This window comes from Klebsiella sp. MBT K-1, assembly GCF_002556465.1.
Taxonomy (GTDB): domain Bacteria; phylum Pseudomonadota; class Gammaproteobacteria; order Enterobacterales; family Enterobacteriaceae; genus Klebsiella; species Klebsiella grimontii.
The window spans coordinates 1-57,671 of the sequence record NZ_PDEL01000017.1 but is presented as its reverse complement, the minus strand read 5'-3'; the positions used below and the strand labels follow the sequence as shown (position 1 = coordinate 57,671).

General features: G+C 55.2%; 51 protein-coding genes (1 of these 51 running past the window's edge). 23 read left to right on the top strand and 28 right to left on the bottom strand.

Annotated elements, in window-relative coordinates; genetic code table 11:
- From ftsA to mutT, 6 genes are all read left to right on the top strand, one after another.
- On the top strand, nucleotides 1-893 hold the 3' portion of the coding sequence (gene ftsA / locus CMQ96_RS23000; RefSeq protein WP_004098594.1) for a cell division protein FtsA. Its footprint begins 364 nt before the window's first position; the window shows 893 of its 1,257 coding nt (coding positions 365-1,257); its start codon lies beyond the left edge, outside the window; its stop codon occupies nucleotides 891-893.
- A gap of 62 nt (nucleotides 894-955) precedes the next feature.
- Nucleotides 956-2,107 carry a cell division protein FtsZ gene (gene ftsZ / locus CMQ96_RS22995; protein ID WP_004098597.1) on the top strand — a complete coding sequence of 384 codons (1,152 nt, stop codon included), beginning with the start codon at nucleotides 956-958 and terminating at the stop codon, nucleotides 2,105-2,107.
- A 100-nt stretch (nucleotides 2,108-2,207) separates the two neighbouring features.
- On the top strand, nucleotides 2,208-3,125 hold the full coding sequence (gene lpxC, locus CMQ96_RS22990; protein WP_004098599.1) for a UDP-3-O-acyl-N-acetylglucosamine deacetylase: 918 nt from the start codon (nucleotides 2,208-2,210) through the stop codon (nucleotides 3,123-3,125).
- 247 nt (nucleotides 3,126-3,372) lie between these two features.
- Entirely contained in the window at nucleotides 3,373-3,882 is a 510-nt protein-coding gene (gene secM / locus CMQ96_RS22985; RefSeq protein WP_004872173.1) for a secA translation cis-regulator SecM, read from the top strand.
- A 62-nt stretch (nucleotides 3,883-3,944) separates the two neighbouring features.
- Nucleotides 3,945-6,650 (top strand): preprotein translocase subunit SecA, encoded by a 2,706-nt coding sequence (secA, locus tag CMQ96_RS22980; RefSeq protein WP_024360315.1) that lies wholly within the window; start codon nucleotides 3,945-3,947, stop codon nucleotides 6,648-6,650.
- A gap of 60 nt (nucleotides 6,651-6,710) precedes the next feature.
- Nucleotides 6,711-7,118: an 8-oxo-dGTP diphosphatase MutT gene (mutT, locus tag CMQ96_RS22975; RefSeq protein WP_024360316.1), complete on the top strand. Its 408-nt coding sequence runs from the start codon at nucleotides 6,711-6,713 to the stop codon at nucleotides 7,116-7,118.
- 52 nt (nucleotides 7,119-7,170) lie between these two features.
- Here mutT and yacG read toward each other — a convergent pair whose 3' ends face one another.
- From yacG to coaE, 3 genes are read right to left on the bottom strand one after another with little or no spacing between them, the layout of a single operon-like run.
- Nucleotides 7,171-7,365, bottom strand: coding sequence for a DNA gyrase inhibitor YacG (yacG, locus tag CMQ96_RS22970; RefSeq protein WP_004872170.1), 195 nt, complete (start codon nucleotides 7,363-7,365; stop codon nucleotides 7,171-7,173).
- Between the two features lie 9 nt (nucleotides 7,366-7,374).
- Nucleotides 7,375-8,118, bottom strand: coding sequence for a cell division protein ZapD (gene zapD / locus CMQ96_RS22965; RefSeq protein WP_024360317.1), 744 nt, complete (start codon nucleotides 8,116-8,118; stop codon nucleotides 7,375-7,377).
- Complete coding sequence (gene coaE / locus CMQ96_RS22960) at nucleotides 8,118-8,738, bottom strand: dephospho-CoA kinase (protein ID WP_004872162.1); 621 nt, start codon at nucleotides 8,736-8,738, stop codon at nucleotides 8,118-8,120. The genes zapD and coaE overlap by 1 nt, the downstream gene beginning before the upstream one ends.
- 348 nt (nucleotides 8,739-9,086) lie before the next feature.
- Here coaE and CMQ96_RS22955 point away from each other — a divergent pair, with 348 nt between their 5' ends.
- Nucleotides 9,087-10,130 (top strand): GMP reductase, encoded by a 1,044-nt coding sequence (locus CMQ96_RS22955; protein WP_049087180.1) that lies wholly within the window; start codon nucleotides 9,087-9,089, stop codon nucleotides 10,128-10,130.
- 29 nt (nucleotides 10,131-10,159) lie between these two features.
- On the opposite strand, the gene hofC is transcribed toward CMQ96_RS22955, so the two are convergent.
- The 4 genes from hofC to nadC all read right to left on the bottom strand — a co-directional run bounded on the left by hofC (nucleotide 10,160) and on the right by nadC (nucleotide 14,259).
- On the bottom strand, nucleotides 10,160-11,365 hold the full coding sequence (hofC, locus tag CMQ96_RS22950) for a protein transport protein HofC (protein WP_098067374.1): 1,206 nt from the start codon (nucleotides 11,363-11,365) through the stop codon (nucleotides 10,160-10,162).
- Nucleotides 11,355-12,740: a type II secretion system protein GspE gene (gene gspE / locus CMQ96_RS22945; protein WP_049130620.1), complete on the bottom strand. Its 1,386-nt coding sequence runs from the start codon at nucleotides 12,738-12,740 to the stop codon at nucleotides 11,355-11,357. Before gspE ends, hofC begins: the two co-directional genes overlap by 11 nt.
- A gap of 10 nt (nucleotides 12,741-12,750) precedes the next feature.
- Nucleotides 12,751-13,182, bottom strand: coding sequence for a prepilin peptidase-dependent pilin (ppdD, locus tag CMQ96_RS22940; protein WP_004872155.1), 432 nt, complete (start codon nucleotides 13,180-13,182; stop codon nucleotides 12,751-12,753).
- A gap of 183 nt (nucleotides 13,183-13,365) precedes the next feature.
- A complete protein-coding gene (nadC, locus tag CMQ96_RS22935; protein WP_004872153.1) occupies nucleotides 13,366-14,259 on the bottom strand; it encodes a carboxylating nicotinate-nucleotide diphosphorylase in 894 nt (297 codons plus the stop codon).
- A 194-nt stretch (nucleotides 14,260-14,453) separates the two neighbouring features.
- On the opposite strand from nadC, the gene ampD reads away from it, so the two are divergent.
- Both ampD and ampE read left to right on the top strand, forming a co-directional pair.
- Entirely contained in the window at nucleotides 14,454-15,005 is a 552-nt protein-coding gene (gene ampD / locus CMQ96_RS22930; protein ID WP_004872150.1) for a 1,6-anhydro-N-acetylmuramyl-L-alanine amidase AmpD, read from the top strand.
- Between the two features lie 9 nt (nucleotides 15,006-15,014).
- A complete protein-coding gene (ampE, locus tag CMQ96_RS22925) occupies nucleotides 15,015-15,869 on the top strand; it encodes a beta-lactamase regulator AmpE (RefSeq protein ID WP_024360320.1) in 855 nt (284 codons plus the stop codon).
- Nucleotides 15,870-15,900: 31 nt separating this feature from the next.
- Here the strand turns inward: ampE and CMQ96_RS22920 are convergent, their stop codons facing one another.
- The 3 genes from CMQ96_RS22920 to aroP form a co-directional block, all read right to left on the bottom strand.
- Nucleotides 15,901-16,851, bottom strand: coding sequence for a family 43 glycosylhydrolase (locus tag CMQ96_RS22920; protein WP_098067373.1), 951 nt, complete (start codon nucleotides 16,849-16,851; stop codon nucleotides 15,901-15,903).
- Nucleotides 16,851-18,257, bottom strand: a complete 1,407-nt coding sequence (locus CMQ96_RS22915; RefSeq protein WP_098067372.1) for a glycoside-pentoside-hexuronide (GPH):cation symporter — start codon at nucleotides 18,255-18,257, stop codon at nucleotides 16,851-16,853. Before CMQ96_RS22915 ends, CMQ96_RS22920 begins: the two co-directional genes overlap by 1 nt.
- A gap of 176 nt (nucleotides 18,258-18,433) precedes the next feature.
- Nucleotides 18,434-19,804 (bottom strand): aromatic amino acid transporter AroP, encoded by a 1,371-nt coding sequence (gene aroP / locus CMQ96_RS22910; protein ID WP_098067371.1) that lies wholly within the window; start codon nucleotides 19,802-19,804, stop codon nucleotides 18,434-18,436.
- 652 nt (nucleotides 19,805-20,456) lie between these two features.
- Between aroP and pdhR the strand changes: the two genes are divergently transcribed.
- The 5 genes from pdhR (at nucleotide 20,457) to CMQ96_RS22885 (ending at nucleotide 28,002) form a co-directional block, all read left to right on the top strand.
- Entirely contained in the window at nucleotides 20,457-21,236 is a 780-nt protein-coding gene (gene pdhR, locus CMQ96_RS22905) for a pyruvate dehydrogenase complex transcriptional repressor PdhR (protein WP_004098632.1), read from the top strand.
- Nucleotides 21,237-21,355: 119 nt separating this feature from the next.
- Nucleotides 21,356-24,019, top strand: coding sequence for a pyruvate dehydrogenase (acetyl-transferring), homodimeric type (aceE, locus tag CMQ96_RS22900; protein ID WP_049090141.1), 2,664 nt, complete (start codon nucleotides 21,356-21,358; stop codon nucleotides 24,017-24,019).
- A gap of 14 nt (nucleotides 24,020-24,033) precedes the next feature.
- Nucleotides 24,034-25,923 carry a pyruvate dehydrogenase complex dihydrolipoyllysine-residue acetyltransferase gene (aceF, locus tag CMQ96_RS22895; protein WP_004872140.1) on the top strand — a complete coding sequence of 630 codons (1,890 nt, stop codon included), beginning with the start codon at nucleotides 24,034-24,036 and terminating at the stop codon, nucleotides 25,921-25,923.
- A 207-nt stretch (nucleotides 25,924-26,130) separates the two neighbouring features.
- Nucleotides 26,131-27,555 (top strand): dihydrolipoyl dehydrogenase, encoded by a 1,425-nt coding sequence (gene lpdA / locus CMQ96_RS22890; protein ID WP_004098637.1) that lies wholly within the window; start codon nucleotides 26,131-26,133, stop codon nucleotides 27,553-27,555.
- Between the two features lie 162 nt (nucleotides 27,556-27,717).
- Nucleotides 27,718-28,002 (top strand): hypothetical protein, encoded by a 285-nt coding sequence (locus tag CMQ96_RS22885; protein WP_004872139.1) that lies wholly within the window; start codon nucleotides 27,718-27,720, stop codon nucleotides 28,000-28,002.
- A gap of 50 nt (nucleotides 28,003-28,052) precedes the next feature.
- Here the strand turns inward: CMQ96_RS22885 and CMQ96_RS22880 are convergent, their stop codons facing one another.
- Together CMQ96_RS22880 and CMQ96_RS22875 are read right to left on the bottom strand one after the other, a co-directional pair.
- Complete coding sequence (locus CMQ96_RS22880; RefSeq protein ID WP_049085610.1) at nucleotides 28,053-28,847, bottom strand: DUF2950 family protein; 795 nt, start codon at nucleotides 28,845-28,847, stop codon at nucleotides 28,053-28,055.
- A gap of 10 nt (nucleotides 28,848-28,857) precedes the next feature.
- Nucleotides 28,858-30,444, bottom strand: a complete 1,587-nt coding sequence (locus CMQ96_RS22875) for a DUF3300 domain-containing protein (protein ID WP_098067370.1) — start codon at nucleotides 30,442-30,444, stop codon at nucleotides 28,858-28,860.
- A 355-nt stretch (nucleotides 30,445-30,799) separates the two neighbouring features.
- Between CMQ96_RS22875 and acnB the strand changes: the two genes are divergently transcribed.
- Both acnB and yacL read left to right on the top strand, forming a co-directional pair.
- Nucleotides 30,800-33,397, top strand: a complete 2,598-nt coding sequence (gene acnB, locus CMQ96_RS22870) for a bifunctional aconitate hydratase 2/2-methylisocitrate dehydratase (protein WP_024360326.1) — start codon at nucleotides 30,800-30,802, stop codon at nucleotides 33,395-33,397.
- Between the two features lie 175 nt (nucleotides 33,398-33,572).
- A complete protein-coding gene (gene yacL / locus CMQ96_RS22865; RefSeq protein WP_004129024.1) occupies nucleotides 33,573-33,935 on the top strand; it encodes a protein YacL in 363 nt (120 codons plus the stop codon).
- Nucleotides 33,936-33,966: 31 nt separating this feature from the next.
- On the opposite strand, the gene speD is transcribed toward yacL, so the two are convergent.
- From speD to CMQ96_RS22840, 5 genes are all read right to left on the bottom strand, one after another.
- Nucleotides 33,967-34,761 carry an adenosylmethionine decarboxylase gene (speD, locus tag CMQ96_RS22860; RefSeq protein WP_004872133.1) on the bottom strand — a complete coding sequence of 265 codons (795 nt, stop codon included), beginning with the start codon at nucleotides 34,759-34,761 and terminating at the stop codon, nucleotides 33,967-33,969.
- Nucleotides 34,762-34,775: 14 nt separating this feature from the next.
- Nucleotides 34,776-35,639: a polyamine aminopropyltransferase gene (gene speE / locus CMQ96_RS22855; protein ID WP_004872131.1), complete on the bottom strand. Its 864-nt coding sequence runs from the start codon at nucleotides 35,637-35,639 to the stop codon at nucleotides 34,776-34,778.
- 150 nt (nucleotides 35,640-35,789) lie between these two features.
- Nucleotides 35,790-37,499: an FKBP-type peptidyl-prolyl cis-trans isomerase N-terminal domain-containing protein gene (locus CMQ96_RS22850; protein ID WP_098067369.1), complete on the bottom strand. Its 1,710-nt coding sequence runs from the start codon at nucleotides 37,497-37,499 to the stop codon at nucleotides 35,790-35,792.
- Nucleotides 37,496-37,915, bottom strand: a complete 420-nt coding sequence (locus CMQ96_RS22845) for a hypothetical protein (RefSeq protein WP_024360328.1) — start codon at nucleotides 37,913-37,915, stop codon at nucleotides 37,496-37,498. The genes CMQ96_RS22850 and CMQ96_RS22845 overlap by 4 nt, the downstream gene beginning before the upstream one ends.
- A 266-nt stretch (nucleotides 37,916-38,181) precedes the next feature.
- The gene (locus CMQ96_RS22840) at nucleotides 38,182-38,529 is read right to left on the bottom strand and encodes a YacC family pilotin-like protein (RefSeq protein WP_004872121.1); all 348 of its coding nucleotides are present in this window, start codon (nucleotides 38,527-38,529) and stop codon (nucleotides 38,182-38,184) included.
- A 146-nt stretch (nucleotides 38,530-38,675) separates the two neighbouring features.
- Between CMQ96_RS22840 and cueO the strand changes: the two genes are divergently transcribed.
- Complete coding sequence (gene cueO / locus CMQ96_RS22835; protein WP_064342177.1) at nucleotides 38,676-40,259, top strand: multicopper oxidase CueO; 1,584 nt, start codon at nucleotides 38,676-38,678, stop codon at nucleotides 40,257-40,259.
- Between the two features lie 80 nt (nucleotides 40,260-40,339).
- On the opposite strand, the gene CMQ96_RS22830 is transcribed toward cueO, so the two are convergent.
- A complete protein-coding gene (locus tag CMQ96_RS22830; protein WP_004872116.1) occupies nucleotides 40,340-42,730 on the bottom strand; it encodes a glucose/quinate/shikimate family membrane-bound PQQ-dependent dehydrogenase in 2,391 nt (796 codons plus the stop codon).
- Nucleotides 42,731-42,933: 203 nt separating this feature from the next.
- Between CMQ96_RS22830 and hpt the strand changes: the two genes are divergently transcribed.
- The gene (gene hpt / locus CMQ96_RS22825; protein WP_014227950.1) at nucleotides 42,934-43,470 is read left to right on the top strand and encodes a hypoxanthine phosphoribosyltransferase; all 537 of its coding nucleotides are present in this window, start codon (nucleotides 42,934-42,936) and stop codon (nucleotides 43,468-43,470) included.
- A 50-nt stretch (nucleotides 43,471-43,520) separates the two neighbouring features.
- Here the strand turns inward: hpt and can are convergent, their stop codons facing one another.
- Entirely contained in the window at nucleotides 43,521-44,183 is a 663-nt protein-coding gene (gene can, locus CMQ96_RS22820) for a carbonate dehydratase (RefSeq protein ID WP_004129036.1), read from the bottom strand.
- 107 nt (nucleotides 44,184-44,290) lie between these two features.
- On the opposite strand from can, the gene CMQ96_RS22815 reads away from it, so the two are divergent.
- The 4 genes from CMQ96_RS22815 to CMQ96_RS22800 all read left to right on the top strand — a co-directional run bounded on the left by CMQ96_RS22815 (nucleotide 44,291) and on the right by CMQ96_RS22800 (nucleotide 47,857).
- Nucleotides 44,291-45,217 (top strand): ABC transporter ATP-binding protein, encoded by a 927-nt coding sequence (locus CMQ96_RS22815; protein ID WP_098067368.1) that lies wholly within the window; start codon nucleotides 44,291-44,293, stop codon nucleotides 45,215-45,217.
- Nucleotides 45,214-45,984 carry an ABC transporter permease gene (locus CMQ96_RS22810; RefSeq protein ID WP_004129040.1) on the top strand — a complete coding sequence of 257 codons (771 nt, stop codon included), beginning with the start codon at nucleotides 45,214-45,216 and terminating at the stop codon, nucleotides 45,982-45,984. The genes CMQ96_RS22815 and CMQ96_RS22810 overlap by 4 nt, the downstream gene beginning before the upstream one ends.
- A gap of 121 nt (nucleotides 45,985-46,105) precedes the next feature.
- Nucleotides 46,106-46,546 carry a PTS sugar transporter subunit IIA gene (locus CMQ96_RS22805; protein ID WP_004872110.1) on the top strand — a complete coding sequence of 147 codons (441 nt, stop codon included), beginning with the start codon at nucleotides 46,106-46,108 and terminating at the stop codon, nucleotides 46,544-46,546.
- 57 nt (nucleotides 46,547-46,603) lie between these two features.
- Nucleotides 46,604-47,857, top strand: a complete 1,254-nt coding sequence (locus CMQ96_RS22800; RefSeq protein ID WP_024360330.1) for a polysaccharide deacetylase family protein — start codon at nucleotides 46,604-46,606, stop codon at nucleotides 47,855-47,857.
- Nucleotide 47,858: 1 nt separating this feature from the next.
- Here CMQ96_RS22800 and panD read toward each other — a convergent pair whose 3' ends face one another.
- From panD to thpR, 9 genes are all read right to left on the bottom strand, one after another.
- A complete protein-coding gene (panD, locus tag CMQ96_RS22795) occupies nucleotides 47,859-48,239 on the bottom strand; it encodes an aspartate 1-decarboxylase (protein WP_004129045.1) in 381 nt (126 codons plus the stop codon).
- Nucleotides 48,240-48,332: 93 nt separating this feature from the next.
- A complete protein-coding gene (gene panC / locus CMQ96_RS22790) occupies nucleotides 48,333-49,187 on the bottom strand; it encodes a pantoate--beta-alanine ligase (RefSeq protein WP_064342179.1) in 855 nt (284 codons plus the stop codon).
- Nucleotides 49,188-49,198: 11 nt separating this feature from the next.
- Nucleotides 49,199-49,990: a 3-methyl-2-oxobutanoate hydroxymethyltransferase gene (gene panB / locus CMQ96_RS22785; RefSeq protein WP_098067367.1), complete on the bottom strand. Its 792-nt coding sequence runs from the start codon at nucleotides 49,988-49,990 to the stop codon at nucleotides 49,199-49,201.
- Between the two features lie 118 nt (nucleotides 49,991-50,108).
- Nucleotides 50,109-50,588 carry a 2-amino-4-hydroxy-6-hydroxymethyldihydropteridine diphosphokinase gene (gene folK / locus CMQ96_RS22780; protein WP_024360332.1) on the bottom strand — a complete coding sequence of 160 codons (480 nt, stop codon included), beginning with the start codon at nucleotides 50,586-50,588 and terminating at the stop codon, nucleotides 50,109-50,111.
- Entirely contained in the window at nucleotides 50,585-51,982 is a 1,398-nt protein-coding gene (gene pcnB / locus CMQ96_RS22775; RefSeq protein WP_071830632.1) for a polynucleotide adenylyltransferase PcnB, read from the bottom strand. The genes folK and pcnB overlap by 4 nt, the downstream gene beginning before the upstream one ends.
- A gap of 51 nt (nucleotides 51,983-52,033) precedes the next feature.
- Nucleotides 52,034-52,915 carry a tRNA glutamyl-Q(34) synthetase GluQRS gene (gluQRS, locus tag CMQ96_RS22770; protein ID WP_024360333.1) on the bottom strand — a complete coding sequence of 294 codons (882 nt, stop codon included), beginning with the start codon at nucleotides 52,913-52,915 and terminating at the stop codon, nucleotides 52,034-52,036.
- Between the two features lie 61 nt (nucleotides 52,916-52,976).
- The gene (gene dksA / locus CMQ96_RS22765; RefSeq protein ID WP_004098689.1) at nucleotides 52,977-53,432 is read right to left on the bottom strand and encodes an RNA polymerase-binding protein DksA; all 456 of its coding nucleotides are present in this window, start codon (nucleotides 53,430-53,432) and stop codon (nucleotides 52,977-52,979) included.
- 164 nt (nucleotides 53,433-53,596) lie between these two features.
- Complete coding sequence (gene sfsA, locus CMQ96_RS22760; protein WP_024360334.1) at nucleotides 53,597-54,313, bottom strand: DNA/RNA nuclease SfsA; 717 nt, start codon at nucleotides 54,311-54,313, stop codon at nucleotides 53,597-53,599.
- On the bottom strand, nucleotides 54,313-54,849 hold the full coding sequence (gene thpR / locus CMQ96_RS22755) for an RNA 2',3'-cyclic phosphodiesterase (RefSeq protein ID WP_024360335.1): 537 nt from the start codon (nucleotides 54,847-54,849) through the stop codon (nucleotides 54,313-54,315). The genes sfsA and thpR overlap by 1 nt, the downstream gene beginning before the upstream one ends.
- A gap of 72 nt (nucleotides 54,850-54,921) precedes the next feature.
- On the opposite strand from thpR, the gene hrpB reads away from it, so the two are divergent.
- A complete protein-coding gene (hrpB, locus tag CMQ96_RS22750) occupies nucleotides 54,922-57,351 on the top strand; it encodes an ATP-dependent helicase HrpB (protein WP_098067366.1) in 2,430 nt (809 codons plus the stop codon).
- Nucleotides 57,352-57,671: the final 320 nt, after the last annotated feature.

Genomic DNA, 57,671 nt, shown 5'->3' with positions numbered 1-57,671 from the left:
GCGACGAACATCGCGTTCTGCACGTTATCCCGCAGGAGTACGCCATCGACTACCAGGAGGGAATCAAAAACCCCGTCGGATTGTCTGGCGTACGTATGCAGGCGAAAGTGCATTTAATTACCTGCCATAACGATATGGCGAAAAATATTGTCAAAGCGGTAGAACGTTGCGGTCTGAAAGTTGATCAGCTCATTTTCGCCGGTTTAGCCGCCAGCTATTCCGTATTAACGGAAGACGAACGTGAACTGGGTGTCTGCGTGGTGGACATCGGCGGTGGTACAATGGATATCGCGGTATATACCGGCGGCGCGCTGCGTCATACCAAAGTGATCCCGTACGCGGGCAACGTGGTGACCAGCGATATTGCTTACGCTTTCGGTACGCCGCCGAGCGACGCGGAAGCCATTAAAGTGCGTCACGGCTGTGCGCTGGGCTCCATCGTTGGTAAAGATGAAAACGTCGAAGTACCGAGCGTGGGCGGGCGTCCGCCCCGCAGCCTGCAGCGTCAGACGCTGGCAGAGGTGATTGAGCCACGCTATACCGAATTGCTCAACCTCGTGAATGAAGAGATTCTGCAACTGCAGGAACAGCTGCGTCAGCAAGGTGTGAAGCACCACCTGGCGGCAGGCATTGTATTAACCGGCGGTGCGGCGCAAATAGAAGGACTTGCCGCCTGCGCGCAGCGCGTATTCCATACGCAGGTGAGAATTGGCGCGCCGCTGAACATTACCGGATTAACGGATTATGCCCAGGAGCCGTATTACTCGACGGCGGTTGGGTTGCTGCACTACGGGAAGGAATCTCATCTCAGTGGTGAAGCAGAAGTGGAAAAACGCGTAACGGTCGGGTCGTGGATCAAACGACTCAACAGTTGGTTGCGAAAAGAGTTTTAATTTTTTAAGAGAACGCAGAAAATTAGCGATCTCAGGCGACAGGCACAACGGAGAGAGAAATTATGTTTGAACCTATGGAACTGACCAACGACGCGGTGATTAAAGTCATCGGCGTCGGCGGCGGCGGCGGTAACGCCGTTGAGCACATGGTGCGCGAGCGCATTGAGGGTGTTGAGTTTTTCGCGGTGAACACCGACGCGCAGGCTCTGCGCAAAACGGCTGTTGGCCAGACTATTCAGATCGGTAGCGGTATTACCAAAGGTCTGGGCGCAGGCGCAAACCCGGAAGTCGGCCGTAACGCAGCGGATGAAGACCGTGAAGCGTTGCGTGCCGCTCTTGACGGCGCCGACATGGTGTTTATCGCAGCCGGCATGGGCGGCGGTACCGGAACCGGTGCTGCGCCAGTGGTTGCTGAAGTTGCAAAAGATTTAGGTATCCTGACCGTTGCAGTGGTGACTAAGCCTTTCAATTTTGAAGGCAAGAAACGTATGGCGTTCGCTGAGCAGGGTATCACCGAGCTATCCAAGCACGTCGACTCGCTGATCACCATCCCGAACGACAAGCTGCTGAAAGTACTGGGCCGCGGCATTTCTCTGCTTGACGCCTTCGGCGCCGCAAACGATGTGCTGAAAGGCGCGGTGCAGGGTATCGCTGAACTGATCACCCGTCCTGGCCTGATGAACGTCGACTTTGCGGATGTGCGTACCGTGATGTCTGAAATGGGCTACGCCATGATGGGCTCCGGCGTGGCGAGCGGCGAAGACCGTGCGGAAGAAGCGGCTGAAATGGCGATTTCTTCTCCGCTGCTGGAAGATATCGATCTGTCCGGCGCGCGTGGCGTTCTGGTCAACATCACTGCGGGCTTCGATCTGCGTCTGGATGAGTTCGAGACCGTGGGTAATACTATCCGCGCATTTGCTTCGGATAACGCCACCGTGGTTATCGGTACTTCTCTGGACCCGGATATGAACGACGAACTGCGCGTAACCGTTGTTGCCACCGGTATCGGTATGGACAAACGTCCGGAAATTACTCTGGTGACTAACAAGCAGGTGCAGCAGCCGGTGATGGATCGTTACCAGCAGCACGGTATGTCTCCATTGACTCAAGAGCAGAAACCGGCCGCAAAAGTGGTCAACGACAATACGCCGCAGGCGGCGAAAGAGCCGGATTATCTGGATATCCCAGCCTTCCTGCGTAAGCAAGCCGATTAAGAATTGGCTGGAAGTTGGGCATCTGCGCTCTTTGTGCTAAACTGGCCTGCCGAATGTATAGTACACTTCGGTTGGATAGGTAACTTGGCGAGATTATACGATGATCAAACAAAGGACTCTTAAACGTATCGTTCAGGCGACTGGCGTCGGTTTGCATACCGGCAAGAAAGTCACCCTGACGTTACGCCCTGCGCCGGCAAATACCGGGGTCATCTATCGTCGCACCGACTTGAATCCACCGGTTGATTTTCCGGCTGATGCCAAATCTGTGCGTGATACCATGCTCTGTACTTGCCTGGTCAACGAGCATGACGTGCGGATATCGACGGTCGAGCACCTCAATGCTGCATTGGCTGGCTTGGGTATCGACAACATTATTATTGAAGTCGATGCGCCGGAAGTCCCGATTATGGACGGTAGTGCGGCTCCGTTCGTTTATCTGTTGCTGGATGCCGGCATCGATGAACTGAACTGCGCTAAGAAATTTGTGCGTATCAAAGAGACGGTTCGCGTTGAAGATGGCGATAAATGGGCTGAATTCAAACCGTATAATGGTTTTTCACTGGACTTCACCATTGATTTTAACCATCCGGCGATTGACTCCAGCAGCCAGCGCTACGCAATGAACTTCTCGGCTGATGCGTTTATGCGCCAGATTAGCCGCGCGCGTACCTTCGGCTTCATGCGTGATATCGAATATCTGCAGTCCCGCGGCCTGTGCCTAGGCGGCAGCTTCGATTGTGCCATCGTTGTTGACGATTATCGCGTACTGAACGAAGACGGTCTGCGTTTTGAAGATGAGTTTGTCCGTCACAAAATGCTGGATGCCATTGGCGACCTCTTTATGTGTGGTCACAATATTATCGGTGCATTTACGGCATACAAATCCGGTCACGCGCTGAATAACAAACTGCTGCAGGCTGTTCTGGCAAAACAGGAAGCCTGGGAGTATGTGACCTTCGAGGACGACGCAGAAATGCCGCTGGCGTTCCGCGCTCCGACGCTGGTTCTGGCATAAGTCAGACCCGGCAGTAAATTCGACTGGTAACCTGGTACTCTCTCCGGCCAGGGAGCCAGTCGTTTTCTTTTTTATATTCTCGCTGCGTCCTGCTTTGATTTTTAACTGCATTTTTTGCGCGTTCGTTCCTTTTTTAAACGTTTTTACCCCGCCTGAGACCTCATTCCTGCTGCCGTGAAGACGTATTAATGTTAGTATTTGGACGCAAAATATTTCTCAGGGTTGCTACCAACAAAAGGTAACGTAAGTGAGTGGATTGCTGACGCGCTGGCGACAGTTTGGCAGACGGTATTTCTGGCCGCATCTCCTGTTGGGGATGGTCGCGGCTAGTCTCGGCCTGCCTGCGCTTAGCAATGGTCATGAACATGAGACCGCGTCGCCCGCTAAAACGACGTCCAGCAACCATAATCCTGCGAAAGTTAATTTTTCTCAGCTAGCGCTGCTGGAATCTTCCAGCCGTCGACCTAATTTCACCGTTGATTACTGGCATCAGCACGCCATTCGTACGGTTATTCGCCATCTCTCTTTTGCGATGGCGCCGCAGGCGCTGCCGGTAGCGGAAGAGTCTTCACCGCTTCAGGCGCAGCATCTGGCTCTGCTTGACACGCTTAGCGCGCTGTTGACGCAGGAGAGTACACCTCCTGCCATTGTTCGCCTAGCGGCATACAACCCCTCTTTTTCCCACCGCGCGTTTCGCGTCTGTACCTGGATTAGCCAGGTTACCGGCATTCGCGCCGGGCCTCAACGCCTCAGCTAAACCAAAAACGGACCATTCTATTTTTTTGTGACTCCGCAGCGCGGGGCGTTTGAGATTTTATTATGCTAATCAAATTATTAACTAAAGTATTCGGCAGCCGTAACGACCGTACGCTGCGTCGTATGCGCAAAGCCGTCAACGTGATCAACGCCATGGAACCTTCCATGGAAAAGCTTTCCGATGACGAACTGAAAGGGAAAACCGCGGAGTTCCGCGCTCGCCTGGAAAAAGGTGAAAGCCTGGAGAGCCTGATCCCGGAAGCCTTTGCCGTCGTGCGTGAAGCCAGTAAGCGCGTCTTCGGTATGCGTCACTTTGACGTTCAGCTGCTCGGCGGCATGGTCCTCAACGACCGCTGTATTGCAGAAATGCGTACCGGTGAAGGTAAAACGCTGACCGCAACGCTGCCTGCCTATCTGAATGCGCTGACCGGCAAAGGCGTTCACGTGGTCACCGTCAACGATTATCTGGCACAGCGTGATGCGGAGAACAACCGCCCCCTGTTTGAATTCCTGGGGATGACCGTTGGGATTAACATGTCCGGCCTGCCTGCGCCGGCCAAGCGTGAAGCCTACGCAGCCGATATCACCTACGGCACCAACAACGAATATGGCTTTGACTATCTGCGCGACAACATGGCGTTCAGTCCTGAAGAGCGCGTGCAGCGCAAACTGCACTATGCGCTGGTGGATGAAGTCGACTCCATTCTGATCGATGAAGCGCGTACCCCGCTTATCATTTCCGGCCCGGCTGAAGACAGCTCGGAAATGTATAAGAAAGTGAACAAGATCATTCCGCACCTGGTACGTCAGGATAAAGAAGACTCCGAGACCTTTACCGGCGAAGGACACTTCTCCGTTGATGAGAAAGCGCGTCAGGTAAACCTGACCGAACGCGGTCTGGTGCTGATTGAAGAGCTGCTGGTAAACGAAGGTATTATGGAAGAAGGCGAGTCGCTGTACTCACCGACTAATATCATGCTGATGCACCATGTGACCGCCGCGCTGCGCGCGCACGTGCTGTTTACCCGCGATGTTGATTACATCGTTAAAGATGGCGAAGTGATCATCGTCGACGAACATACCGGCCGTACGATGCAGGGGCGCCGCTGGTCCGATGGTCTGCACCAGGCCGTTGAAGCAAAAGAAGGCGTTGATATTCAGAACGAAAACCAGACGCTGGCTTCAATTACCTTCCAGAACTATTTCCGCCTGTACGAGAAGCTGGCGGGGATGACCGGTACTGCCGATACCGAAGCGTTTGAATTTAGTTCGATCTACAAGCTGGATACCGTTGTGGTTCCGACCAACCGCCCGATGATTCGTAAAGACATGGCGGACCTGGTTTATATGACCGAAGCGGAAAAAATCCAGGCCATTATCGAAGATATCAAACAGCGTACCGCCGCTGGCCAGCCGGTGCTGGTGGGGACCATTTCTATCGAAAAATCAGAAGTGGTCTCTAATGAATTGACGAAGGCGGGCATCAAGCACAACGTGCTGAACGCGAAATTCCATGCCAGCGAAGCGGATATCGTCGCTCAGGCGGGTTATCCGTCTGCGGTGACCATTGCGACCAACATGGCCGGTCGTGGTACCGACATTATGCTCGGCGGTAGCTGGCAGGCTGAGATCGCCCAGTTGGAAGACCCGACTCCGGAACAGATTGCGCAGATCAAAGCCGACTGGCAGGTTCGTCACGATGCGGTGCTGGCTGCGGGTGGTCTGCATATTATCGGTACCGAACGCCATGAGTCTCGCCGTATTGATAACCAGCTGCGCGGTCGTTCAGGCCGTCAGGGGGACGCCGGTTCTTCCCGTTTCTATCTGTCGATGGAAGATGCTCTGATGCGTATCTTCGCTTCTGACCGCGTGTCCGGCATGATGCGTAAACTGGGTATGAAGCCGGGTGAGGCTATCGAACATCCATGGGTGACCAAAGCGATCGCCAACGCGCAGCGTAAAGTCGAGAGCCGCAACTTCGATATCCGTAAGCAGCTGCTGGAATATGACGATGTGGCTAACGATCAGCGTCGCGCTATTTACACCCAGCGAAATGAGCTGCTCGACGTGACCGACGTGAGCGAGACGATTAACAGCATTCGTGAAGACGTATTTAAAGCGACCATCGATGCCCATATTCCTCCGCAGTCGCTGGAAGAGATGTGGGATATCGAAGGCCTGCAGGAGCGTCTGAAAAATGATTTCGACCTCGATCTGCCGCTCAAAGAGTGGCTGGATAAAGAGCCGGAGCTGCATGAAGAAACGCTGCGCGAGCGTATTCTGCAGAGCGCCATTGAAACCTATCAGCGCAAGGAAGAAGTGGTTGGCGCTGAAATGATGCGTCACTTTGAAAAAGGCGTCATGCTGCAAACGCTGGACTCCCTGTGGAAAGAGCATCTGGCAGCGATGGACTACCTGCGTCAGGGCATCCATCTGCGCGGCTATGCGCAGAAAGATCCGAAGCAGGAATATAAGCGTGAATCTTTCTCCATGTTCGCTTCAATGCTGGAGTCCCTGAAGTATGAAGTGATCAGTACGCTGAGCAAAGTTCAGGTGCGGATGCCGGAAGAGGTGGAAGCGATGGAGCAGCAGCGTCGTGAAGAAGCTGAGCGTTTGGCGCAGATGCAGCAGTTGAGCCACCAGGATGATGATACCGCTGCCGCGGAGGCGCTGGCTGAACAAACCGGCGAGCGTAAAGTGGGTCGTAACGATCCGTGTCCGTGCGGCTCCGGTAAAAAATATAAGCAGTGCCACGGTCGTCTGAGCTAAGCTTTACAATCTTGAATACCAGGGCGCAGATATCTGCGCCTTTTTTATGGAACAAGGACAATGAAAACGCTGCAAATTTCAGTGGGTATTATCCGTAATTCGCAAGGGGAAATTTTTATAACCCAGCGCGCTGCCGACGCGCATATGGCGAATAAACTTGAATTCCCTGGCGGAAAAATCGAAGCAGGAGAGTCGTCTGAGCAGGCCTTAGTTCGCGAATTGCAGGAAGAGGTCGGCATTACGGTGCGTGCTTCCCGTCTGTTTGATAAGCTGGAGTATCAGTTTCCCGATCGTCATATCACGCTGTGGTTCTGGCTGGTGGAAAGCTGGGATGGCGAGCCGTGGGGTAAAGAAGGGCAACCGGGCCGCTGGATTGCGCAGAGCGCGCTCGTTGCGGAGGATTTTCCGCCGGCAAACGAACCTGTCATTGCCAAATTAATTCAATATTCTCAGATCGGCCGGGGGTAACGCTGGCATCGGGCAAATTAGGGCGGGGCAGCGAGTGCCCGCCCTGAGTCAGTTACTCTTTTTCTTCGCTCCAGCCATCGCTATCCGACAGATCGCCGCTGCTTGGGATGCGCTTTTCTTCCGCCGCCCATTCACCTAAATCGATAAGCTGGCAGCGTTTGGAACAGAACGGGCGATGCGGGCTCTGCTCATTCCAGACCACGATTTTTCCGCAGGTTGGGCAGTTGACGGTTATCTCTTCTGACATCTTTTCTCCTTAACAGCAGGCCAGTTCAAAATCAAAACGCTCCGGCACGATACCGTGCTCGCTGTCCAGCGGCATAAAGCGGATGGCAAAGCGGCTCTTATGGCCTGATATCTGGGGATAGAGCTGGCTGGCAAGATCCAAATGCAGACGCAGCAGATCGGCGTCTTCGCCGTTGTCCTGATAAAAACCGTTCAGGCTGGTCTGCTTGCGGAAGGGGGCCGAGTTGCGGATGAGATCGAGGATGAGCATCAGCGATTGGGTCAACGGTTCCAGGCTGGCCAGCCACTTGCCTACCTGCTCATCGCGATATTCCTGCGGCATATGCAGCCAGATGTGCAGCGTCGGGAGATCGAAGCTACAGCAGCCGCCTGGGATGCTTAAGCGCTGGCGTACCAGGGCTATCAAACGATCCTCTCGCAGATACTGGCCGATACGCGGCGCCGACATCAACGTACTGCCAGATTGCTTCAGCTGCTGACGCAACTCGTTGATACGATCCCGATCAACGCCAGGGACTTCCGCCCAGGATTGCAGCTTCCGCTGCTGGCGATCCAGCTCTTTTATCAGATCGGTACGCACTTCACCGCGTTCGAATACATCTAAAAGGTCGCCGATATTGCGGAAAAAGTGAAGTGCATCCGCATGGCTGGTAATCGCCGGATGTACGGCCAACTGCTGGAGCAAAAACTCAATACGCAGCCAGGTGCGCATTTTTTCATTAAGCGGATGTTCGAATAGAACAGGGGTATGCATTACGGTTTTTCCTGTGAGGCGGCCTGCGATGCCAGCCGTTGATACTTTGCATGCAGGCGGGCGACATCTGATGCGATGGCATCAGGTGAACCCATATTTTCAATAACATCATCCGCAACGGCAAGGCGCTGCTCGCGCGTGGCCTGAGCGGCAAGAATATGTTCCGCATGTTGCCGACTGACCCGATCGCGAAGCATCGTGCGCTCTATCTGCGTCTCTTTGGGCACATCAACAACAAGCACGCGATCGGCTTTGGCGGACAAACGGTTTTCGACCAATAAAGGTACAACCCAGAGAATATAAGACGAGGTGGCAAGCTGCATCTGGCGACGCGTTTCCTGCTGAATTTGTGGGTGCAGCAGCGCGTTTAGCCAGCTCTTATCCTCTGCATGAGCGAAAATATGCTCGCGCAGAGCACGACGGTTAAGGGTGCCATCTTCATTAAGTATCTGCGGACCGAAGCGTTGAGCAATAGCGTTGAGCCCCGGAGTGCCGGGCTCTACCACCTGGCGCGCGATAATGTCAGCATCAATAACGTTAACCCCGAGGTGTGAGAATGCATCGGCTACGGTACTTTTACCGCTGCCGATGCCGCCTGTTAACGCTACCGTGTATGTCATACACCTCAATCCTGAAACTGACTACATGCACATTTTTCACTAACGGCGCCGCTATTTACGACGCGACGACGCCACTGCGACAGTGGGTTTACCGGCGTAATATCAACCGATAAAGTGCTGTCACCACCTATTCTTGTTTTTTTTGCGCATGTAAATCAAATGGTTAAAAATGATACGCCAGCGATGGGATATCGCAAATTCGCTTTTGGCTATTCACCAGGTAAATTTATACGATTGTAGCGTAAAAAAAGTGAAAATCGCAGTCTTGCGCGGCCATGATTCGTGCGTATGATAGCGTCACTGGAGTTGTGCTCTCACAATAATGCAATTAACCCCAGGAATTCGCACATGCGTATTGAAGAAGATTTGAAGCTTGGTTTTAAAGACGTTCTTATCCGCCCGAAACGTTCTACCCTCAAAAGCCGTTCTGACGTACAGCTGGAACGTGAATTCACTTTCAAACACTCTGGCCAGACCTGGACTGGCGTGCCGATTATTGCTGCTAACATGGATACCGTTGGCACGTTCGCTATGGCTAAAGCTCTGGCTTCGTTCGGCGTTCTGACCGCGGTGCATAAGCATTACAGCGTTGAACAGTGGCAGGCGTTTGTTCAGAGCGTATCTGCGGATGTCGTGCAGCACGTAATGGTCTCCACCGGGACCTCCGACGCGGATTTCGAAAAAACCAAACAGATTCTGATCCAGAACCCGCAGCTTAGCTTTGTGTGCATTGACGTGGCGAATGGCTATTCCGAGCACTTCGTGCAGTTTGTCGCGAAAGCCCGCGAAGCCTGGCCGCAGAAAACCATCATTGCAGGTAACGTTGTTACCGGCGAAATGTGCGAAGAGCTGGTTCTTTCTGGCGCCGATATCGTGAAGGTTGGCATCGGCCCGGGCTCCGTATGTACAACCCGCGTGAAAACCGGTGTCGGCTATCCACAGCTTTCCGCCGTGATTGAATGTGCCGACGCGGCGCACGGCCTTGGCGGGCAGATTATCAGCGACGGCGGATGCACTATGCCCGGAGATGTGGCTAAAGCATTCGGCGGCGGCGCAGATTTTGTGATGCTTGGCGGTATGCTGGCTGGTCACGAAGAGAGCGGCGGCACCGTGGTTGAAGAAAACGGTGAAAAATTCATGCTGTTCTACGGCATGAGCTCCGAGTCGGCGATGACCCGTCACGTTGGCGGCGTAGCCCAGTATCGTGCGGCGGAAGGCAAAACCGTTAAGCTGCCTCTGCGCGGCCCGGTTGAACACACCGCGCGCGATATTCTTGGCGGCCTGCGCTCCGCGTGCACCTACGTTGGTGCTTCACGCCTGAAAGAACTGACTAAACGTACGACTTTTATTCGCGTACAGGAGCAAGAGAACCGCGTGTTCAACAGCCTGTAATGCCGCTCGCTGGCGCGTTTGCGCCAGCGTTATCCCCCCATCCCGCTAATGGCGTCGCCCAGATGAAAAATGGGTAAATACATCGCCACCACCAGCACGCCGACAATCGTTCCGGTTACAACCAGCATCATCGGCTCCAGTAAGGTGGCCAGGTTATCTGCCTGCTGATGCGTCTGCTCGCTATGGTGACGAGCCAGATTGGCCAGCATGGTATCCAGCGAACCTGAAGCTTCACCGGTACGAATCAGCTGTAGACACAGCGGCGTAAATCCTCCGCTGTTGGCGAGCGCCTGCCAGATGGGATCGCCGTGGGTAATTTGCCGGCAAACCTGGCGGAGCCTCTGTCGCCACAGCGGACAATTCAGGGTTTCCTCTACGCTTTGCAGCCCTTGCAGAAAGCTGATACCGGCGCTTTGCGTCAAGGCGAGTACGGTAAAAATCTGGCTAAGCCGCTGGCCGCATAGCAGTTTGCCAAACACCGGCAGCGTATGGAGCAGCTTCTGGCGATACAGCAGCCAGCCTGGCCGCTGGCAAATCAGCCGGTTGAGTATCGCAGGCAAAATACCCAGCGCCGCGAGCAATGGCCAAAAGCGAGTTAGCCCCTCACCGACGCTCATTACCACACGGGTCAGCCACGGCAGCGGGGTGTTGAAAGTTTGATATATAGCGGCAAACTCCGGTAAGACGAAACACAGCATTCCCATGACCACCAGCAGCGCCAGAGTCAAAATAATCAGCGGGTAGCGCAGCGCTTTTTTCACTTTCTCGGTAAGGAGCAGCTGTTCTCGCTGCTGCTGGGCCAGATCGGCGCAGCATAGCTCCAGTTTACCGGTAAGCTCACCGGTGCGGATCATGGCCAGATATAACGGGGGGAACGCTTCAGGCCATTTTTCCAGAGAGCCTGAAAGCGAAATGCCCTGCGCCAGATCCTCTGCCAGGGTTTGCAGCAACGCTTGCCATTGCGCATTGGGCTGCTGCTGAGCCAGCAGTTCCAGCCCCTCAGCCAGCGGGAGGCCGGCCTGAAGAAGGGCCGCCAGCTGGCGGATGATTTCACCGCTGTAGCGCGGATGCCAGAGGGCGTTTTGCACGCTACAGCGGCGCAGCGTCAGCGGGATAATTCGTTGCTGCTGTAGAACCTGCAATGCCTCCGGGCGATTATCCTGCCAGAGCGTTCCCTGGCAGGGAGCGCCCTGGAGAGTGATACCGCGCCAGCGCCACAGTCGTTTAGTCGCCATGCGGTATCCCCAACACGCGTACCACTTCTTCCAGACTGGTCATCCCGCGTTCGACGGCCAGGCAGCCGCTCTCAAATAGCGTCATCATGCCGGATTCCCTTGCCAGGGACTCGATCTCCCCGGCGCTAAGACCTTGAGTTATCGCCTGCCGTAACGTGGTATTGACGGGTAACAGCTCAAAGAGCGCCAGGCGACCGTAGTAGCCGTGATAGCAGTGCTGACAGCCCGGAGCCTGCCAGCGAGGAAGCGCCCGCGGCCACAGACTGTGCGGAACATCAGCCGAACTGCCGGTTTCCCGCCGGCAGTGGGGGCACAGCTTGCGTACCAGACGCTGAGCCACCACCAGCGAAAGCGCGGATGAGATCATCCAGCGCGCAACGCCCATCTGCTGCAGGCGGACCAGCGTTTCACTGGTTGAATTGGTGTGCAGCGTTGAGAGCACCAGGTGCCCGGTCTGCGCTGCTTTTATCGCGATTTCAGCGGTTTCCGCATCGCGTATTTCTCCCACCATTACGATATCAGGATCCTGACGGAGCAGGGCGCGCAGTACACTGTGAAAGGTTAAACCCGCCCGGGGGTTAATCTGCGTCTGATTCATCCCCACAATGGGGATCTCTAGCGGATCTTCAACGCTGCATATATTGACCTCGTCGCGATTCCGCGCCTGTAGCGCGCTGTATAAAGTGACGGTTTTCCCACTTCCCGTCGGACCGGTAACCAGCATCAGGCCCTGGGGTTGGTTTAGCGCCGAGCGGAAGGCGGCAAGCTGCTGGGAGGAGAGCCCCAGCGCCTCCAGGTCCAGCGCTTGTTCAACCTGATGTAGTAAACGCAGAACGATTTTCTCCCCTCCGCGGCAGGGAAGCGTGGCGATCCGAAACGAGATCGGACGCTCGGAGAGCGTGAGGGTGAACTGACCGTCCTGCGGTATCCGATGTTCGGCGATATCCAGATTACCGAGCACCTTAAGTCGGGCGGTGATTGGGGCGGCGAGCTCCGCGGCTAGCGGCGCAAGAGAATGGAGTACGCCGTCTACCCGCAGGCGAATTCTCAGGCGATCGTCGCCGGGTTCGATATGAATATCAGACGCGCGCTGGCGCAGGGCTTGTTCGAGAAGGTTATTCACCTGTTCAACGACGCTGGCTGAGGCTTCAACAGGTGGGGCGAGCGTTGATATTCCCGGCGTCTGCAGCCGTTTGTCCATCCGGTCCTGGCTCCAGCATTCGATATCAATCCTTTTCTGAGTCGCGAAGCGCAGGGCTTCCATGAGTTCCGGTGCAGGGGCATCGACTACGGCGATGGCAATGGTGTGTTCATCGCTATCGAGCAGCAATGCCTTGTAGCGCTGGCACAGGGGGATCAATTGTTCAGTTTTCATTGCCGCCCCCTCAGTTAAAACGGAACACATCTTCACAGGCCTGCTTGAGTGCGCTATCGCCGGTAATATTACAAACGCGCTGCCAGCCGGTGATACCGTTAGCGTTATCCCAGGACGGCGTCATAGTGACGCTCAGGCCATTGAGACTTTCCTGGCCGGTGAGCGTGACAACGCCCGTCGCTACGGTCATAGCGGAGACGTAGCGGGTGGTTGCGGGGGAGGGGATCCCATTGCTTCCGCCATCGCAGGGGGTTAATCCGCCGTGCTCCAGCGCGCATAGCTCAATGGCGGTACGGAAAGGGACGAAGGTTTGTAGCATGTCGGTAAGCGCCGCTTTTCGCAGGTAGTTCTGATAGGCCGGAATGCCGATTGCGCTGAGAATGGCGATGATCCCGATGACCACCATGAGTTCGATGAGGGTAAAGCCATGTTGTTTGTTCATAAGTTGCTCCTTGTTATCTTCGGGAGCACTTTGCCGGGCTTTTTTTAGCGATACGAGCCGCAGATTTCGCCTAAGGAAGCCGGGTTCCAGGCTTTTTGGGCCGCTTGCATGGAGGGATTATTGGCATGCGAGTCAGTTCGCAAAAGCGAGCCCCGGCATAAAGTGAAAACCGGGGCAGGGGGATTAGCGAAAACGCATAGAGAGGTCGAGGGCGCGCACGTGTTTCGTCAACGCGCCAACGGAGATGTAGTCGACGCCGGTTTCGGCAAATTCACGAATGGTATCGAATGTGACGTTGCCGGAGACTTCCAGCGCTGCCTGACCCTGGGTGAGTTTGACCGCTTCGCGCATCAGGTCGGTAGTGAAGTTGTCGAGCATAATGATGTCGGCGCCGGCTTTCAGCGCTTCGTCCAGCTCTTCAAGGGTTTCGACTTCCACTTCTACCGGCACATCAGGGTGTAGCCAGAACGCTTTTTCAACCGCCTGCCGTACCGAGCCGGAAGCGATAATATGATTCTCTTTAATCAGAAAGGCATCGGAGAGGCCCAGGCGATGGTTGGCACCGCCGCCGCATAAGACCGCGTACTTCAGCGCCGTGCGCAGACCCGGCAGCGTTTTGCGCGTATCGAGCAGCTGAGTTTTGGTGCCCGCCAGCAGATCGACATAGCGGCGGACTTCACTCGCCACCCCGGACAACGTCTGCACGAAATTAAGCGCGGTGCGCTCGCCGGTGAGCAGAATACGCGAAGGGCCATCCAGCTCGAACAGCGGCTGGTTTGCTTTTACCGCATCGCCATCTGCAACATGCCAGGTGAAGTTAACGTCATCGCCCGCAAGCTGAATAAAGACTTCTTCTACCCAGCGTTTACCGCAAAATACGCCATCTTCGCGGGTGATCACGACCGCATGCGAGCGCGCGTCCTGCGGCAATAATTGTGCGCTAATGTCGTTATTCGCATCCACTTCACCGCCTAAATCTTCCCGCAGGGATTGGGCGACGGCATCGGTAATATCAAGATTAATACGCTCCAGCAGCGCGTCACGGCGGCGGTCGGGATTGTAGCGACGAGGCGTCATGATAAAGCTCCAGATAGATAAGATTCAGAAGTGGGAAACATGCTAACCTGAACAACGTTTTTGTACCACATCCGCTTCATTTTGCCGGCGGTTTCAGCTTTTGGCGTTAGTCCGCTGAGCGACAGGGCGTATGATGCCGGGGATTTGTTGGACGCGGTGCCGCGAATGCATAAGCTAGTAAAAGGAGACTCAACATGCAGTTGAACGGGGGATGGCTGGTCGAGGCGCGTCGGGTACCTTCGCCGCATCAAGATAGTCGTCCGGATAATGAAACTCCCTCTTTGCTGGTGGTGCACAATATAAGCCTACCGCCCGGCGAATTTGGCGGCCCGTGGATTGATGCCCTGTTCAGCGGTACGCTCGATCCCCATGCCCATCCTTTCTTTGCCGAGATTGCCCATCTTCGCGTTTCGGCGCATTGTCTGATTCGCCGCGATGGTGAAATCGTGCAGTATGTGCCTTTCGACAAGCGCGCGTGGCACGCGGGTGTTTCAAGCTATCACGGGCGCGAGCGCTGCAACGATTTTTCGATAGGCATTGAGCTGGAAGGGACCGACGAGCTGGCTTATACCGACGCGCAGTATCAGCAGCTGGCAGCCGTTACCCGTCAGCTTATCCCGCTCTATCCGGCGATAGCCGACAATATCACCGGCCATAGCGATATTGCGCCAGTGCGTAAAACGGATCCCGGCCCGGCTTTTGACTGGGTAAAATTTCGCGGTCTGTTAACCCCGTCGTCAGAATAAGGAGATGCCATGACGTTGTTCACTACGCTGTTAGTCCTCATTGCCGAGCGCTTGTTTAAGCTGGGCGAGCACTGGCAGCTCGATCATCGGCTGGAAGTGCTGTTTCGCCGGATAAAGCATTATTCCCTGCTGACAACGGTACTGATGACGGTCGCGGCGGCGGCAGTGGTGTTTATTATTCAGCGCCTGCTGCAGGGGCAGCTGTTTAACGTTCCGCTGCTGGTGTTCTGGATCCTGCTGGGCCTGCTGTGCATCGGCGCAGGTAAAGTCCGTTTGCACTATCACGCCTACCTGAAGGCCGCGGCGCGCGATGATAGCCGCGCCTGCGACGCCATGGCCAGTGAACTTACCCTGATCCACGGCGTACCGCCCGGCTGCGACCAGCGTGAGTATCTGAGCGAGCTGCAAAATGCGCTGCTGTGGATTAACTACCGCTATTATCTTGCTCCGCTGTTCTGGTTTGTGGTCGGCGGGCCGTGGGGGCCGTTAACCCTGATCGCCTACTGTACGCTGCGGGCCTGGCAAACGTGGCTGGCGCGTTATCAGACGCCGCGCCATCGCTTACAGTCGGGTATCGACGGTATTCTGCACGTGGTCGATTGGGTTCCGGTACGCCTGGTCGGCGTGGTGTACGCTTTGGTTGGACACGGGGAAAAAGCCTTACCGGCGTGGTTTGCCTCGCTGGGCGACCGCCACTCTTCTCAGTATCAGGTATTGACGCGTCTGGCGCAGTATTCGCTGGCGCGTGAGCCGCACGTGGATAAAGTGGCCACGCCGAAGGCGGCGGTCTCTATGGCGAAGAAAACATCGCTGGTGGTGGTGGTGATTATGGCGCTGCTGACCATTTACGGTACGCTGATTTAAGCGCCTGCCCGTTGGCGGGCAGGCATGACTCTTAATACGTGTCTGCTGCCGGGATGCCAAAATCAGGCATCCCGTTTTCTTGCCAGCGAATGAGCTTCAGGCGCGTATGACGATTTGGATCGTACAGCGGGTCGCCTTCGATTTCGGTGTAGTTACGCGCGTGGTACACCAGCACATCTTCTCCCTCCGGCGTCTGCGTAAAACTATTGTGTCCGGGCCCATACTGACGATTCTCATAACTGGTGCGGAATACCGGCTGCGGCGCTTTATGCCAGTTTTCCGGCCGGAGCGGGTCGGCGCTAACGTCTATCCACAGTAAGCCCATGCAGTAGTTTTCGTCGGTGGCGCTGGCGGAATAGCTGACGAACAGCTTGTCTCCGTGGAACAGTACCGCCGGGCCTTCGTTCACCAGAAAACCTCGGCACTCCCAGTCGAACTCGGGTTGACTCAGCATGACCGGCTGACCTTTTAGCGTCCACGGATTTTCCAGTTCAGCCAGATAGAGGTTGGTATTACCTTTAATTTCAGGATCTTTTTGCGCCCACAGATACCACTGCTTACCCTGATGGCGGAAAGTCGTGGCATCCAGCGCAAAGGTATCAAGCGGCGTTTTAATCTGCCCTTTTTCCTGCCATTTACCGGTTAATGGGTCGCTGTCCGCGCATTCCAGGGCGAACATGCGGTGCTGGAACATCCCCAGCGCATCCAGGTCGTGCGTGTGGGTTGCCGCAAAGTAGATGTACCATTTTCCGTCAATCTCATGCAGCTCCGGGGCCCATATGAGCTGGCTCATCGGGCCGCTGTCCGGCTTACGCCAGACGACCACCGGCTGCGCGTCGCGTAAACCTTCAAGGGTTGCGGAGTGGCGGATTTCCAGACGGTCGTACTCCGGCACCGAGGCAATAAAGTAGTAGCTATCCTGATGGCGCAGAATATACGGGTCCGCGCGTTGTTCAATAAATGGATTCGGCCAGTTTTTCATTACGCTTTCCTTACATGTTCGCCGGTTTTCAGTTCCTGATAGTCATTGAGCTCGCTATAGTTGACCCGGCGTTTCTCGAGGTCAGACTGAATTTGCCTCATAAATTCGCGGTTAACCTTCAGCATACGCACCACTCCCGCGGTAATGAGATAGCCGACGCCGGGGATAACGCTGAATAGCAGTACGATACCGTTAATCGCGGATGCGCTTTGCTGTTTCGCGCCAGCATCGTAACCGTACCAGGAGAGCAGGAAGCCAACCATCGCGCCGGCGATAGCCAGACCGACCTTCAGGAAGAACAGGTTGCCGGAGAAGCTGATGCCGGTGATGCGTTTGCCGGTCTTCCATTCGCCGTAGTCGTCAACGTCGGCCATCAGCGACCAGTGCAGCGGTGAGGGGATCTGATGCAGGATATTCAGCAGGAAGTAGAGCGCCATAATCATCATGGTGGCGTGCGGGTCGAAGAAATAGAACGCGCAGGAGAAAACGGCCAGGACGATATTGGTCCAGAAAAACACCTGCAGTTTACACCAGCGGTCGGTCAGAACTTTCGCCAGCATACTACCGATCATCATCCCGACCACGCCAAGGCTGATAAACAGCGTGGCGAAGTGGGTGCTTTGCTGCATAACCCAGGTGACGTAGTACATGGTGGCGGCCATGCGAATAAAGCCCGGACAGACGTTGCACAGCGTTAACAGCAGGATGCGAACCCACTGGTCGTTTTTCCAGATGTCTTTCAGATCTTTTTTCAGCTCGTCGTTGGTCTGGACTGCGGGTTTTACGCGCTCACGAACGGTGGCAAAGCAGAACAGGAACATGCACATACCGATAAACGCCAGCACGGTCATCGCCATCTGGTAGCCTTTGGCTTTATCCTCACCGCCGAACCAGTCCGCCATCGGCAGCAGCGTCAGGGATAGCAGAAGAGTGGCAATACCGACCATCACGAAACGATAGGACTGGCAGGCCACGCGTTCCTGCGGGTCATTCGTAATCACGCTACCCAGTGAGCAGTAGGGGATGTTAATCGCGGTATAGGTTAGCGAGAGCATGAAGTAGGTGACGAAAGCATAGATAACCTTGCTATTGTACGTCCACTCCGGCGTGGTAAACATCAGGACGCTGAACAGCGCGTACGGGAAGGCAATCCACAGCAGCCATGGACGAAAACGGCCATATTTGCTGCGGGTACGGTCGGCCATCGCCCCCATAATCGGATCGGTAACCGCATCAATAACGCGTACAGAGAGCAGTAATACACCCACCAGCGCAGGTGCGAGGCCAAAAATATCCGTATAAAAATAGTTAACAAACAGCATGATGGCACCGAAGATGATATTGCATCCGGCATCACCCATCCCGTAGCCTATTTTCTCTTTAACTGAAAGCTTATTGCCATTCATCGCGGCGATCTCCCCGTTGCGGTATGGAGAGAATTATTAGTCGGGTAATAAATAAATGCGTTGTAGGAAAGGGTTAACGATATGGATAAATCGGTTATCAGGGGGAAAGTGTGAAGCAGATAACAATGCGCTGTGCCCGCCAGCGGCGGGCGGGCACAGATTCAGGAGATGTATGATTATGCTTTAATGGTGCTGGCCGTTTTCTGCTTAAACAGGTAGCCGACGCCGAGAACGGCAATCCATACCGGAATAAGGTAAACGGAGATCGCCATGCCAGGGGTCATCAGCATGATCACCAGTACTCCCGCCATGAACAGCAGGCAAATCCAGTTGCCCAGCGGATACAGCAGCGCCGGGAAGCGGGTCACCACGCCCTGCTGCTGCTTAGCGCGACGGAATTTGATATGCGCCAGGCTGATCATCGCCCAGTTGATCACCAGGGCAGAAACTACCAGCGCCATCAGCAGACCAAACGCCGATTCCGGCGCGAAGTAGTTAATCAGGACGCACAGCGCGGTCACCAGTGCGGAGACCAGAATAGTGTTGACCGGCACGCCGCGTTTATCGACGCTCATCAGCGCTTTTGGCGCGTTACCCTGCTGGGCCAGGCCGAACAGCATACGGCTGTTGCAGTAAACGCAGCTGTTATACACCGAAAGCGCCGCGGTCAGGACCACGATATTCAGGGCGTTAGCGACAAAGGTATCGCCCAGCTCATGGAAAATCAGGACGAACGGACTGGTATCGGCGGTCACGCGGCTCCATGGCAGCAGCGAAAGCAGAACGGCCAGCGAGCCCACATAGAAAATCAGAATACGGTAGATAACCTGGTTAGTGGCTTTTGGAATGCTTTGTTCCGGGTTATCCGCTTCTGCGGCGGTAATACCCACCAGCTCCAGACCGCCGAACGAGAACATAATAATCGCCATCATCATCACCAGCCCGGTGAAGCCGTGCGGCAGGAATCCGCCTTGCTCCCACAGGTTGCGTACGGTGGCCTGCGGGCCGCCGTTGCCGCTAAACAGCAGCCAGCCGCCGAAAAGGATCATCGCCACGACGGCGACAACTTTAATGATAGCGAACCAGAACTCCATTTCGCCAAACACTTTGACGTTAGTCAGGTTGATCGCGTTGATGGCGATAAAGAAAATGGCCGCAGAAACCCAGGTAGGAATTTCCGGCCACCAGAACTGAACGTATTTCCCGACCGCGGTCAGCTCGGCCATCGCGACCAGCACGTAAAGAACCCAGTAGTTCCAGCCGGAAGCAAAGCCCGCAAAGCCGCCCCAGTATTTGTAGGCAAAATGACTAAATGAACCGGCCACCGGTTCTTCAACGACCATCTCGCCCAACTGACGCATAATCAGGAAGGCAATAAAACCGGCAATTGCGTAGCCCAGAATAATACCGGGACCTGCATTTTGGATGACGGATGCGCTACCGAGAAACAAGCCGGTACCGATAGCGCCTCCCAGCGCAATAAGCTGAATATGGCGGTTTTTAAGGCCGCGCTTTAGCCGATCGCCATGCTGTTGACCTTCCATCATGAAACCTCGTGTGTGGTTATGGTTATTATGTTTGTCCGCGTCATCCTTCAGGTGACTTCTTCGCTGTCCATCCCTGCCTGATAGCATAGTCAGTGAAATTTCAGCGGGCCTGAGCTCCGTTTTGCCCCGAGTGATGCAACGCAGATATTGTTGTGTTTGTGTAATTATCAAATTCCGATGATGTATTTATTTCTTTACGCAAGGCGGAGAGGGAATTCATGAAAAGGCCTTTCGTATCATGGAGAATAGTGATAAGCGCCGCTGAATGCACCTGCTTTATGAAGGGATGATGACGAAGCGAGCAAAAAGAAACCATTTGTAAATCACACCTCAATATTCCGCTCCTACCTCTTCTTTGCCATTTAGTCGCTTTTATTGAATTTATATTCATTAGTTGGTGAGTTGAATCGGTTCAGATAGCGTAATTTTTCGTTTCGATTAAGTTAACGCTACCTCTTTGTGAGTAAACACAACATTTGTGCAAAGTTACATTTATGAAATGTTATTTCTGTAAGGTTGTTAAAACGTGCCAGGTTTAATGATTTCAATCAAAACCTGTATGGACAGAAGGTGAATACTTTGTTACTTTAGCGATACGAACTATGAATTGGTAAGACCAATTGACTCCGGGCTAATGGCAGAGACAGGGAATATGGCCTACAGCAAGATCCGCCAACCAAAACTATCCGATGTGATAGAGCAGCAGCTGGAGTTTTTAATCCTTGAGGGGACGTTGCGCCCCGGTGAAAAACTCCCGCCAGAACGTGAACTGGCAAAACAGTTCGACGTTTCCCGTCCCTCGCTCCGTGAGGCTATTCAACGCCTCGAAGCTAAGGGCTTGTTGCTTCGTCGCCAGGGGGGCGGAACGTTTGTACAAAGCCGCCTGTGGCAGAGCTTCAGCGACCCGCTGGTAGAGCTACTGTCCGACCACCCTGAATCCCAATTCGATCTGCTGGAAACCCGTCACGCGCTTGAAGGCATTGCGGCTTATTACGCAGCGCTGCGCAGCAACGATGAAGACCGCGAACGTATTCGCGAGCTGCATCAGGCCATTGAACGGGCTCAGCAGTCCGGCGATCTTGACGCCGAATCCGATGCCGTCGTCCAGTATCAAATTGCCGTCACCGAAGCGGCGCACAATGTGGTGCTGCTCCATCTACTACGCTGTATGGAGCCGATGCTGGCCCAGAACGTTCGCCAGAATTTTGAATTGTTGTACGCCCGTCGGGAGATGCTCCCGCAGGTCAGCAATCATCGTACTCGAATTTTTGAGGCGATAATCGCCGGGGAACCGGAGCAGGCGCGTGAAGCCTCGCATCGTCACCTGGCGTTCATTGAGGAAATTTTGCTGGATCGTAGCCGTGAGCAGAGCCGTCGTGAACGCTCGCTGCGTCGTTTACAGCAACGAAAAGATGAGAACTCCGGTTCTTAAGCGCCATTTTTAGAGCGCGGCAACTAAACGCAGAACCTGTCTTATTGCATTCTCTGGCGAGAATTCAATGGGACAGGTTCCAGATTAATCAACGATTAGATAGATAAGGAATACCCCCCATGTCAGAACGTTTACCCAATGACGTGGATCCGATCGAAACTCGCGACTGGCTACAGGCGATCGAATCGGTCATCCGTGAAGAAGGTGTTGAGCGCGCTCAGTATCTTATTGACCAACTCCTTTCTGAAGCCCGCAAAGGCGGGGTGAAAGTGGCTGCTGGCGCATCGACCGGTGGTTACGTAAACACTATTGCCGTTGAAGATGAACCGGAATACCCGGGGAATCTGGATCTGGAACGTCGTATCCGTTCTGCGATCCGCTGGAACGCCATCATGACCGTTCTGCGCGCATCGAAAAAGGATCTCGAACTGGGCGGCCACATGGCTTCCTTCCAGTCTTCCGCAACCTTCTACGAAGTGTGCTTTAACCACTTCTTCCGCGCACGCAACGAACAGGACGGCGGCGACCTGGTTTACTTCCAGGGCCACATCTCTCCGGGCGTCTACGCGCGTGCTTTCCTGGAAGGTCGTCTGACTGAAGAGCAGATGAACAACTTCCGTCAGGAAGTTCACGGTAAAGGTCTGTCCTCTTATCCGCACCCGAAACTGATGCCGGAATTCTGGCAGTTCCCGACCGTTTCTATGGGCCTGGGCCCTATCGGCGCGATTTATCAGGCTAAGTTCCTGAAATATCTGGAACACCGTGGTCTGAAAGATACTTCCAAACAAACCGTTTACGCCTTCCTGGGCGACGGTGAGATGGACGAACCGGAATCCAAAGGCGCGATCACCATCGCGACCCGTGAGAAACTGGACAACCTGGTTTTCGTTATCAACTGTAACCTGCAGCGTCTTGACGGCCCGGTTACCGGTAATGGCAAGATCATTAACGAACTGGAAGGCATCTTTGGTGGTGCTGGCTGGAACGTTATCAAGGTTATCTGGGGCGGACGCTGGGACGAACTGCTGCGTAAAGACACCAGCGGTAAACTGATCCAGCTGATGGAAGAGACCGTTGACGGTGACTACCAGACCTTCAAATCCAAAGATGGCGCCTACGTGCGTGAGCACTTCTTCGGTAAATATCCGGAAACCGCAGCGCTGGTTGCCGACTGGACTGACGAGCAGATCTGGGCCCTCAACCGCGGCGGCCACGATCCGAAGAAAGTCTATGCTGCACTGAAAAAAGCGCAGGAAACCAAAGGCAAAGCTACCGTTATCCTCGCCCATACCATTAAAGGTTACGGCATGGGTGACACCGCTGAAGGTAAAAACATCGCCCACCAGGTTAAGAAAATGAACATGGACGGCGTTCGCTACGTCCGCGATCGTTTCAACGTGCCGGTTGCCGATGCGGATATCGAAAAACTGCCGTACGTGACCTTCCCGGAAGGTTCCGAAGAGCACACCTATCTGCACGCCCAGCGTCAGAAACTGCACGGCTATCTGCCGAGCCGTCAGCCGAACTTCGATGAGAAGCTGGAGCTGCCGACTCTGGAAGATTTCGGGCCGCTGCTGGAAGAGCAGAATAAAGAGATCTCTACCACTATCGCGTTCGTTCGTGCCCTGAACGTGATGCTGAAGAACAAATCCATCAAAGACCGCCTCGTGCCGATCATCGCCGATGAAGCGCGTACCTTTGGTATGGAAGGTCTGTTCCGTCAGATCGGTATCTACAGCCCGAACGGCCAGCAGTACACCCCGCAGGACCGTGAGCAGGTTGCATACTACAAAGAAGACGAGAAAGGCCAGATTCTGCAGGAAGGTATCAACGAACTGGGTGCAGGCGCGTCCTGGTTGGCTGCTGCGACCTCCTACAGCACCAACAACCTGCCGATGATCCCCTTCTACATCTACTACTCCATGTTCGGGTTCCAGCGTATCGGCGACCTGTGCTGGCAGGCCGGCGACCAGCAGGCTCGCGGCTTCCTGATCGGTGGTACTTCCGGTCGTACGACGCTGAACGGCGAAGGTCTGCAGCACGAAGATGGCCATAGCCATATTCAGTCTCTGACCATCCCGAACTGTATCTCTTACGATCCGTCTTACGCGTACGAAGTTGCGGTCATCATGCACGATGGTCTGGAGCGTATGTACGGTGAGAAACAAGAGAACGTTTACTACTACATCACCACGCTGAACGAAAACTACCACATGCCGGCCATGCCGGAAGGCGCCGAGGAAGGTATCCGTAAAGGTATCTACAAACTCGAAACCGTTGAAGGTAGCAAAGGTAAAGTTCAGCTGCTGGGCTCCGGTTCTATCCTGCGTCACGTTCGTGAAGCCGCGCAGATCCTGGCTAACGACTACGGCGTAGGTTCTGACGTTTATAGCGTCACCTCCTTCACCGAACTGGCGCGCGATGGCCAGGATTGTGAACGCTGGAACATGCTGCACCCGCTGGAAACGCCGCGCGTTCCGTATATTGCTCAGGTGATGAACGACGCTCCGGCAGTCGCATCGACTGACTATATGAAACTGTTCGCTGAGCAGGTTCGTACTTACGTACCGGCCGATGATTACCGCGTACTGGGTACCGACGGCTTCGGTCGCTCTGACAGCCGTGAAAACCTGCGTCACCACTTCGAAGTTGACGCTTCCTACGTAGTGGTAGCAGCGCTGGGCGAACTGGCTAAACGTGGCGAAATCGATAAGAAAGTGGTTGCGGAAGCCATCACTAAATTCAACATCGATGCAGATAAAGTTAACCCGCGTCTGGCGTAAGAGGTAAAAGAATAATGGCTATCGAAATCAAAGTACCGGACATCGGGGCTGATGAAGTTGAAATCACCGAGATTCTGGTCAAAGTGGGCGACAAAGTTGAAGCTGAACAGTCGCTGATCACCGTAGAAGGCGACAAAGCCTCTATGGAAGTTCCGTCTCCGCAGGCTGGCGTCGTTAAAGAGATCAAAGTCTCCGTCGGCGACAAAACCGAGACCGGTAAACTGATCATGATTTTCGATTCCGCCGATGGTGCAGCAGCCGCTGCACCTGCGCAGGAAGAGAAGAAAGAAGCCGCTCCGGCCGCCGCAGCACCGGCAGCCGCCAGCGCGAAAGAAGTTCATGTACCGGATATCGGCGGTGATGAAGTTGAAGTCACGGAAATCATGGTCAAAGTGGGCGACACCATCGCCGCTGAACAATCCCTGATTACCGTAGAAGGCGACAAAGCTTCTATGGAAGTACCGGCGCCGTTCGCGGGCACCGTGAAAGAGATCAAAATCAACACCGGCGACAAAGTGTCCACGGGTTCCCTGATCATGATCTTCGAAGTGGCGGGCGCAGCGCCTGCCGCAGCTCCGGCAAAAGCGGAAGCCGCTCCGGCTGCTGCTGCACCGGCAGCTTCGGGTTCTAAAGAAGTTCACGTTCCGGATATCGGCGGTGATGAAGTTGAAGTGACCGAAGTGATGGTGAAAGTGGGCGATAAAATTGCCGCTGAACAGTCACTGATCACTGTTGAAGGCGACAAAGCTTCCATGGAAGTGCCGGCGCCGTTCGCGGGTACCGTGAAAGAGATCAAAATCAGCACCGGCGACAAAGTTTCCACCGGTTCTCTGATCATGGTCTTCGAAGTGGAAGGCGCAGCGCCTGCCGCGGCTCCGGCCGCAGCCGCTCCGGCTCCTGCTGCAGCACCGGCTCAGGCGGCTAAACCTGCCGCAGCGCCTGCTGCAAAAGCGGAAGGCAAATCTGAGTTTGCTGAAAACGACGCTTACGTTCACGCAACGCCGCTGATTCGTCGTCTGGCGCGCGAATTCGGCGTCAACCTGGCGAAAGTGAAAGGTTCCGGTCGTAAAGGCCGTATCCTGCGCGAAGACGTTCAGGCCTACGTGAAAGAAGCGGTTAAACGCGCTGAAGCCGCGCCTGCTGCTACCGGCGGCGGTATCCCGGGCATGCTGCCGTGGCCGAAAGTGGACTTCAGCAAGTTTGGTGAAGTGGAAGAAGTTGAACTGGGCCGCATCCAGAAGATCTCTGGCGCTAACCTGAGCCGTAACTGGGTGATGATCCCGCACGTTACGCACTTCGATAAAACCGATATCACCGATCTGGAAGCGTTCCGTAAACAGCAGAACGCCGAAGCTGAGAAGCGTAAGCTGGACGTGAAATTCACTCCGGTTGTTTTCATCATGAAAGCCGTTGCCGCGGCGCTTGAGCAGATGCCGCGCTTCAACAGCTCCCTGTCTGAAGATGCTCAGCGTCTGACGCTGAAGAAATACATCAACATCGGTGTGGCGGTTGATACTCCGAATGGTCTGGTTGTTCCGGTCTTTAAAGACGTGAACAAGAAGAGCATTACCGAGCTGTCTCGTGAACTGACCGTGATTTCTAAGAAAGCGCGTGATGGTAAGCTGACCGCTGGCGAAATGCAGGGTGGTTGCTTCACTATCTCCAGCATCGGCGGCCTGGGTACCACCCACTTCGCGCCGATTGTGAACGCGCCGGAAGTGGCTATCCTCGGTGTGTCTAAATCCGCGATGGAGCCGGTATGGAATGGTAAAGAGTTCGTGCCGCGTCTGATGATGCCGATCTCTCTGTCCTTCGACCACCGCGTGATCGACGGTGCTGATGGTGCGCGCTTTATCACCATCATCAACAATATGCTGAGCGACATTCGCCGCCTGGTGATGTAAGCGAAAAGCCGGCCTGACGGCCGGCTTTTTTCTGGTAATCTCTTATCCGTTTTGAAGTTACCAGCAATAAAGGACAAAATCGTTTGCCGTTTGTTGTTTCAAAATTGTTAACAATTTTGTAAAATGCTTGCGGATAGAACGTCCCGGTGGACATGGGCGTAAAAACAATAGCGTCAGACCCGCCGGATACAAATTACAGAGGTCATGATGAGTACTGAAATCAAAACTCAGGTCGTGGTACTTGGGGCAGGCCCCGCAGGTTATTCTGCTGCCTTCCGTTGCGCTGATTTAGGTCTGGAAACCGTCATCGTAGAACGTTACAGCACCCTCGGCGGTGTTTGCCTGAACGTCGGCTGTATCCCTTCTAAAGCACTGCTGCACGTTGCTAAAGTTATCGAAGAAGCGAAAGCGCTGGCCGAACACGGCATCGTTTTCGGTGAGCCGAAAACCGACATTGACAAGATTCGCACCTGGAAAGAAAAAGTCATCACTCAGCTGACCGGCGGTCTGGCTGGCATGGCCAAAGGGCGTAAAGTGAAGGTGGTTAACGGTCTGGGTAAATTTACCGGCGCTAACACCCTGGAAGTGGAAGGCGAAAACGGCAAAACCGTGATCAACTTCGACAACGCTATCATCGCGGCGGGTTCCCGTCCGATCGAACTGCCGTTCATTCCGCATGAAGATCCGCGCGTATGGGACTCCACCGATGCGCTGGAGCTGAAAACCGTACCAAAACGCCTGCTGGTTATGGGCGGCGGTATCATCGGTCTGGAAATGGGTACCGTATACCATGCGCTGGGTTCAGAGATTGACGTGGTTGAAATGTTCGACCAGGTGATCCCGGCAGCAGATAAAGACGTGGTGAAAGTCTTCACCAAGCGCATCAGTAAGAAATTTAACCTGATGCTGGAAACCAAAGTGACCGCCGTTGAAGCGAAAGAAGACGGTATCTACGTTTCCATGGAAGGCAAAAAAGCCCCGGCTGAAGCGCAGCGCTATGACGCCGTGCTGGTGGCTATCGGTCGCGTACCGAACGGTAAAAACCTCGATGCCGGTAAAGCAGGCGTTGAAGTTGACGAGCGTGGCTTTATCCGCGTTGACAAACAGCTGCGTACCAACGTGCCGCATATCTTCGCTATCGGCGATATCGTCGGTCAGCCGATGCTGGCGCACAAAGGCGTTCACGAAGGCCACGTTGCTGCCGAAGTTATCGCCGGCATGAAGCACTACTTCGACCCGAAAGTGATTCCGTCCATCGCCTATACCGAGCCGGAAGTTGCATGGGTTGGCCTGACGGAGAAAGAAGCGAAAGAGAAAGGCATCAGCTACGAAACCGCCACCTTCCCGTGGGCTGCTTCTGGCCGTGCTATCGCTTCCGACTGCGCTGACGGTATGACCAAACTGATTTTCGACAAAGAATCTCATCGCGTTATCGGCGGAGCGATTGTCGGCACCAACGGCGGCGAGCTGCTGGGTGAAATCGGTCTGGCGATCGAAATGGGCTGTGACGCTGAAGATATCGCGCTGACCATCCACGCTCACCCGACTCTGCACGAGTCCGTTGGCCTGGCGGCAGAAGTCTTCGAAGGTAGCATCACCGACCTGCCGAACGCGAAAGCGAAGAAAAAGTAAGTTTTTCTTTCAGGCAAAATCAAAAAGCGGCTCAGTGAGCCGCTTTTTTTATCGGTGATGTTTAGAACTGTGTCGCCGTTAATAAAATTGCACACCTTATTAATTCCTGGAAAATAGTAACTATGTAAACTTATAGGTAGTTAACTATATGTGAGGTATGCGATGAAAAGGCTTTTAACCACCACTCTCCTGGCTGCAACGTTGGTTTCTGGTATGGCCTGCGCGGCGGATGCCGCGATTCCCTGGGCTGATAACAGCGGCGGTACCGAAAGCACCCATATTGCCGCTATGGGCCAGGATTTGAATATACAGCATCAGCAAATAACGAAGACCAGCGAAGGCGTATGGGCGGCGAACTCCGGTAGCATCAGCGCTGATGAAGCGGCGTTGACCAGCACTAAACCGGCTTTTGCCGGCTACCCGTCTCTGATGCCTCATCAGGGCTAAGCCAACGTAGTGATACTGCCCGGCAGCGCCATATCGCGCCGGGCATTTTACTATTGATGGATGGCCTGCCAGCCGGAGTCAGGCGAAAACTGAGAAATCGCCCGCGCCTTGATCTGCGTTTCATCACCTAAATTAGCCTGATAAACCTCATCATTCTGGTTAACCATAAAGCTCATGATGCCGGTCTTTCCCCATTCCACCGGCCATGCCAGCAGGGCGGCGCCCTGATTCTCGCCGTCTTTAATTATGCGGAAACGATAGCCGTGATAGCCCTCGCCGGGTTCTACGGGACTAAACGCCGGTCCTAACGGGCTGGGGGCTTCGCCGGGAGCGGCTGGCCAGTAGAGGCCATCTTTCTTGCCATCGCTGCTGATAATCTTCTGCGCCCAGGCGTGGTTTAATCGATAGAAATCCTGCTGGGCATCAACGTAAGCATGCATTGCCTGAATGGCTGACAGCTCATTGCGGCCAATCGCGCGAGTCAGGATCTCATCTTCAGCAGCGGCCATATCAAAACGCCAGCCGCTCTTATCCTGAATTATGGGGATCGGTAGCCGCCACGCTTCCTGACCTACCTCCAGCCAGGCGCTATCCTGTTGCTGAACGATACGATGGCTCACTTTCCAGTCACGCTGAAAGCGATCGACGGCGTCAGGGGCAATGCCATCCGGCGGTAAAAACTGCTGCCAGCTATCGCCCAGCAGCCCGTTGAGCGCCGATTCATCATGCTTGCCGATCGCCTCGGCCAGCGCGCTGGCGGCCTGTTGCGGAGAGGAAAACTGCTGTTGAGCCAACGATATGGCGGGCGCCAGGGCCAGCAGAGTCATTGTTAATAATTTTTTCATCTGATTATCCTCAGCGGCGGCGCAGTTCATGATGTTCAGAAAGCTGTTCTCTGGCCGCGCTGCGCTGCTCGCTGCTTAAACCCGAGATATGACGGCTCTGCAGGCCGCGCGCCTGCTGCGACTGCCAGGAAGGAGAGCGGATATCGTTACCGCTCAGGGCATTGGCGTGCAGGTCATTCAGCTTCTGTTGACGTTGTGCGGGCGTTGTGGTCCGCAGCTGTTCGCGGCGCTGTTGCTGCTGCGCCGTTGGATGCTGAATTTGCGATTTTACCGCTTCCCGATGCTGCTGTTGTACGGCGTTATGTTTAACCGCCGGCGTGGCGTCATAGCCGCGGTAGTTATTGCGCTGGGTCACCTGATGCAGCTGCTGCGATGCGAGCTGACGCTGGGCATCGCGGGACGGCGCGCGAGCAAGCGAGTTATCCGCGGCAGCCGCAGGCCCGGTACGCTGCTGTAGCTGAGTCATGGCTGCCTGACGCTGCGCGTTACGATCGACGGGTTGATGTTGGGTAGCGCTAAGCCCGCCGGGAACATTGGTCTGATGGTAATGCTGCGCGATGTTGTTGTTCGGGTATGGAATATTGCCGCACCAGGCTGGATTATGCTGCCAGTTAGCGTGATTATCCGGCAAATTCTGCCCGGTAATATGGTTGAAATTATTGACGTTGATATTGATATTATCGCCGTTGTGCGGGTAGCCGCCGTGATGATCATCATCGTGGTGGTGATCGTCATCGTCATGATGGCGATCGTCATCATCCCAGTCGATGCTGCTGAACAGGGCGTAGGTGGTGGCGACGCCGAGGCTATAGCCAAAACCTTTGACGAAGCTATCGGTGAACTGTTCACCCGGAGGCGGCGGCAGGTAGACCGGCGGGTAGGCCGTGTTAGGCCAGGCGCCGTAAACTACAGAAGGGTTATAGGCCGGCACGTACACCACGTTCGGATCGGCGGATTCGATTTTAATCACCTGGGCGGGAGGGGAGGATGTCACGGCGCTGCTGCTGCGGGAGGTGCTGGTTGTCGACGTTGCCGCAGCGTTTGTGGCGGTGATGACTTTCTGCTGCGGCGTAGATTTTAGCGTTCCGGTCTGCTGGGCAATGGCGCGTAAGCGCTGCACCGAATCCATGACGTCCTGCGGCTGGGCGAGAAATGCGTTACCCAGGTTTTCTATCCACGGCGGGTTTTCTCCCATTAACGCGAGCAGGGAAGGGAAGGCGACCAGCGATTTTACGCTGGGATCCCAGGGCTGGCTTGCCACCGCTTGTACCGCCGCATCCCCCTTCATTGCGGGATTATCCTGCGACCACTGCACCGCCTGAACGACGTTACTCGGATAGGTCGCAGCCATCAGCACCTGGGACAGGAGATTGTCCGGATAGAGCGCGATCGGCGCGACCCACTGGTCTATCTGCGCGGGGGTATAGGTTGCGGTAACCGGCTGAGCGGCGGCGGTGGTCTGCGCCGTCTGCGCAACTGCGGGTGGCTCGGGGGCCGTTTGCGGTTCCCGGCTTTTAACGTAGAGCGTACCCGCGGCGGCTAATAGTCCGGCACTGCAAAGCAGCGCGAGCAGATGGGGTTTGAAAGGCAGCGTCATAAGGACTCCCGGCACAAAGATTGGCCCGTTTTGACAGAGTATTGTCGTCAAGCGGGGGATTGCCTGAGTATAAAGATCGCGAATTTACGTTTTTGATTTTAGTTGGGTTTTTGGACAATGATGTGTAACAGAATTAATTTTATATACCGCTAAACTGACAGAAAACCTGCAATATTCTGCCCTTAACGATTCAGCTAATTTTTAATGTTGCTTTTTTGTAAACAGATTAACACCCCGCCAAAATCCTGCTATGCTGCCGACGCGGTATCGGGCATTTACCCTACAAACTGCTGTCTCACAGGAGCGTGAAGAGAATCGCCTACCGCATTTTACAATGAGAGCGAGGAGAACCGTCGTGCTAGAAGAATACCGTAAGCACGTAGCTGAGCGTGCCGCCGAGGGGATTGTACCGAAACCCTTAGATGCAACCCAAATGGCCGCGCTGGTAGAACTGCTGAAAAACCCGCCAGCGGGTGAAGAAGAATTCCTGTTAGACCTGTTAATTAACCGCGTACCGCCGGGCGTCGACGAAGCCGCCTATGTTAAAGCCGGATTCCTTGCCGCGATCGCCAAAGGCGATGCAACTTCTCCACTGGTTACCCGTGAAAAAGCTGTCGAACTGCTGGGCACCATGCAGGGCGGTTACAACATTCATCCCCTGATTGACGCGCTGGACGACGCAAAACTGGCGCCGATTGCCGCGAAAGCGCTGTCCCACACCCTGCTGATGTTCGACAACTTCTACGATGTTGAAGAGAAAGCCAAAGCGGGCAATGAATATGCCAAACAGGTGATGCAATCCTGGGCTGACGCTGAGTGGTTCCTGAGCCGTCCTCAGCTGGCTGACAAAATCACCGTGACCGTTTTTAAAGTCACCGGCGAAACCAACACCGATGACCTGTCTCCGGCTCCTGATGCCTGGTCCCGCCCGGACATTCCGCTGCACGCGCTGGCAATGCTGAAAAACGCCCGTGAAGGCATCGACCCGGATCAGCCAGGCGCCGTCGGCCCGATTAAGCAGATTGAAGCACTGCAGCAAAAAGGTTTCCCGCTGGCGTACGTCGGCGATGTCGTGGGTACCGGTTCATCGCGTAAATCCGCCACCAACTCGGTGCTGTGGTTTATGGGCGACGATATTCCGAACGTGCCGAACAAACGCGGCGGCGGTCTGGTTCTCGGCGGCAAAATTGCGCCTATCTTCTTTAATACTATGGAAGATGCCGGCGCGCTGCCGATTGAGGTGGACGTAAACAACCTGAACATGGGCGACGTGATTGACGTTTATCCGTTCAAAGGTGAAGTACGTAACCACGAAACCGGCGAACTGCTGGCGACCTTCGAGCTGAAAACCGACGTGCTGATCGACGAAGTACGCGCAGGCGGCCGTATCCCGCTAATCATCGGTCGTGGCCTGACCACCAAAGCGCGTGAAGCGCTTGGCCTGCCGCACAGCGAGGTATTCCGTCAGGCGAAAGACGTGGCGGAAAGCAGCCGCGGCTACTCTCTGGCGCAGAAAATGGTTGGCCGCGCCTGCGGCGTAGCCGGGGTTCGTCCGGGCGCTTACTGCGAACCGAAGATGACCTCCGTAGGCTCTCAGGACACCACCGGTCCGATGACCCGTGACGAGCTGAAAGACCTGGCGTGCCTGGGCTTCTCTTCCGACCTGGTGATGCAGTCCTTCTGCCATACCGCCGCTTATCCTAAGCCGGTTGACGTCACCACGCACCACACGCTGCCGGACTTTATTATGAACCGCGGCGGCGTATCACTGCGTCCTGGCGATGGCGTTATCCACTCCTGGCTGAACCGTATGCTGCTGCCGGATACCGTCGGTACCGGCGGTGATTCGCATACCCGTTTCCCGATTGGTATCTCTTTCCCGGCAGGTTCTGGCCTGGTGGCGTTTGCCGCCGCGACCGGCGTGATGCCGCTGGATATGCCGGAATCGGTGCTGGTGCGCTTTAAAGGCAAAATGCAGCCGGGCATTACCCTGCGCGATCTGGTGCACGCCATCCCGCTGTATGCGATCAAACAGGGCCTGCTGACCGTTGAGAAGAAAGGTAAGAAAAACATCTTCTCCGGCCGCATTCTGGAGATCGAAGGTTTGCCGGATCTGAAAGTTGAACAGGCGTTTGAATTGACCGATGCCTCCGCAGAGCGCTCGGCTGCAGGCTGCACGATCAAGCTGAACAAAGAGCCGATCGTTGAGTATCTGACCTCCAACATCGTCCTGCTGAAGTGGATGATCGCGGAAGGCTACGGCGACCGCCGTACGCTGGAACGTCGCGTTCAGGGCATGGAAAAATGGCTGGCGGAACCTGAACTGCTGGAAGGGGATGCGGATGCAGAATATGCGGCGGTGATCGATATCGATCTGGCCGATATCAAAGAGCCAATCCTCTGCGCGCCGAACGATCCGGACGACGCGCGTCTGCTGTCCGACGTGCAGGGTGAGAAGATCGATGAAGTGTTTATCGGTTCCTGCATGACCAACATCGGCCACTTCCGCGCGGCTGGTAAGCTGCTGGACAACCACAAAGGTCAACTGCCGACCCGTTTGTGGGTAGCGCCGCCAACCCGTATGGATGCCGCGCAGCTGACTGAAGAGGGTTACTACAGCGTGTTTGGTAAGAGCGGCGCGCGTATTGAAATCCCTGGCTGCTCCCTGTGCATGGGTAACCAGGCGCGCGTTGCTGACGGTGCGACGGTGGTTTCTACTTCAACCCGTAACTTCCCGAACCGTTTAGGTACCGGCGCTAACGTCTTCCTGGCCTCTGCGGAGCTGGCGGCAGTCGCCGCGCTTATCGGTAAGCTGCCGACGCCGGAAGAGTACCAGACCTACGTGGCTCAGGTGGATAAAACCGCGGCGGATACCTACCGCTATCTGAACTTCGACCAGCTGGGTCAGTACACTGAGAAGGCTGACGGGGTTATTTTCCAGACCGCGGTGTAATGCGCTAGGTCAGAGCGGTACATAATCCCCTCAATGCCCGGTGAACTTTGCGTCACCGGGCATTTTTATTTCCAATCCCTCCGTCCGCGACGCTTTTTTTCTCCCTTACTGCTGCGATAATGACGCTATGGGTACAGTGCAGCGGTGACGCACTGCCCTTGCAGAGGAAAAGACTATGGATTACGAATTTCTGCGCGATATTACCGGAGTGGTAAAGGTGCGAATGTCGATGGATCATGAGGCTATCGGCCACTGGTTCAACGAAGAGGTCAAAGATAACCTTACCCTGCTTGATGAAGTCGAGCAGGCCGCGCGCACCGTCAAAGGCAGCGAACGTTCCTGGCAGCGTGCCGGTCATGAATACACATTATGGCTGGATGGTGAAGAAGTGATGATCCGCGCCAATCAGCTGGATTTTTCCGGCGATGAGATAGAAGAGGGGATGAGCTACTACGACGAAGAAAGCCTCTCGCTGTGCGGTATTGAAGATTTTTTACAGGTCGTTGCCGCCTATCGTGAGTTTATGCAGCAGCGCTAAGTCTGGCGGAGCCTCCGTGCTCCGCCGGGCGTTACACCGCCGGTATATTTCTTGCGTAGTAAATTTCACGCATCTCTTTCCACAGCTGGTCAGTGATGACCCTGCGCTCTTCTTCGGTTAAATCTTCCGGCCTGGTGTGAAACATATAGTGCTTAAGGTCGAATTCCTTAAGCAGCATCTTGGTATGGAAGATATTCTCCTGGTAAACGTTCACGTCCACCATGTCATACAAAGACTTAATATCCTCGGACATGAAGTTCTGAATGGAGTTAATTTCATGATCGATGAAGTGCTTCATGCCGTTCACATCGCGGGTAAAACCGCGAACGCGATAGTCAATGGTGACAATATCGGATTCTAGCTGGTGAATCAGATAATTCAGGGCCTTCAGCGGTGAAATGACCCCGCAGGTTGAGACTTCAATATCGGCACGGAAGGTGCACAGCCCGCCTTCAGGATGGCTTTCCGGGTAGGTATGAACGCAGATATGGCTTTTATCGAGATGCGCCACAACGGTTTCCGGTAGCGGGCCCGGATGTTCGGTCTGATCGATAAGCTGCGGATCGATAGGCTCTTCGCTGACCAGGATCGTCACGCTGGCGCCCTGAGGCTCATAATCCTGACGCGCAATGTTAAGAATATTTGCGCCGATAATTGAACAGGTCTCGGACAAAATTTCTGTCAGGCGGTTGGCGTTGTAGAGTTCGTCAATATAGGCGATGTAGCCATCGCGCTCCTCTGCCGTTTTCGCGTAGCAGATATCATAGATGCAAAAACTCAGGCTTTTGGTCAGATTGTTAAAGCCGTGCAGCTTCAATTTTTTCAATTTAGATCACCCCCTTACTTAACGGTGGATAGCGCATTCAGTAAATATTGCGGTAAAGCAAATGCCGCCGCGTGAATTGCCGGATTGTAATAACGGCACTTCAGGTTCGATTTATGAAAGCGGGCCTGGATGATTTCGCTGGAAAGGTGGCGCAGGGCTTCGTTGTCCGTGGCCCATGCGAAGGTCATAATGCCGCCGTAATAGGTTGGAATCGCCGCCTGATAGAAGCTCACATCGCTAAAGTAATGACTGAGCTTGCGATGGCTATCGACGGCTTCATCCTGCTGCAGGAAGCTGACGCCGTTCTGAGCGACGAAAATCCCGCCAGGATTGAGGCAGCGTTTGCAGCCTTCATAAAATGCGGAAGTGAACAGGCTCTCGCCGGGACCGATAGGATCGGTGCAATCGGAGATAATGACGTCAAACGTTTGCGCCGTTTGGTTAACAAAATTGACGCCATCGTCAATGACCAGCGTAAAACGCGGATCGTCGTACGCGCCAGCGTTATGATTAGGCAGATACTGACGACAGAACGACACCACGCCAGCGTCAATTTCTACCATAGTGATGCTTTCGACATTGCCGTGGCGAGAGACTTCGCGCAGCATGGCGCCATCGCCGCCGCCGATAATTAACACATGTTTCGCCTGACCGTGGGCCATTAGCGGAACATGGGTCATCATTTCATGGTAGATGAACTCATCACGCTCGGTGGTTTGTACCACCCCGTCCAGCGCCATCACGCGACCAAACGCCGCGTTTTCGAAAATGATTAAATCCTGATGCTCGGTTTTCTCATGATACAGAACGTTATCAACGCTGAAATACTGACCAAAATGGTCGTGCAGCGTTTCATGCCACAGATTGCTATCGGCCACGGGCAGATCCTCCTTTGTTAACATCTGTTACACCCATTAAAATGAGCGCAACATCATAGCCAACTATAGAAGATGATGCACGGCGGATATTTCAGCAAATGAGGCGTGGTAAGAAAATGGCGAACGCCGCCCTGGCGGGAGGCGTTAGGATCAGGGTTTTTTAGCCTGCGGTTGTGCTGCAGTGGCGTCAACGATTCTGAGCGAATAGACCATGGTCGCTCCCGGCGGGATTTTAGGCGGTTTGCCTTCGCTGCCGTAGGCGAGCTCGGGAGGGATCACGACCGTAATAGCGCCGTGATTTCCCAGCCGCTTTATGGGCCCAAGGAACAGTGGAGGATAAGATTTCAGGGACTGAGACCACACTTTACCCTCCGCCTCCATATCGTTAATGACGGTTCCGTCAGTAAGCGTTTCTTTGATGGTGACGGTAACGATGTCGCTATCGAGAATCTTGCCCTTACCGGCATAATCTATGCGACTGTAAACGCCATCTTTCAATACCACTCCTTTTTGCTGCGCGAACTTTTGCTGATATTTCTTTCCTTCGCTAAGCGTTTGCTGTTCGATCTTCTTCAGGTTCTGAAAGACTTTTTTAGATACATCGAACAAAGCTTTATTGCGCGCTTTCTCATCAAGGGCGATATTTCCGGAAAAAGAATCCTGGATCCCCTGCAGTACGGTATCTTTGCTCATTTTTACGCCCTGGGAATCCCGGGTGGATAAGAGCTGTAGCACTTCAGCGCCCATCGATACGCCAATAGCGTAAGCCTGCTGCAGGGGCGCTTTCGCAAGGTCGATAGCCGCTGGTTTTTTAGCTTCGGCATCAGCTAACATGGTTTTTAGTCGGGTAATTTCATCTGCGCTGGCTTGCAGTTGGGCTTTATCTTTATCGGCGGCATCCTCCTGAAGGGATGACTGCTGCTTGCTGATGATAAAGGAATCCAGTTTAGCCGTGAGCGCCTGTTTTTCTACCCCTGCAGCCGCCAGTTTTGTCGTTAAATCCTTTTCTTTCGTTTCAAAGGCGGCGAGCTTCGCGAGCACGACTTTATGGTCTGTTTCAGCCGCCTCCAGCTTCGTTTGTAGCGCCTGCCGGGCGGCGTCAGCCGCGGTGAGTTTTGCGCGCATTTGCCCCTGAGCTGACTCAGCGGCAGCGAGCTTGCTAATGAGCGCTTGTTTGTCTGATGCAGCAGCCGTGAGCCTGGAGGCCGTATCTTGCTTTTCCGTTTCCGCCGCGGCGAGTTTCTTTATCAGTGCCTGTTTTTCAGCGGTTGCCTCAGTTAGCTGCAGCTCGGCTTTTTGTTTTGCGGATTCTACTAATAATAGCCTTTTTTCTTGCTGCACTATTTTATTTTCGGAGGCGTTACGCTGGCCCACGCTCTGTTTTATTTCAGCTGCGGCCGTTAGCTCTTTATCTATTAATCGTTGTTTTTCGGCTACAGCAGCCGCTAATTTTTTCTCAAGCAGCTGAATTTTATCAGTCAGCTCTTTTTGGTTATCTGCTGCGGCATTAATCGTCACAGGTTTAGCTTCCAGCTGCTGTCGAAGCTGGCGGATGAGTTTATCTTTTTGAGAAATTATTGCAGCCTGGCGGGAGATATCATTGGTACTCTGAACGCTTTTTTTATTGGTTGTTTTTGTTTTATTGCTTTTTTCCTCCACGGGCTTAACAGGCTCACGACTTTCCTGCGCCTGCTGCTCTTTAGCGTAATTTAAAAATGCAGGGCCTGAAGCGTCGCTGCTTGAACTCGTCGTGACGCTTATCAGCGCATCTTTTTCCGCAAAGGCGTCCGGCGATAGCGCCAGCACAAACACTGCTGCCAGCGATACCGAATTGAAATTTTTAGCTATTTTCCCGTTCATAGCTGAACATTTTCACCACGTTTAACAAGACTATCTATCAATGCCTTTTCAATATCAGCGCATAGCTTGATTGATTTGAACTGGTACATCGAATCGATTCCCTGTTTTGTCGGTTCAGCGACTTTACTGCGGACAGAATTATATTGGGTTGCAGCGCTCAGCAGGGCGGTGAACTCATTACCGAGTTTGTCTGCCTGCTTTGGATTCACTTCTTTCAGAGACTCAAGAGCCTTACGGCAGGAGTCTAAACGCGCTTGCTCATCTGCGACTCTCTGCTGTTCCGTTTGTTGTTGGCTTAATGTCGTATCAGATAATGGTTTCATTAATCTGGCGGATTGTCTGGACTGCGTTGAATTACAGCCCACTAATAAAATGACGGCCAGAGGCGCTATGCGTGTAAATAAGGATATGTTCAAGGTTTCATTCCATTGATAAAAAGGGGTGTTATTGGGCGATAATAGTGTGCAAAAAAGAGGATTGCAATATTAGAGTTTTGTTTTTGAAAGTCTATTTATTATATTTGTTTTAGTGATGAGTCAAACTCTTAATGAATTAAGTTTGAATTGTTAGTGAATTCTATGAATTGAGATATAAATTAAAGCGCGTAGTTAATTGAGCCGCTATTATTACGGCGCATCATAGCCGTATTCTCACGGCTACCGATTTTTTGAAATGAGGGGGATTATTTCACGTAAGCAAGCAGGCTAAGTGAGTCACGCGCCAGCGCTTTACATTTTTTGGTGGTGGGGATTTTGATTCCGCTGAGGTCCCGGTAGCTATCTTCACCCAGCGCTTTCATATTGAAGCTGTCGTAATTGCTTAAATCCCACTGGTTCTGCTGAGCAAAAAAGACCAGGGCGCGGCGAATCTGCGTGTTGGGCAGATTTTGATAACCGCAGTCGTTCTTCAGAAAGACGAATACTGCCGTTAAATCAGCCATATCCTCCGCTTCGGACTCGCTTAATGCATAGCTATTGGCGGAGAGAGTGAGCAGGCTGCCAAGCACTATTGTTCTGAAAAGCGTCTTCATTTTTTCTACCATTGAATCACGGACGAACAACGTTAGCATACTTCGTTACACTGCGCCGAGCTTTATTCTTACTCTTCTACTTGACCTTCCTGTTGGGGGAGGGTTTAAGCTCAATTATTCACCAGCAGAATAAAAAGGATGTGAAAATGCAACGTCGTGAGTTTCTTAAACTAACCGCTGCGGTAAGCGTAGCCAGCGCATTGCCGCTATGGAGTCGCTCGGTTTTCGCCGCCAGTCGTCCATCGTTGCCTGTACCGGAGCTACTTACCGCCGACGCGCGCAATCGCATCTCGTTGATCATCCAGGCCGGAAAAACGCAGTTCGGCTCTCATCTTGCGACCACCTGGGGCTATAACGGTAATCTGCTGGGCCCGGCCCTACAGCTTAAGCAGGGGGAGCAGGCAACCATCGATATTCATAACCGGCTGGCGGAGGAGACCACCGTACACTGGCACGGTCTGGAGGTTCCCGGCGCCGTTGACGGCGGTCCCCAGGGCGTGATTGCCGCCGGAGGCTCCCGCACGGTGACCTTTACTCCAACGCAGCGGGCGGCGACCTGTTGGTTCCATCCTCATCAACATGGCAAAACCGGCAGACAGGTCGCGATGGGGCTGGCGGGGCTGGTACTGATTTCTGATGCGGAAAGCGAAAAGCTGCTCTTGCCAAAGCAGTGGGGAATTGATGATGTCCCGGTGATTGTGCAGGATAAAAAGTTCACCGCAGCGGGAGAGATTGATTATCAGCTCGATATCATGAGCGCAGCCGTTGGCTGGTTTGGCGATACGCTGCTGACTAACGGGGCGCTTTACCCGGAGCATGCCGCGCCTCGCGGCTGGCTACGGTTGCGTCTGCTTAACGGTTGTAATGCGCGTTCTTTGAATTTCGCCACCAGCGATAAGCGGCCCATGTACGTGGTGGCAAGCGATGGCGGTCTGCTGGCTGAGCCGGTGAAAGTCAACGAGCTGCCGGTGCTGATGGGGGAGCGTTTCGAAGTGCTGGTGGATACCACTGACGGGAAACCCTTTGATTTAATTACGCTACCGGTTAACCAGATGGGGATGGCGATTGCTCCGTTTGATCGGCCGCAGCCGGTATTACGCGTGCAGCCACTGACTATCCAGGCTTCCGGTAAGCTGCCGGATGTTCTGGCCGCTATGCCAGCGCTGCCCTCCCTTCAGGGGTTTACTCAGCGTACTCTGCAGCTCTCTATGGATCCGATGCTCGATATGATGGGGATGCAGGCGCTGATGCAAAAATATGGCGACCAGGCGATGTCCGGCATGGACCATGGCATGATGATGAATCATGGCGATATGGGGAATATGAATCACGGAAACATGAATCATGGCGGCATGGCGCAGATGAAGCACGGTCATCAAGGTTTTGATTTCCATAATGCGAATCGAATCAACGGTAAAGCCTTTGATATGAATGTTCCCCTGTTTGCGGCGGCGAAAGGGCAGTATGAGCGGTGGGTGATTTCCGGCAAAGGCGACATGATGTTGCATCCTTTCCATATTCACGGTACTCAGTTCCGTATTTTGTCCGAAAACGGTAAAGCGCCGGCACCCCACCGGAGCGGCTGGAAAGATACCGTCAGGGTGGAAGGCGATGTCAGTGAAGTGCTGGTGAAATTTGATCACGATGCGCCGAAAGAACATGCCTATATGGCGCACTGCCATCTGCTGGAGCATGAAGATACGGGGATGATGCTTGGATTTACGGTGTAGCTCGTCTAAGCGGGCTCGCCTGGCGCGAAAAGAGAGAGACGTACCATAGAGAGAAGGCCCGGAAACCGGGCCTTCTTTTTTTACTTCGCGTCGTCCGGTAAAGCATAAGCGACGATATAGTCGCCCATCTTCGTGCCAAACGAACCGTGACCGCCCGCAGAGATGACAACGTACTGCTTGCCATTCACTTCATAGGTCATCGGCGTCGCCTGACCGCCAGCCGGCAGACGTGCCTGCCATAACTTCTCGCCGTTGCTCATATTGTAAGCGCGCAGATAGTTATCCGCGGTCGCGCCGATAAACAGCACATTGCCGGCCGTCGAAATTGGGCCGCCCAGCATCGGCATACCCATGGTGAACGGGAGCTTAACCGGCATCGGGAACGGCAGGCTATCCTGTGGCGTACCGATACGTTTTTTCCACACCACTTCGTTGGTTTTCAGATCCAGCGCGGAGATATAGCCCCATGCCGGCTGTTTGCAGGGCAGACCGAACGGTGACAGGAACGGGTTGAGCGTGACGCCGTAAGGAACGCCGTACTGCGGCTGAATACCGGCCTCGGTACCCGAACCTTTGGCGTCTTTTGGTTGCTCCATCGGATTACCGGGTCCGCGAGGGATCAGTTTTGAGACAAACGGCAGCGCCATTGGGTTAGCAATCGCCACCTGGCGGTTCGGATCGACGGAGATACCGCCCCATTCGAACATCCCCAGGTTACCCGGGAAGACCAGCGTACCTTGTTCTGACGGTGGAGTGAAAATCCCTTCATAGCGCAGCTGATGGAAGATAACGCGGCACACCAGCTGGTCGAACATGGTGGCGCCCCACATATCCGCGCCGGTCAGGTCTTTCTTCGGTCGGAAGCTCAGGTCGGAGAACGGCTGAGTTTTCGCGACGTAGTCACCTTTCGCCGCCCCTTGCGGAACCGGTTTTTCCGGTGCCGGGACGACCAGCTCACCGTTACGGCGATCGAGGACAAAAATATTACCGGTTTTTGCCGGAGCGTAAATCACCGGCACGGTTTTGCCGTTCACGTCAATGTCCGCCAGCGTCGGCTGCGACGGCATATCCATATCCCACAGATCGTGATGAACGGTCTGGTAACTCCACGCCAGTTTACCGGTCGTGGCGTTCAGCGCCACGATGGAGCTGGCATAGCGCTCTTGTTCGGGCGTACGGTTGCCGCCCCAGATATCCGGGGTGGTCACGCCCATAGGCAGGTAGACCAGATCCAACTTCGCGTCATAGGCCGCCGGTGCCCAGGAGTTTGGTGAATTCAGGGTGAAATGATGTTCATCATCAGGAATCGCGTTGGGATCTTTCGCGCCCGGATCAAAGGCCCACAGCAGTTTACCGGTATTCACATCAAAGCCGCGAATAACGCCTGAAGGCTCGCGGGTGGAGAAGTTATCGGTCACGGCGCCGGCGATGACGATTGTCTTATCAGTAATAATCGGCGGTGAAGTGGGTTCATACATGCCCGGCGTGGTGACTGGCATATTGGTTTGCAGGTTGAGAATGCCTTTATTAGCGAAGGACTCACACAGCTTACCGGTTTCGGCATTGATGGCGAACAGGCGGCCATCGTTGACCGGAAGAATAATGCGGCGCGGGCAGTCGGCAACCACATCCGCCGGCGCGTTATCCGCTTTGGCTTCATGATATGAAACGCCGCGGCAGGTCACATGCTGGAAAGACGGGTCCGCGTTGAGCTGCGGATCGAAATGCCACTTTTCTTTACCGGTGGCCGCATCAAGCGCGAACAGGCGCTGGTGGGCGGTACACAGATAGAGCGTGTCGCCAACTTTAATCGGCGTGACTTCATTGGTGATTTCACCCGGATCGTTAGGCTGCTTGAGATCGCCCGTACGGAATACCCATGCCTCTTTCAGGTTCTTCACGTTATCGGCGTTAATCTGCTTCAGCGGCGAGTAGCGCTGGCCTTCCTGGTTGCGGCCATACGCCGACCAGTCGCCATCGGCCACCTCGGAAATTGGTGCCGCTGGCGTTGCATCAGCGCTCAGCGTACCGTTGACCTCCTGCGGGTCGTTGAAGCCAGCCCATGTAAGGATGCCGCCGCTAATCAGCAGGGCGACAACCAGCCCGGCAACGGCGCCAGAGGAGGGAATCGGCAGGCGACGCCAGACAAACGGCAGAATAAGCCAGATGCCGAAGAAGACCAGAATGTCGCTACGCGGAGTCAGCGCCCAGAAGTCGAAGCCAACTTCCCATACGCCCCAGATCATGGTGGCAAGCAGCAGCGCGGCGTACAGCCAAAGCGCAGAACGCTTACCGCGGAACAGCAAGACGGTGACGGCCAGCATCACCAGACCTGCGACAGGGTAGTACCATGAGCCGCCGAGGGCGACCAGCCAGGCCCCGCCTGCTAAGAGATACAGGCCACAGAACGCTGCAAAAAGAGCCGTCAGCGTCACGAGTAGCCGTGATTGTTGAGATTTTGTTTCTGCCATAGAAGGACACTCGTTTGTTTGTTAATTTTTTAACTGCAATTAATTATAGGATTTAACAAGTGTGATCGGAATCACAAAATGGGCTTTATTAATCACTGCATCGCATATTTCTTTTTGCTGGTATACTGCGTGGCTTGCCGGTCAACGTCGGTGCAATCGCAGCGGAGTTGATGATTTACATTAAGAATCAAATGGTTAGTTTTATGAAACATACTGTAGAAGTGATGATCCCGGAAACCGAGATCAAAGCCCGTATTGCTGAGCTCGGTCGCCAAATCAACGAGCACTACAAAGATAGCGGCAGCGAAATGGTGCTGGTGGGGCTGTTGCGTGGCTCATTTATGTTTATGGCCGACCTGTGCCGTGAAGTTCAGGTACCGCATGAAGTCGATTTTATGACCGCCTCCAGCTACGGTAGCGGCATGTCCACCACCCGTGACGTCAAAATCCTCAAAGACCTGGATGAGGATATCCGCGGTAAAGATGTGCTGATCGTGGAAGACATCATCGACTCTGGCAACACGCTGTCAAAAGTGCGCGAAATCCTCAGCCTGCGTGAACCGAAATCGCTGGCGATTTGTACGCTGCTCGATAAGCCAAGCCGCCGCGAAGTGAAGGTGCCGGTTGAGTTTGTCGGTTTTGCGATCCCGGACGAGTTCGTGGTGGGTTACGGCATCGACTATGCTCAGCGCTACCGCCACCTGCCGTATATCGGCAAAGTGACGCTGCTGGACGAGTAACGCGGATTATCTATCCCGGCTTATCCGGGATATTAAGAGGGGCGCGTGAATTACTTGTGATTGACGTGCTTGCTTTTAAGGTTGGAAATTCCATGGCGATAGCGCTGTTCCAGCGTTTCGCGGCTGACGGCGGTCACGTCAAGATCGCGTAACATGCCGTCGTGAATGCCGTAGGCCCAGCCGTGAATTGTCACTTTCTGTCCACGCTTCCACGCCGACTGCATAATCGTTGAATGGCCAAGGTTGTAAACCTGCTCCATCACATTCAATTCACACAGCGTATCAAGGCGGCGCTCTTCGGGCATTTCCCCCAGCAGCGAGCTGTGCTTAAACCAGATATCGCGAATATGCAGCAGCCAGTTGTCGATAAGGCCTAGCTCGGTATTTTCAATCGCCGCCTGCACGCCGCCGCAGCCGTAGTGGCCGCAGATGATGATGTGTTCGACTTCCAGTACATCGACCGCGTACTGCACCACGGAAAGGCAGTTCAGGTCGGTATGAATCACCAGGTTGGCGACGTTACGGTGTACAAACAGCTCGCCGGGTTCCAGGCCGGTCAAACGTTCAGCGGGGACGCGGCTATCGGAACATCCAATCCACAGAAAGCGCGGCTTCTGCGCCTGTGCCAGTTTCTCAAAGAAACCGGGGTCTTCCTCCACCAGCATTTTTGACCATAGTGCATTGTTGCTGATGAGTGTATCTATATCGTTCATGGATGTTTACGGGCCTGTAACCAAGTAAGTGCGTTGCGCTAATATAGGTTAACCTCACATTTTTTAAAACAACCCATCGCGTGTCACGACACGAGAAGAGACATTTAATGACCATTGCTCTGGAACTAAAACAGCTCAAAAAAACCTACCCCGGCGGGGTTCAGGCGCTGCGCGGAATCGATCTTCAGGTAGAAGCGGGCGATTTTTACGCGCTCCTGGGGCCGAACGGCGCGGGAAAATCCACCACTATCGGCATTATCAGTTCGCTGGTGAACAAAACCTCCGGCGAGGTCAACGTGTTTGGCTATGACCTGCAAAAGGATGTGGTGAACGCCAAGCGCCAGCTCGGCCTGGTGCCGCAGGAGTTCAACTTTAACCCCTTTGAAACCGTGCAGCAGATTGTGATTCACCAGGCGGGCTACTACGGCGTTGAGCGCAAAGAAGCCATCACCCGTAGCGAAAAGTACCTCAAACAGCTCGATCTTTGGGAAAAACGCAACGAACGCGCGCGGATGCTCTCCGGGGGCATGAAGCGCCGCCTGATGATTGCCCGCGCGTTGATGCATGAACCGAAGCTGCTGATTCTCGATGAGCCAACGGCGGGAGTGGATATTGAGCTGCGTCGTTCGATGTGGGGATTCCTGAAAGATCTGAATGATAAAGGCACCACGATCATCCTGACGACCCACTATCTGGAAGAGGCCGAAATGCTGTGTCGCAATATCGGTATTATTCAGAACGGCGAGCTGGTGGAAAACACCTCGATGAAGGCGCTGCTTTCCAAGCTGAAATCAGAAACCTTTATTCTCGATCTGGCTCCCAAAAGCCCATTACCGGTACTGGAAGGCTATCAGTATCGTCTGGTTGATACGTCGACACTGGAGGTTGAGGTGCTGCGTGAGCAGGGGATTAATAGCGTATTTACGCAATTGAGCGCGCAGGGAATACAGGTATTAAGTATGCGTAACAAAGCTAACCGTCTGGAAGAGCTGTTTGTCACGCTGGTACACGATCGGAAAGGAGAATCAGCATGATGCAGCTTTATTGGGTCGCGCTGAAAAGCATCTGGACCAAAGAGATCCATCGCTTTATGCGTATTTGGATCCAGACGCTGGTGCCGCCGGTCATTACGATGACCCTTTACTTTGTCATTTTTGGCAATTTGATCGGCTCGCGCATCGGTGAAATGCATGGTTTTACCTATATGCAGTTTATCGTGCCGGGCCTGATTATGATGGCGGTGATCACCAACGCCTACGCCAACGTCGCTTCATCATTCTTCAGCGCGAAATTTCAGCGCAATATTGAAGAACTGCTGGTCGCGCCGGTCCCCACCCATGTGGTGATCGCCGGCTATGTGGGCGGCGGCGTTGCCCGCGGTCTGTGCGTCGGGATTCTGGTGACGGCGATTTCGCTGTTTTTCGTCCCGTTCCAGGTTCACTCATGGGTATTTGTCGCCCTGACTCTGGTGCTGACCGCCGTGTTATTTTCGCTGGCTGGTCTGCTGAACGCGGTGTTTGCCAAAACCTTTGATGATATCAGCCTCATTCCGACCTTCGTGCTGACGCCGCTGACCTACCTCGGCGGGGTTTTTTATTCGCTGACCCTGCTGCCGCCGTTCTGGCAAGGCCTGTCGCATCTGAACCCGATTGTCTACATGATCAGCGGCTTCCGCTACGGCTTCCTCGGCATTAACGATGTTCCGCTCGCCACAACCTTCGGCGTGCTGGTGGTGTTTATCGTCGCGTTTTATATTTTGTGTTGGTATCTGATCCAGCGCGGGCGCGGGCTGCGCAGCTAATTTAGCCGTTCATGGCGCTTCGCTGCGCAGTTAAGCGAAGCGCCAGCAAACAATTTTGATTGTCATCACCGATATTTATCGCTTCCCTTGCTAAATTGTTTGCCTGCTAAGGAGGTAGGCGATGTTAGGTTGGGTGATTACCTGTCATGACGAACTGGCGCAGGAGATGCTGGATCGTCTGGAGAAAAAGTTTGGGCCGCTGACGCAGTGTCGGGCGGTTAACTACTGGCGTAATCTCAGCAGCAATATGCTGAGCCGCATGATGTGCGACGCGCTGCACGAAACTGACGGCGGGAAAGGGGTCATTTTTCTGACTGATAAAACCGGCGCGGCACCTTATCGCGTCGCTGCGCTGATGAGCCACAAGCACACCCACTGCGAAGTGATTTCCGGTATCAGCTACCCATTACTGGAAAGTATGTATCTGCTACGTCCGTCCCTCAGTAGTGAAGCCTTCCGCCACGCGATTGTCAGCGCCGGAGGTCCTGCGGTGAGCAGCCTCTGGCATCAGCAGCAAAAAAATCCGCCTTTTCGACTACTGCATGAGCCGTACGGGAATTAAGCATTGGTATTGATGATGCTTTTGTTACAATGACGGCAGTTCTTGTCTACTGGTTCGATGCGCATGTTTGCCCGAATTCTTGCTTTACTTCTCCTGTTCACGACGCTCGGCGCCTCAGCCAGTTTGTTAAGCCAGCAGGGTGTCCCGGCACGTTATATGCAGACGACCGAAGATGCCGATATCTGGGCACAGGTGGGCAATCAGGTAGTGAGCGTCGGCAACGTGCGGGCAGGACAGATTCTGGCGGTAGTGCCGACGGCGGCGGATTACTATGAGTTTAATTTTGGCTTTGCGACCGGCTTTATTGATAAAGGCCACCTGGAGCCGGTACAGGGGAAGCAGCGGGTTGAGGACAGCCTGGGCGATCTGCATAAATCCCTGAGCAACCAAAACCTCATGACCTGGAAAGATACGCCGGTATATGATGCCCCCGCCGTTGGCAGCGCGCCCTTTGGCACCCTGGCGAGTAATTTGCGTTACCCGATTATCAGCAAGCTTAAAGATCGGCTGAATCAAACCTGGTTTCAGATTCGCATCGGCAACCGGCTGGCGTGGGTGAGCAGCCTTGATGCCCAGGAAGATAACGGCATCCCCATCCTTACCTACCACCATATTCTTCGTGACGAAGAAAACACCCGCTTTCGCCATACCTCAACAACGACTTCCGTTCGCGCCTTCAGCAACCAGATGACCTGGCTACGCGACCAGGGCTATACCACGCTGAGTATGTATCAGCTTGAGGGCTATCTGCGTAATAAAGTGAACCTACCGGCGCGCTCGGTGGTGATCACCTTTGACGATGGGCTGAAGTCGGTCAACCGCTACGCGTACCCGATCCTCAAGCAGTATGGCTTTCACGCCACGGCTTTTATTATCTCGTCGCGCATTAAGCGCCATCCGCAGAAATGGGCGCCGAAATCGCTGCAGTTTATGAGTATTTCCGAGCTAAAACAGATTCAGGACGTTTTTGACGTGCAGTCGCATACCCATTTTCTCCATCGGGTTGATGCCGATCGTCATCCAATTCTGCTCAGCCGCAGCTATCACAATATTCTGTTTGATTTTGAGCATTCGCGGCGGGCGCTGGCGCAGTTTAATCCGCACGTACAGTATCTCTCTTACCCGTTTGGCGGCTATAACGCCACGGCGGTTCAGGCGGCGAATGACGCTGGTTTTCATCTGGCGGTGACGACGGTAAGAGGAAAGGTGAAACCGGGGGATAATCCGTTCTTATTGAAAAGGCTGTATGTATTAAGAACGGATTCGCTGGAAACCATGTCGCGGCTGATAAGCAACCAGCCGCAGGGGTAGATCAGGCAACCTGTACCGGAATAGCTTTTGCCTGGCGCTTCATTTCGTTCTCGCCTTCAAAATAGGCCACTTTCGGCTGCCAGGCGCGGGCTTCTTCGTCAGGCATCATAACGAAGCTGGCGATAATCAGAATATCACCGACGCTCGCACAGTGCGCCGCGGCGCCGTTAACGGAGATAATTCGCGAACCGCGCTCCGCGGCGATGGCGTAGGTGGAGAAACGATTACCGTTGGTCACGTTCCAGATATGAATAGCCTCGTTTTCCAGGATGCCGGACGCATCCAGGAAATCCTGATCAATAGCGCAGGAGCCTTCATAGTGCAGGTCGGCCTGCGTGACTTTAACGCGGTGGAGTTTGCCCTGCAGCATATTACGAATCATAACGTCTACCTTTAAAGCTTAACGATAACAAAGCGGGCGTGACGTCCGCCTTGAGGAAATTCCTGGCAGTATTGCCCGATTTTTAACCCGTGTCTACCGAGCGAGCGCCACTATCTGGTTGTCGATCAAACGCGCTTCGCCGAGCCACGCCGCCATCAGGATCACCGCGCGCTGGCTGTTTTCGGTCAAAGCGAGCAGCGTATCGGCGTCGCGGATCTGGATATCATCGGCGCGGAAGCCTTTTTCGTTCAGCTCCTGCCCGGCAATCGCGATAATTTCGTCAAGGTTGCGCTCGCCGGCCGCCAGTTTCTCCGCCGCGCGATTCATCACCTTATACAGCCCCGGCGCGATTTTGCGCTGCTCTGCGCTGAGATAGCCGTTGCGCGAACTCAGCGCCAGCCCATCTTTCGCGCGCATAATCGGTACGCCGATAATCTCGATGTCGTAGCCCATATCCGCGACCATTTTGCGGATCAGCGCCAGCTGCTGGAAGTCTTTTTCGCCGAAGCAGGCGACGTCCGGCTGGATCAGGTTGAACAGCTTGCTGACGATAGTGGAAACGCCGCGGAAGTGGCCTGGACGGCTGGCGCCCTCAAGCATCGTCGACAGCCCCGGGACATCGACGTAAGTCTGGCTTTCGGTACCCTGCGGGTAGATTTCCGCCGCGGCAGGCGCGAAGACCAAATCGACCTTCCGTTTGTTCAGCTTTTCGCAATCGTCCTGCAGGGTACGCGGATAGCGCGCCAGATCCTCGGCGCGGTCAAACTGCATTGGGTTGACGAAGATACTTGCCACCACGACATCCGCGCTGGCTTTAGCGGTATCAACCAGCTTCATATGGCCATCGTGCAGGTTGCCCATGGTGGGAACCAGCGCAATGCGCTTGCCCTCCTGGCGTAAACGGCGGATATGCTGGCGCAGCAGCGGCAGGGTTTCAATAATCAGCACAACAACACTCCTTAATGGAAACTGTGTTCTTCGCCCGGATACACGCCGGACTCCACTTCGGCAACATATTGCCGTACCGCGGCGCGCATGTCGCCCGCTGTGCTAAGGAAATTTTTGGCGAATTTTGGAATATGACCGCCGGTAATACCAAAAGCGTCATGCATCACGAGGATTTGTCCGTCAGTGACGTTGCCCGCGCCGATACCAATCACCGGGATGGTTAACGCCTCGGTGACGCGTTTCGCCAGTTCAACCGGTACGCACTCCAGCACCAGCAGCTGCGCGCCCGCCGCTTCCAGCGCCAGCGCATCATCAAGCAGAACTTGCCCGGCATCGCCGCGGCCCTGAATTTTATACCCGCCAAAGACATTCACCGACTGCGGGGTCAGACCGAGGTGTCCGCACACCGGTACCGCACGCTCGGCAAGCATTTTCACGGTATCCGCCAGCCAGGCGCCGCCCTCGATTTTGACCATGTTGGCTCCCGCGCGCATGACGATAGCGGCGTTCTCGAAGGTTTGTTCCGGCGTGGCGTAAGCCATAAACGGCAGGTCGGCGAGCAGCAGACAGTTCGGCGCGCCGCGGCGTACCGCGCGCGCGTGATAGGCGATGTCTTCAACGGTCACCGGCAGGGTGGAATCGTGGCCCTGCACCGTCATGCCCAGCGAATCGCCGACCAGCATCACGTTTATACCCTCATCGGCGAACAGCTTTGCAAAGCTGTAGTCGTAGGCGGTGATAGTGGCGAAGCGTTTCTTCTCCTGTTTACATTTCTGCAGCAGGGCGATAGTGGTCGGTTTCATAACGTTTCCTGATGATGAAAGTCATTTTAACCGGCATTCTAACAGCAGCATTCAGGGGGGCAATGGTTTTAGGCAACCGATTACCACGATCGCCGTAATTGCTAAAAAAGAAGGGTTATTACCAGAGGGCGGGTTTTTCTGCGCCGAGATTTGCCAGAACAGCCCGTAATGCCGTACCGTCGGGGAAACGCAGCTCGGGGGCGATTTCAAACAGCGGCCACAGCATAAAACCGCGGTTTTTCATATCGTAGTGCGGTACGGTCAGGCGCGGGCTGTTAATCACGTCATCGCCAAACAGCATGATGTCGAGGTCCAGCGTGCGCGGTCCCCAGCGTTCGGCTTTACGCGTGCGGCCCTGCTGCAGTTCAATACGCTGGGTGTGGTTGAGCAGCGCTTCTGCGGTCAGCGCGGTTTCCAGCGCGACGGCGACGTTGAGGTAGTCAGGCTGATCCTGCGGCCCCAGGGGCGGCGTGCGGTAGAAAGAGGAAACGCTTATTACCCGGCTATCGGGTATGTCCGCCAGCGCGTTAACGGCAGCGTTGACCTGCTCCAGCGGAGAGGCCAGATTGCTGCCAATCGCGATATAGACGAGCGTCATGCGCTACCTTCGCGGCGCGGCGCGCGTTTGCGCGGACGACGGTGGCGGCGGCGCGGGGCCGGATCGTCGCCTAAATCATCCAGCATATCTTTCTGATCCGGCGGCGCGGCGACCTGGAACTCGCCCCACCATTTGGTCAGACGCTGCAGCTCGCTGCTGTTTTCGGCGCCGGCGCGCAGCTCCAGCAGATCGTAGGCGGCGCGGAATTTTGGATGCTCCATCAGCTTCCACGCGCGTTTACCTTGACGGCGGGACATCCGCAGCTGAAGCTGCCAGATATCGCGCACCAGGGTAGTAATACGTTTCGGGATGGCCAGCGTGCGGCAGGCCTCGTCCAGCACGTCGTTCATCGCCAACGCGAAGGCATCGTAGTAGGCCAGTCCGCTCTCCTGCGCGATTTTCTGCGCGGTTTCCAGCAGCGGATACCAGAACATCACCGCGAACAGGAACGCCGGATTAACGCGCATATCGTTGCGAATGCGGGTATCGGTATTCTTCAGCACCTGGCTGATGATGCGCTCCATTGGACTATCGCCGCGCTCGGTGAAGTAGCGGGTAATGGTCGGGAACAGCGGCTGGAACAGATTATATTCGCGCAGCAGGATGTAGGTTTCATAACCGTCGCCGGCCTGCAGCAGCTTCAGGACTTCTTCAAACAGACGCGCCGGCGGCACATCGTGCAGCAGCGTCGCCAGGCGCGGGATCGGCTCGGCGGTCTCTTCGCTGATGCTCATACTGAGCTTCGCTGCAAAACGCACCGCGCGCAGCATGCGCACCGGATCTTCGCGATAGCGGGTTTCCGGATCGCCGATCAGACGGACGACGCCATCCTGCAGATCTTTCATGCCGCCGACGTAGTCGCGGACGGTGAAATCCGCCACGCTGTAGTAGAGGCTGTTGATGGTAAAGTCGCGGCGCTGGGCATCTTCTTCAATCGAACCGAAGATGTTGTCGCGCAGCAGCATGCCGTTCTGGCCGCGCTGGGAGGTGATGCGATCGGTGGTGTGGCCTTCATGATGGCCGCGGAAGGTGGCGACTTCGATAATTTCCGGCCCGAACATCACGTGCGCCAGGCGGAAGCGGCGGCCTACCAGGCGGCAGTTGCGGAACAGCTTACGGACCTGTTCCGGGGTCGCATTGGTGGTGACGTCAAAATCTTTAGGTTTTTTGCCCAGCAGCAGATCGCGTACGCCGCCGCCGACCAGCCACGATTCATAGCCCGCCTTGTTAAGTCTGTACATGACCTTGAGGGCATTTTCACTGATATCTTTGCGGGAAATTGCATGCTGCTCGCGCGGGATAACCGTCATATGTAATTGTTCGACGGCGGCTTCTGCCTCGCGCTCTTCACGGCTTAGCACCTTACGGCAAAAATTAGCGACTCGGGTAAAAATGGTACACCTCGTAGTGTCAGACGGACTTCAGGACAAAAAAATAGCGGCTAATCATAGCTCAGCGGAACGCATTTGAGAATGCTGGATTTGCTCCGGCCGCCAGTTCGCTATCGCGTACTCGAGTAAATCCTCAATACTGAGCGTCTGCCATTCCTGAATGACATCCTGATTAAGAAACGTTAACGCCCGCACAATTTCCGGGCGCGGATCGCCTTCAGACAGCGCCGGAGCGTGGTTTTGCTTCGACAGTTTATTGCCCTGCGCGTTGAGGGCCAGCGGCAAATGGATATAGTCCGGCGCCTGCCAGCCAAAATGCTGATAAAGCGATATTTGCCGCACCGTCGGCTCGATAAGATCGGCGCCGCGGACGATTTCGCTGACGCCCTGAAAATGATCGTCCACTACCACCGCCAGATTATAGGCGAACAGCCCATCGCGGCGGTGGATAATGAAATCTTCCCGCGCCAGCGGCTCATCGGCGACGATCGTGCCGCGCAGTCGGTCATAAAATTCGAGGACCGGACGCGTTTGCCGCAGACGCAGAGCGGCGTTTTCCGCGCCGAGGCGTAAATCGCGGCAGTGGCCGTCGTAAATACCGCCAATGCCGTGGATGCGCGCGCGGGTGCAGGTGCAGTAATAGCAGAGGTCCTGCTCGCGCAGCCAGGCGAGGTGCTCGCGATAGGCTTCGTGGCGTTTTGACTGCCAGAGTACCTCTCCGTCCCAGTGCAGGCCGTAGCGTTCTAATTGACGAAGAATGGTGTCCGCGGCGCCGGGAACTTCCCGCGGCGGATCGATATCTTCAATGCGCACGCGCCAGATACCGTTCTGAGCCCGAGCCTGCAGATAGCTGCCAAGCGCGGCAATCAATGAACCGAAGTGGAGTTCGCCGGAAGGTGAGGGAGCAAAGCGCCCGATGTAGTGTGAATCTTTCATGATATGACTAAAGCATCAGGGCGGGAGAAAGCTCCCGCCAGAGATGTGCCAGCGAAGTGAATTAGCCTGCCATCTGTTTTTCGCGAATTTCCGCCAGCGTTTTGCAATCAATGCACAGGTCAGCGGTCGGACGCGCTTCCAGACGACGGATACCAATCTCGACGCCACAGGATTCACAGAAGCCGAAATCTTCGTCTTCGACTTTTTTCAGCGTTTTCTCGATCTTTTTGATCAATTTACGTTCGCGGTCGCGGTTACGCAACTCCAGGCTGAACTCTTCTTCCTGAGCGGCACGGTCTACCGGGTCCGGGAAGTTAGCAGCTTCATCCTGCATATGCGTTACGGTGCGATCCACTTCATCCCTAAGTTGATTACGCCACGCTTCAAGAATGCGCTTGAAGTGCGCCAGCTGGGCTTCGTTCATATACTCTTCGCCCGGCTTCACTTGGTACGGCTCCACCCCAGCGATGGAGAGAATACTCAGGGACGATGTTTTACGGTTTTGCCCTTCTTGCATGTTGCTTCTCCTTAACACGCACTATCGATCCCCGTGTTGGGGGAAAAATCAGGCCGCTATAAATAGCAGATGCTTTTCCGGATAGCAATTATCTAAACGTTACACTTGACAACCCTGTGAGGAAAAGCGTATTTGCGCTCGCGACCCGAATACTATTTAGCCGTTTATTTACCGGGGGTTAACACCACGGTAATCGGCTTATTCAGAGTCATCATCTCGGTAGAAAGTTCCGCCTTGTACGCGAGAATTTCCACCCCCTTGTTTTGCGCCTCAATCAATAGCTGTGCGTATCTGGCATCAATATGATGCGCGGGTGAGAAACGGTCGATCGCCGAGTGCAGCACGGCGAACAAAATCACCGCCCGATCGCCCGCTGCCGCCACGCTCATCAGCTCCCGGAGGTGCTTCTGGCCGCGTTCGGTAACCGCATCGGGGAAGTAACCGTATTCCTTTTCCGCCAACGTAACCGATTTCACTTCAATATAGCAGTTTTGTTGGTCATCTGCTTGTAACAGAATATCAATACGGCTGTTTTCATCACCATACTTCACTTCGCTTTTCAGCGTGTTATAGCCCAAAAGCTCGGGAATATTTCCCGCCAGAATCGCCTCTTTCGCCAACGTGTTAGCACGTAGAGTATTAACACAAATTGTCGCACCTTCTACGGTTTCGGTTATTTCCCACGTGTGGGCATATTTGCGTTTAGGATTATCTGAAGTGGAATACCAGACGGTATCGCCCGGCGCGGCGCAGCCGGTCATGGCGCCGGTGTTGGGACAGTGCAGGGTCAGCTCGCGACCGTCGGGGGTGATCACATCGGCGAGAAACCGTTTGTAACGTTTAATGAGGGTGGCGGACCGTAGCGGGGGAGTAAACAGCATCAGCTTTCCTTGTCGAAAGGGTAACGTTCCAGCGCCTTGTAGCGGGTGCGGCCGCGGCTAAAGCTGGATTCGTAGAGTACAAATTCGTTGACCGCAAACGCCCAGCGAAATCCGGGCGGCGGAATAGCCACCGCGTGGCGCGCGTCGCGCAGCAGGGTGATATGCGGATGAAACGGCTGCGGACTCTGATAGCAGCCGCTGCGGGCGGCCTGGGCGCGCAGCATATTCGCTAATTGCAGAACTCCGCGCGGCGGCTGACGAGTGCCCAGCCACACCACTCGCGAACGCAGCCACTGCCCGGCATCGTCAAGGGTCAGGGTAAAGCCCGGCTGGCGAATTCGTTCGGCCATCGCTGACAGCGCCCGCTGCTTATCCGCGCTCACTTCGCCAAGAAACGCCAGCGTCAGATGGAGGTTTGCCGCCGTCACCGGTCGACCCGCATCTTCGGGAAAGCTGGCGGCGCGCCAGTGAACGATCTGCCGCTGAACTTCTGCGGGAAGTTCAAGGGCGAAAAACAGCCTTTTCGGCTCGGACATGATAGAGACTCGGTAATGAATTACCGGGATGCTACAATGCTTGCCCGCAAATGTTAACCTCCGGAGCGCTTCGTGTCCTCATTGCCGGTTGCCGCCGTCCTCCCTGAACTTCTTTCTGCTCTGCGGCATGCGCCGCAGGTTCTGCTTAATGCGCCAACCGGCGCCGGGAAATCCACCTGGCTGCCGTTGCAAATCCTCGCGCAGGGTAAAATTAACGGGCGCATTATCCTGCTGGAGCCGCGGCGGCTGGCGGCGCGTAACGTGGCGCAGCGGCTGGCGGAACTGCTGGGGGAGAAGCCCGGCGAGACCGTGGGCTACCGCATGCGCGCCGAGACCTGCGTCGGGCCGAACACGCGCCTCGAAGTGGTGACGGAAGGTATTTTGACGCGGATGATCCAGCGCGACCCGGAGCTGAGCGGCGTGGGGCTGGCGATCCTCGATGAGTTCCACGAGCGCAGCCTGCAGGCGGATCTGGCGCTGGCGCTGCTGCTCGACGTACAGCAGGGGCTACGCGACGATCTCAAGCTGCTGATTATGTCGGCGACGCTCGATAATGAGCGTCTGCAGCGTCTGCTGCCGGAGGCGCCGGTTATCGTTTCCGAAGGGCGCGCGTTTCCGGTTGAGCGGCGTTTTCAGCCGCTGGCGACCCATCAGCGTTTTGACGAGGCGGTGGCGATTGCCGCCGCGGAACTGCTGCGTAGCGAAAACGGTTCAATGCTGCTGTTTCTGCCCGGCGTTGGCGAGATCCAACGGGTACAGGAGCGGCTGGCGGAGCGGGTGGCGAGCGATGTTGTGCTGTGCCCGCTGTACGGCGCGCTGCCGCTGAGTGAGCAGCGCAAGGCGATACTGCCTGCGCCCGTCGGGATGCGCAAGGTGGTGCTGGCGACCAATATCGCCGAAACCAGTCTGACTATTGAGGGGATTCGTCTGGTGGTAGATAGCGCCCAGGAGCGCGTCGCCCGCTTTGACGCCCGCACCGGGCTTACCCGCCTGGTCACGCAGCGCATCAGCCAGGCCTCAATGACCCAGCGCGCCGGACGCGCCGGGCGTCTGGAACCGGGGATCTGTCTGCATCTGCTCGCTAAAGAGCAGGCCGAGCGCGCGGCGGCGCAGGGCGATCCGGAAATCCTGCAAAGCGACCTGTCTTCACTGTTGCTGGAGTTGTTGCAGTGGGGATGCCAGGACCCGGCGCAGCTTAGCTGGCTGGATCTGCCGCCTGCGGTTAATCTGGCGGCGGCCCGGCGTCTGCTCACCGACCTTTCTGCGCTGGAAGGCGAGCGGCTGTCGTCGCACGGGCGCAAAATGGCGGCGTTGGGCAACGATCCGCGTCTGGCGGCGATGCTGACCGCGGCGGAGGATGCCGATGGCGCCGCCACGGCGGCTAAGCTGGCGGCGATCCTGGAAGAGCCGCCGCGCGGCGGCAATAGCGATCTTAGCGCGGCGTTTGCCCGTCAGCAGGGCAACTGGCAGCAGCGGGCGCAGCAGCTGATGAAAAGGCTGACGGTGCGCGGCGGTCAGCCCGACGCCGACAGAATCGCGGCGCTGCTGGCGTCCGCTTTTGCTGACCGTATCGCCCATCGTCGCGGCCAGGAGGGGCGCTATCAGCTGGCCAACGGAATGGGGGCGATGCTCGACGCCGACGATGCGCTGGGCCGCCACGAGTGGCTGATCGCGCCGCTGCTGCTGCAGGGAAGTTCATCGCCGGATGCGCGGATCCTGCTGGCGCTGCCGGTAGAGATTAACGCGCTGATTGAGCGGTGTCCGGCGCTGGTCCAGCGCTCCGATATCGTCGAGTGGGATGAGGCGTTAGGCACGCTGAAGGCCTGGCGGCGTACCTGTATCGGACGGCTGGTGATTAAAACTCAACCGCTGGCGAAGCCGTCGGAAGAGGAGTTGCATCAGGCGATGCTCAACGGCATCCGCGAAAAGGGGCTGAGCGTGCTCAACTGGACGCCGGAGGCGGAGCAGCTGCGTCTGCGCCTGCACTGCGCGGCGCAGTGGCTGCCGGAGGAGGCGTGGCCAGCCGTTGATGAGGCATCGCTGCTGGCATCGCTTGAGCAGTGGCTGTTACCGCAGATGACGGGCGTCCATTCTCTGCGCGCGCTGAAGGCGCTGGATGTGCGTCAGGCGCTGCAAAACTGGCTGCCGTGGCCGCTGCGCCAGAAGCTGGACAGCGAGCTACCCACGCACTATACGGTGCCGACCGGTAGCCGCATCGCGATTCGTTATCACGATGATAACCCTCCGGCGCTGGCGGTGCGGATGCAGGAGATGTTTGGCGAGGCGACGACCCCGACTATCGCCCAGGGGCGGGTGCCGCTGGTGCTGGAGCTACTGTCGCCGGCGCAGCGCCCGCTGCAGATCACCCGCGATTTAGGCGCATTCTGGCAGGGGAGCTACCGCGAGGTGCAAAAAGAAATGAAGGGGCGCTATCCGAAGCACGTCTGGCCGGACGATCCGACCAATACCGCCCCGACCCGGCGCACCAAAAAATATTCGTAACCGGTTATTTTCCCGCAGACGGCGGCAGACCCGTAGCCCCGGTAAGGCGTCAGCCGCCACCGGGAGAGTATGCGAAGCCTCGGTGGGTACGGCTTCCCGGAGGCGGTGCTGGCGCACCTGGCCGGGCTACCGGTCCGCAGACGGCGGGGAACCCGTAGCCCCGGTAAGGCGTCAGCCGCCACCGGGGGGGAGTATGCGAAGCCTCGGTGGGTACGGCTTCCCGGAGGCGGTGCTGCGCACCTGTCCGGGCTTGTATGATTAACCCGTCAGAAAGAACCGGCCAGTTCTCTCTGATGGCGGTCCGGATGCCGTGTCCGGGC

Bases quoted from the DNA above. Each gene is read 5' to 3' on its own strand.
- folK (WP_024360332.1), bottom strand. From the start codon at position 50,588: ATGACGCTCGTCTATATCGCGATTGGCAGCAATCTGGCCTCTCCGCTG.
- CMQ96_RS22830 (WP_004872116.1), bottom strand. From the start codon at position 42,730: ATGGCAGAAACAAAATCTCAACAATCACGGCTACTCGTGACGCTGACG.
- CMQ96_RS22810 (WP_004129040.1), top strand. From the start codon at position 45,214: ATGATGCAGCTTTATTGGGTCGCGCTGAAAAGCATCTGGACCAAAGAG.
- can (WP_004129036.1), bottom strand. From the start codon at position 44,183: ATGAACGATATAGATACACTCATCAGCAACAATGCACTATGGTCAAAA.
- ftsZ (WP_004098597.1), top strand. From the start codon at position 956: ATGTTTGAACCTATGGAACTGACCAACGACGCGGTGATTAAAGTCATC.
- thpR (WP_024360335.1), bottom strand. From the start codon at position 54,849: ATGTCCGAGCCGAAAAGGCTGTTTTTCGCCCTTGAACTTCCCGCAGAA.
- CMQ96_RS22815 (WP_098067368.1), top strand. From the start codon at position 44,291: ATGACCATTGCTCTGGAACTAAAACAGCTCAAAAAAACCTACCCCGGC.
- lpxC (WP_004098599.1), top strand. From the start codon at position 2,208: ATGATCAAACAAAGGACTCTTAAACGTATCGTTCAGGCGACTGGCGTC.
- CMQ96_RS22920 (WP_098067373.1), bottom strand. From the start codon at position 16,851: ATGAAAAACTGGCCGAATCCATTTATTGAACAACGCGCGGACCCGTAT.
- CMQ96_RS22805 (WP_004872110.1), top strand. From the start codon at position 46,106: ATGTTAGGTTGGGTGATTACCTGTCATGACGAACTGGCGCAGGAGATG.
- hofC (WP_098067374.1), bottom strand. From the start codon at position 11,365: ATGGCGACTAAACGACTGTGGCGCTGGCGCGGTATCACTCTCCAGGGC.
- panD (WP_004129045.1), bottom strand. From the start codon at position 48,239: ATGATTCGTAATATGCTGCAGGGCAAACTCCACCGCGTTAAAGTCACG.
- ppdD (WP_004872155.1), bottom strand. From the start codon at position 13,182: ATGAACAAACAACATGGCTTTACCCTCATCGAACTCATGGTGGTCATC.
- CMQ96_RS22885 (WP_004872139.1), top strand. From the start codon at position 27,718: ATGAAAAGGCTTTTAACCACCACTCTCCTGGCTGCAACGTTGGTTTCT.
- zapD (WP_024360317.1), bottom strand. From the start codon at position 8,118: ATGCATACCCCTGTTCTATTCGAACATCCGCTTAATGAAAAAATGCGC.
- secA (WP_024360315.1), top strand. From the start codon at position 3,945: ATGCTAATCAAATTATTAACTAAAGTATTCGGCAGCCGTAACGACCGT.
- cueO (WP_064342177.1), top strand. From the start codon at position 38,676: ATGCAACGTCGTGAGTTTCTTAAACTAACCGCTGCGGTAAGCGTAGCC.
- gluQRS (WP_024360333.1), bottom strand. From the start codon at position 52,915: ATGAAAGATTCACACTACATCGGGCGCTTTGCTCCCTCACCTTCCGGC.
- ampD (WP_004872150.1), top strand. From the start codon at position 14,454: ATGCAGTTGAACGGGGGATGGCTGGTCGAGGCGCGTCGGGTACCTTCG.
- nadC (WP_004872153.1), bottom strand. From the start codon at position 14,259: ATGACGCCTCGTCGCTACAATCCCGACCGCCGCCGTGACGCGCTGCTG.
- mutT (WP_024360316.1), top strand. From the start codon at position 6,711: ATGAAAACGCTGCAAATTTCAGTGGGTATTATCCGTAATTCGCAAGGG.
- CMQ96_RS22880 (WP_049085610.1), bottom strand. From the start codon at position 28,847: ATGAAAAAATTATTAACAATGACTCTGCTGGCCCTGGCGCCCGCCATA.
- CMQ96_RS22850 (WP_098067369.1), bottom strand. From the start codon at position 37,499: ATGAACGGGAAAATAGCTAAAAATTTCAATTCGGTATCGCTGGCAGCA.
- CMQ96_RS22915 (WP_098067372.1), bottom strand. From the start codon at position 18,257: ATGAATGGCAATAAGCTTTCAGTTAAAGAGAAAATAGGCTACGGGATG.
- ampE (WP_024360320.1), top strand. From the start codon at position 15,015: ATGACGTTGTTCACTACGCTGTTAGTCCTCATTGCCGAGCGCTTGTTT.
- sfsA (WP_024360334.1), bottom strand. From the start codon at position 54,313: ATGCTGTTTACTCCCCCGCTACGGTCCGCCACCCTCATTAAACGTTAC.
- aceE (WP_049090141.1), top strand. From the start codon at position 21,356: ATGTCAGAACGTTTACCCAATGACGTGGATCCGATCGAAACTCGCGAC.
- dksA (WP_004098689.1), bottom strand. From the start codon at position 53,432: ATGCAAGAAGGGCAAAACCGTAAAACATCGTCCCTGAGTATTCTCTCC.
- CMQ96_RS22800 (WP_024360330.1), top strand. From the start codon at position 46,604: ATGCGCATGTTTGCCCGAATTCTTGCTTTACTTCTCCTGTTCACGACG.
- panB (WP_098067367.1), bottom strand. From the start codon at position 49,990: ATGAAACCGACCACTATCGCCCTGCTGCAGAAATGTAAACAGGAGAAG.
- lpdA (WP_004098637.1), top strand. From the start codon at position 26,131: ATGAGTACTGAAATCAAAACTCAGGTCGTGGTACTTGGGGCAGGCCCC.
- CMQ96_RS22875 (WP_098067370.1), bottom strand. From the start codon at position 30,444: ATGACGCTGCCTTTCAAACCCCATCTGCTCGCGCTGCTTTGCAGTGCC.
- gspE (WP_049130620.1), bottom strand. From the start codon at position 12,740: ATGAAAACTGAACAATTGATCCCCCTGTGCCAGCGCTACAAGGCATTG.
- aroP (WP_098067371.1), bottom strand. From the start codon at position 19,804: ATGATGGAAGGTCAACAGCATGGCGATCGGCTAAAGCGCGGCCTTAAA.
- pdhR (WP_004098632.1), top strand. From the start codon at position 20,457: ATGGCCTACAGCAAGATCCGCCAACCAAAACTATCCGATGTGATAGAG.
- yacG (WP_004872170.1), bottom strand. From the start codon at position 7,365: ATGTCAGAAGAGATAACCGTCAACTGCCCAACCTGCGGAAAAATCGTG.
- coaE (WP_004872162.1), bottom strand. From the start codon at position 8,738: ATGACATACACGGTAGCGTTAACAGGCGGCATCGGCAGCGGTAAAAGT.
- hpt (WP_014227950.1), top strand. From the start codon at position 42,934: ATGAAACATACTGTAGAAGTGATGATCCCGGAAACCGAGATCAAAGCC.
- CMQ96_RS22955 (WP_049087180.1), top strand. From the start codon at position 9,087: ATGCGTATTGAAGAAGATTTGAAGCTTGGTTTTAAAGACGTTCTTATC.
- CMQ96_RS22840 (WP_004872121.1), bottom strand. From the start codon at position 38,529: ATGAAGACGCTTTTCAGAACAATAGTGCTTGGCAGCCTGCTCACTCTC.
- yacL (WP_004129024.1), top strand. From the start codon at position 33,573: ATGGATTACGAATTTCTGCGCGATATTACCGGAGTGGTAAAGGTGCGA.
- aceF (WP_004872140.1), top strand. From the start codon at position 24,034: ATGGCTATCGAAATCAAAGTACCGGACATCGGGGCTGATGAAGTTGAA.